Raw genomic sequence first — 57,304 nt, forward strand, 5'->3', positions numbered from 1 at the left:
GCCTCCCTGCGGGACGCAAAACGCGGATCATCCCAACCTTCCGGTGGTATCCTTTTCGATGTCGCCGCCGGTCCCCTTTCGGATGTCGTTTGACAACGAGTCGCAGCACGCCGCGCAGGGTCGCTGATCGCTTGGGCTGGACCTTCAAGCCAGGTGAGCAAGGCCGCTTCCGCGTTTGCCGCCGCGCGCGACGGCGGGGCGGCAAAAGCCTTTCGGAACGTCGCCGCGAGCCGCCCGACGGTCGCCCGAAGAACGCCCGCGCCAGTCTCCCGGCGCGGGCGTCGAGGGTCAGGCTGCGGCGGCGTTCAGGCCGAAACGGGCGCGCAGCCAGCCGGCCAGCTTGGCGACCGCGTCATCGGCCTCCGGCGCCGTCCCGGCGAGAAACTGGAACACGTGCTGCTGCTCGGGCCAGACCTCGTAGGTGACGTCCACCCCTGCGGCGCGGGCCGCCTCGGCGAGGCGGGAGGCGTCGTCGAGCAGCGCCTCGTCGCCGCCGACCTGAATGTAGAGCGGGGGCAGACCGGCGAAGTCGGCATAGAGCGGACTGGCGAGCGGATCGCGCCGGGCCGGAGACTCGCCCTTGTCGCCGAGATAGACGGCCGAGAGGTTCGCGGCCAGGTGGCGCTTGACGAAATGGTCACGCTCCTCGTTCTCCGTATTCGACTTGCCGGTCGCGAGCAGGTCGGACCAGGGCGACAGCGGCGCGCTCGCCGACGGCAGCGGCAGCCCACGGTCGCGAAGCGCCAGCAGTGTCGTCACCGCCAGGGCGCCGCCTGCCGAGTCGCCGGTCAGCGCGATGTTGCGGGGCTGGTAGCCCTGGCCGAGCAGCCAGCGGTAAGCCGTCACCGCGTCCTCGACCGGCGCCGGATGCAGATGCTCCGGCGCGCGCCGATAGTCGAGGATGAGGGTCCGGACGCCGGTCGCCTTGGCGATGTGCCCGAACAGCTTTCGGTGGCTGTAGCGCGAGCCCACGACATAGCCGCCGCCGTGGGTGGCCTGGATCACGTGATCGGCCGAGGCGCCCTTCGGGATCGCCCACAGCGCCGGCACGCCGCCGGCGTCCGCCTCGACATAATCGACGTCGCCGGGCTCGCCCGTGACGTCGCCCCAATGTTCGAACAGGCGACGCACCTGGTCGATCGGCCAATCCGGATGGGCCGCCAGGGTCGCCACCCAGCCCTTGTAGAGGTCGGACAATGCTTGGGATTCTGAACTCGCCATGACATCACCGTTTGCGTTCGAGGGCAAGGCGCGCCCTGCATTAGACTACTTACTCTATAAATTTAGTAGACTAATGACCCGATGTCAATCTCCCTTCCGGGGCGGCGACCCCTGCGGCGCGGAAAGGGGAGGGCGCAGTCGGACCCTGGCCGGGCTCACCTGCGGATGGCGGCGGAAAGCCGGTCCGCTCTCGCCGCCGGCCGCCGCGCCGGCGGCGGGTCGCGCTACGACTTCACCTTCACATATTCGCCGGGAGCGTCGCACAGCGGCGTCAGCTTGCCGTCGCCGGGCTTGCGCGCCGGGACCTTTTCCGGCGCCTGCGCCGTCACCCACGCGATCCAGTCCGGCCACCACGACCCGGGGGTCTCGTGCGCCCTCTTCACCCAGTCTTCGAAGCTGCCCTCGACCGGCCCGTTGGTCCAGTACTGGTATTTCGGCTTCTTGCCGGGCGGGTTGACGACGCCGGCGATGTGGCCGGAGCCGGCCATGACGTAGCGGACCGGGCCGCCGAGCGCCTTGGCCCCGTTGAACGCCGAGCGGGCGGGGGCGATGTGGTCCTCCTTGGCGGCGAGTTCGTAGACCGGGATCGTCACCTTCTTGAGGTCCACCGTCTGGCCGCCCATCACCATCCGCCCGTTCGACAGGTCGTTCTGGAAGTAGCAGTTGCGCAGGTAGATGCGGTGGTTCGCGGCCGGCATGCGGGTCGCGTCGGCGTTCCACACCAGAAGGTCGAAGGCCATCGGCTCCTTCCCCTTCAGGTAATTGTTGACGTAGTAGGACCAGATCAGGTCGCTCGGCCGGAGCATGTTGAACGCCTGCGCCATCGCCGCGCCCTCGAGATAGCCGAGCTCGGCCATCTTCTCCTCCGTCTGCCGCAATTGCTCGGCGTCGACGAACACCTTCAGGTCGCCCGCGTCGGTGAAGTCGATCTGGGTGGTGAAGAAGGTCGTGCTGTCGATGCGGTCGTCGCCCACCGCCGCCATGTAGCCGAGCGTCGCCGCCAGCAGCGTGCCGCCGACGCAATAGCCGATCGTCGTCACCTTGCGCTCGCCGGTCGCCTGCTCGATGGCGCCGATCGCGGCGAGGATGCCCTCGTTCATGTAGGCGTCGAAATCCTTGTCGGCGTGGCGGGCGTCCGGATTGACCCAGGAGATGACGAACACCGTCAGGCCCTGCGCCACCGCCCAGCGGACGAACGATTTTTCCGGATTGAGGTCGAGGATGTAGAACTTGTTGATCCAGGGCGGAATGATCAGCAGCGGCCGCCGGTACGCCTCGGGCGTCGACGGCTCGTACTGGATCAGCTCGATCAGGTCGGTGCGGAAGATCACCTTGCCCGGCGTGACCGCCATGTTGACGCCGAGCTCGAAGCCGCGCGCGTCGACCTGGCGCATGCGCAGGTTGCCCTTGCCGGCGGCGATGTCCTCGGCGAGCATCTTGAGGCCGCGCACCAGGTTCTCGCCGCTTTCGGCGAGGGTGGCGCGCAGGAGTTCGGGGTTGGTGCCGATGAAGTTCGAGGGCGAGAGCGCGGCCGACACCTGCTTGAGGTAGAACTGCGCCTTGTGGCGGGCGTGCGGCTCCATGTCGTCGGCGCGCTTGACGAGATCCTCGGCCCAGTCGGTGGTCAGCACATAGGCCTGCTTGAGGAAGTCGAAGAACGGATTGTCCCGCCATTCCGCGTCGGCGAACCGCTTGTCCGGCGACCCCGGCGCGGCGACGGGCTTGGCCGACTGGCCCTGGAAGCGCTGCAGCGTCGCCGCCCAAAGGTCGATGAACTGGGTCGTCAGCGCCGTCTGCGCCTCGATCGCGCGCTTCGGATCGGCCATGTAATATTCGGCGACGTGCCCGAGGGAGCGGATCATCTCGCCGATCTCGTCGGCGACCTTGGTCTTGATCTCGCCGCTCTCGCGCGGGCGCAGGTAGGCGGTGAACGCCTTCATGGCGTGTTCGTAGGCGCTCGCCATGTTGCGCGCGAGCGCCTCGATGTTGGGTACCGGATACTGGAGCCCGAAGCCGAACGACTCGCCGGGACTGCGGGGCCCGGCCACGGCCGGGAGCTTGGCGGATGCCGCCGGCGGCGCTTCCGAGGCCGGAGGAGGCGCGGACACCGGAGTCGGCGCGGCCGCGTCCTCGGCCGCGACCGAAGTCGGCGCGGGGCGCGCCGGTTCTGTGGCCGCCGTCGCTTCGGCCGCGGGGAATTCGCGCCCGCCGTCCGCCTGCAGCAGCGCAGGCGTCGCCTTCGTGGGCGCTGCGTCGTCCGGCCCGGCCGCCCGCGAGGCGAGCTGATCGGCGGCCGCCGGCGCCTCGGACGCGAGAGCCTGTGCGGCTGCGACCGTCGCCGTCGACGCCACGGGGCCCGCTTCGGCCGGCGTCGCCTCGGCCATTCCGGCCGCGCCGAGGTCGGCCGCAGGTTCGTCCCCGCGCCCGGCCTCCGCCTTTCGCGCCCGGATTCCGCGCTTCGACGCCGACTTCGCGGGCGCCGCGTCGTCGGGCGGGGCCGGCCGATCGGCGGCCGGGGCCGCCGCCGCGGGACGCCCGGACCCGGCTTTGCGCTTCGGCTTTGGCTCCGTCGCCGCGGGCGCCCTCGAGGGCGCGGCGATCCTCTTGGCGGACGCCCGTTTCGCGGCCGTTGTGAACGCGGGCCTCGCGGCGGCCGGCGCCGGCGCTTCGGTCGGCGCCGGTTCGGCGACCGGCGTGTTGACCCACTCGTCGAGCGCGTCGGCGCCCGGCCGCGCGCGCGGTTTCCGCGGCGGCGCAGCCTGCGGCGGCGCGCTCACCCATTTCGCCTTGGCGGAGGAAACGCGCGGCTTCGCCTCGGGTGTGGCGGCCGCCGCCGGCTCCCGCGCCAAGGCCTGTCGAGGCTTGATCGCGGCGTCCCGGTTCGAGGCCGAGTCGACGGCGGCCGCCTCCGGGCGCGCGTTCGAAGGCTTGACGCGACGATTTGCCATGGATGAGCGTTCCCTGCTGAGTTGGGGGGAGCCCCCCGTCCCGTTTTCGTCATAATAGGTGAATAGGCCAACATGACGCCATAACGACTTTTGACGGGACGACGAGATTGCGCTTCGGAACGAGCCTGACACAGCTGGCGGCGGCGTTGGCGATCGGATGCGGCGCCTGTTCCGCCGCCTCGGCCCAGCAGGCCGGCAATCCCCTCGACAATCCGCTGAAAAGCGTGATGAAACTGATGGGCTTCGCCACGGACTCGCCGCAGCCGCAGGACTTCGTGGTGAAGGCGCGCCCGCAGACGGAGCCGGACTACATTCCGGTGTTCCAGCCGCCGCCCGAGCCCGCCCGGCCCGTGCTCGAGACCAAGCAACTCGACGCGTTGCGGGGCGACCTCGATTCGGTCGAGAAACGGGCCGCCGCCGCGCGCGCCGCCTTCCCGCCCGCCGCCGCGGCCGGCGCGCAGGCGAAGTCGCAGGCCGTGAAGGCGAAAAGCGCGCCCAGGACTTCCGACCAGTAGTCATGCGTTGCCGCGTGGCCCCTCGCGGTGCTAACAGGACCGATACGGCGAAACGCGCCGGTTGATCGGGACATTCTCCCAAGGACAGACTTTTCGAAATGAGCGACTTTCACCGCGTCCGGCGCCTTCCGCCCTATGTCTTCGAGCAGGTCAACAAGCTCAAGGCCAAGGCCCGGGCCGCCGGCGCCGACATTATCGATCTCGGCATGGGCAACCCGGACCTGCCGGCGCCCAAGCACGTCCTCGACAAGCTGATCGAGACCGTCGGCAAGCCGCGCACCGATCGCTATTCCGCCTCGAAGGGCATCGCCGGCCTGCGTCGGGCGCAGGCCGGCTATTACGGCCGTCGCTTCGGCGTGAGGCTCGATCCCGAGACGCAGGTTGTGGTGACGCTCGGCTCCAAGGAGGGCTTCGCCAACATGGCGCAGGCGATCACCGCGCCGGGCGACGTCGTGCTCGTGCCGAATCCGTCTTATCCGATCCACGCCTTCGGCTTTCTGATGGCGGGCGGCGTCATCCGCTCGGTTCCGGCGGAGCCCACGCCGGACTTCTTCGTCGCGCTCGAACGCGCCATCGTCCACTCGATCCCGAAGCCGATCGCGGTCGTGGTCTGCTACCCGTCGAACCCGACCGCGATGGTCGCCTCGCTCGACTTCTACAAGGACCTGGTCCTGTTCGCCCGCAAGCACGAGATCTTCGTGCTGTCCGACATCGCCTACGCCGAGGTCTACTTCGAGGACGAGCCGCCGCCGTCGATCCTTCAGGCGCCGGGCGCCTTCGACGTCGCGGTGGAATTCTCGTCGCTGTCGAAGACCTTTTCCATGGCCGGCTGGCGCATGGGCTTCGCGGTCGGCAACGAGCGGCTGCTCGCGGCGCTGGCGCGGGTGAAATCCTACCTCGACTACGGCGCCTATACGCCGATCCAGGTCGCGGCGGCGGCGGCGCTGAACGGTCCCGAGGACTGCATCCGCGAGATGCGCGCGACCTACAAGCGCCGACGCGACGTGATGATCGAGAGCTTCGGCGCGGCCGGCTGGACGATCGACAAGCCGAGCGCCTCGATGTTCGCCTGGACGCCGGTGCCGGAAAAGTTCCGCCATCTCGGCTCCCTCGAGTTCTCGAAACTGCTGATCGAAAAGGCCGACGTGGCGGTCGCGCCCGGCATCGGCTTCGGCGAGCACGGCGACGACTACGTCCGCCTGGCGCTGGTCGAGAACGAGCAGCGCATCCGTCAGGCCGCGCGCGGCATCCGCCGCTTCTTCGACACCGCCGACGACACGTTGCACAATGTGGTGAAGCTGAAGCAGCCGGCCTGAGGCGGGCAGGGGCGGTTCCCTCCCGCGGACGCCCCGAAGCCTTCGGGTCTTTGCCGGCCGTCACGCCGGTCCGGCGTAAGTGCGCAGCGGCGGGGGCCCGCCTCGCCGTGCAATCGATCTGTCAGCGCTGTGTCCGGTCCGATCCGACAGCGATGGAACCGGATCGTACAAGCGGGGATCCCTTCCCCGGCAAAGCCGGGGAAGAAGGAAGGACGCCTGGCCGCGGGCGATGCGAAAGCGCCCGTCGCCGGTGCTACGCCTTGATGGCGCGCCAGCTCGTGCCGCCGCCGCTGAAGGTAACCGACTGCTGGCCGGAGCCGATCGCGAGCGAAGAGCCGCCCGCGCCGGCCGTCGCTGTCGAGCCGCCGCCCGCAACCGAGACGGAGACCCCGTTCCGGCCTTCGCGCCCCGTCGTGAGGCGTCGCCGGGACGAGTCCCTTACCGGGCGGCCGGCGCGACCGTCTCGCCTCGCCCTTGGTGATCGAGTTTGCCGGCGCGGCCTCCGGCGACAGCGGCGCGTCGCTCGTTCACGACATTGTCTTGCCGATGCCGAGCTTTTGTTCTATATCTGTTCCAATGCCGAAGCAAGATTTGTGATGGATTTGCGCGTCGCCGGCCTTGCCAGTCGGAGATGGGCGGTTGAGCGGTCTCTTTCGTGGCGCGTCGAAGGGCGGGGTCTGCCGTGGAACGCACGCTGGATCGACGATGCGGATCTGCGCGTGCCGCCCCTCGTTCTCCCGGCGGCGGCGGGACGCCGCCGTTAGCAGGCGCGGCCTGTCCGGCTCCTCGCGAACAACGCGACCTCGGCAGTGACGATCGCCCGGAAATTCCGTCGCAACGGTTTGAAATGCCTCGAAACCGGCTCGAAATCGGCGAGGCGGCCGGCTTGCCCGCCGTCGGCGGGCGACTCGCTTCGGATGTCGCAGAGGCCCTGCAACGGGCGAGGAGTCCCGCTCCAACGCCGTCATGGCCGGCTATGGCAAGCCATCGAGCCTCCTCCGGGACGCTGCGACACCGCGGAACGCGAGGCCCGGCTCGCGGAGCCGTCACAACCGAAGGCGAAGACAAAGGCCGCGCCGGAGGAGGGGACGCGGACCCCGGCCCGCGCCCGCGCTCAGCGCTAGACCGCCCGCACCCGCACGTACGAACCCGGGGCGTCCTCGATCGCCGGCAGCTTGCCCTCGCCGGGCGTGCGCGCCGGGACCCAGCCGCCGGCGTACTGCGTCACCCATTTGTCCCACAGCGGCCACCACGAGCCCTTCTGCGCGGTCGCGGTCGCGAACCACTCGTCGGGGGTCGGGGGCAGCTTGTCGTTGGTCCAGTGGCCGTACTTGCTGCCGGGAGGGCTGATGACCCCGGCCAGATGCCCGGACGCCGCCAGCACGAAGGTGACCGGGCCGCCGTAGATGTGGGTCGCGGCGTAGGTCGACTTCCACGGCGCAAGGTGGTCCTCTCGGCACGACAGCATGAACACCGGCGTCTTGATCAGCCTCAGGTCGATCGGCGTGCCGGCGAGGGTGATGCCGCCCGGCTCCTTCAGGAGGTTCTTCTGATACATGTTGCGCATATAGAACGAGTGCATCACCGCCGGCATGCGGGTCGCGTCGGCGTTCCAGTAGAGCAGGTCGAACGGGGCCGGCTCCTTGCCCAAGAGGTAGTTGTTGACCACGAACGACCAGATCAGGTCGTTCGAGCGCAGCATGTTGAACGACATCGCCATGTCGGAGGCTTCGAGATAGCCGTGCTCGGCCATGCGCTTCTCGACCGAGGAGATCTGCTCGTCGTCGATGAACACCGCCATGTCGCCGACCTCGGTGAAGTCGATCAGCGTGACGAAGTTGGTGGCGCTGACGACGCGGTTGTCGCCCTTGGCCGCCAGATAGGCCATGGTGGCGGCGAGCATGGTGCCGCCGAGGCAGTAGCCGATGGCGTTGAGCTCATGCTCGCCGGTCGCCGCCTCGATCGCGTCGAACGCCGCGATCAGACCGTGGGTCATGTAATCCTCGAACGTGGTCTGCGCGAGATTTTCGTCCGGATTGGCCCACGAGGGCACGAACACCGTGTGCCCCTGGTCGACCGCCCACTTGATGAATGAGTTCTTCGGCTGCAGGTCGAGCACGTAGAACTTGTTGATCCACGGCATGATAATGAACAGCGGTCGCTTGCGCACCGTCTCCGTCGACGGCGAGTACTGGAGCAACTGCAGCAGGTCGTTCTGGAACACGACCTTGCCCGGGGTCGCGGCGATGGTCTCGCCGAACTGGAAGGCGTCCTTGCCGGTCATGGAGATCTGCAGCCGGCCGTGTCCCTCCTCGAGGTCGGCGAGCACGTGCTCGAGCCCGTGCAGCAGGTTCTGCCCGCCCGACTCCACGGTCGTGGCCAGCACTTCCGGGTTGGTGGCGAGGAAGTTCGAGGGCGACATCGCGTCGACGAACTGGCGGGTGTAGAAGTCCACCTTGCGCGCGGTCTTGGGGTCGAGATCCTTGATCCCGCGCACGGTCGTCAGGAGCGACTTCGACGCGACGAGATAGCTCTCGCGGATGAAGCTGAACACGGCGTTCTCGCTCCAGTCCGGGTGAGCGAAGCGCTTGTCCCTCGGCGGCGGCGGGTCGTCGCTCTTGATCAGCAGCATCCGTTCGGCGGCGTGGCGCCACACCGTCATGCTGTCGTTGAAGAGATCGATCTGCGCCGAGGCGACCGCCGCGGGATCGGTCATCATCTTGGTCAGCAGGTCGAGAAAGGCCCCGCCCAGGGCGCCCGGGTCGTTCAGGCCGACATGGCCGTCGTCCGGCTGCCGCGCGAGATAGTTCAGCATGAGCCTCTGGCTCTGCTCCGCGATGGTCTGGAGCTCCCGGGCGAGGACCATAGGATCCCAAGCGGCTCCACTGCTTTCGACCTTCATGCAGTCCCTCCCTTGCCGTCGGCGCATCGCGCCCCCTGCCGCGCCGGTTCGCCGGAGGCGCCCAGGTCTTGTCGGCCGGCCCAATATACGGTCTCGCCGGCGTACAGTCATCGGTCGATTCGACCAATGCCCGGGACAGGCCGGCGCCGTCGCTAGAACAATCCGGACCCGACAGTGATCGTGTCGCCCGGGCGGACCGGATAGGCGAGCGGAGCGGCGAATGTGGTCGTCCGTCCGTCCACGGTCCGGGTAATGTCGACGCTCGTCTCGAAGGCGCGGGGCGCGAACCCGCCGGCGACTGCGACCGCCTGCTGGACGGTCATTCCGCTGATGAACGGATAGCGCCCGGCCGAGCACACCGCGCCCAGGATGAAAAAAGGCCGGAAATCCTCGACCTCGATCGAGACGCTCGGGTCGCGGATGTAGCCCTGGCGCAGCCGCGCCGCGACCATGCGCTCGAGTTCGGCGGTCGTGAGACCCTGCGCCGGGAGCCGGCCGATCAGGGGCATCGAGACGGCGCCCGAACTGTCAACGTTGTAGCTGTTGGTGAGGTCGTTCTGGCCGAAGACGAGGATGCGCAGGCGATCTCCGCTCGCCAGGCGATAGGGCGCGTTGACGACCGCCTGAGGCGCCGGCGCCTCGGCGCGCTCCTCGCGGGGCGCCGCCGCGCAGCCGGCGAGCGCAGCGGTCGCCAGAATTGCCGCAATGACTCGCAAGAGACTCACCATCCGCGCCGCAGGGGGTTTGCGCTCGGTCCGGTCTATCGGCGTATGGTTAACAAACGGCTGACGCGGGCGCGCTCTTAACCCGGGAGAAACCATGTCGAAAGAGACTGGACGGGAAACTTGCGGGCGCTTCGCGCGCATGAAGGAACAGACGCCATGGCCGGCGAACACGACACCCGCCAAGCAACCCCAGCGGCTCGAGGTTTTCTGCCGGGCGTGCGCCGCCGCTGGAGCTGGATCGCCGCCGCGACGCTGGCGGGCGCTCTCGCCTCGGCGGCGTTCGTCTCCGTCGCGCCGCCGCGCTACACGGCGTCGGCCGTCATCTCTCCCGCCGAGCCGCCGCGGTTTTCGGCCTCGGGCTCCATGACGCCGGAGGACCCGGAGGCGCTGGCGCAGTCGATCGAATCCCTCGACGTCGCCCGCGCGGCGATTGACAGGCTGCAGCTCGCCGTCGATCCCGAGTTCCGCGGCGAGGACGCGCCCGGCCGGTTTCTCTCGCGCCTCGGCGTCACGCCGGCGACCGGATCGCGGGCGATCCGCATCGCGTTCCAGGCGCGCGACCCGGAGCTCGCGGCGCGGGCCGCCAATACGGTCGCGGAACTTGCCGTCCAGTCGCTCGACGAGGCGCGGGCGAGGTCCGTTCGCGCCGTCGAGGCCCGGCTCGGCAAGACGATCGAGGACGCGACGGCCAGGGTCGCGGAGGCGGAGGCGAACGTCGAGGCCGAGCGCCTTCGGACCGCCCCGCCGGCGAACGCGGCGGGGCAGGGGGCCGACGAGACGGAGCTGGAGGCGAAGCTTTCCGCCGCGCGCGCCGCCTCGGCCGCGGCGGCGGGGAAGGCGGCGCAATTGCGCCGGCTCGCGCAGGAAGGGCGTCTCGCCGACCTGCCGCCGTCGCTCGCCGACGACCCCTTGCGGCGCCTGCTCGAGCAGCGCGCCCCGATCCGGGCCGAAATCGCCGACGCGTCGCGGACGCTGCTGCCGCTGCATCCCCGCATGAAGGACCTCGCCGCCGAACTCGCCGCCGTCGACGGCCAGATTCGCGATGCGGTCGAGAGAGAATCGCGCGCGAGCGAAGCGGAGGCGCGCCGGGCGGCGGACGAGGCCGACGCGCTCGAGACTGCGCTCGCCGAGCGATCGAAGGCGGCCGCCGCCGTTTCGGTTGCGCCGACATCGGCGTCGGCGCTGCGCGCGCTCGAACGTGAGGCGCAGACGGCGCGCGAGGCGCTTCAGTCATACCGACAGATGGCTCGCGAGCTGGAATCCCGCGAGGCGGCCGAGGCCGAAGCCGGGACCGCCCGGATCGTCATGCGGGCGGAACCGCCGCGCTCACCGGTTTTCCCGAAGACTGCGTCGACCCTGGCCATCGGGACCGCGGCCGGCTTCGGTCTCGGCAGCCTGGCCGCGTCGCTCGCCGCGCTCGCAGGCGCGCGCCGTCGGTCCGCGCCCACGACGGCGGCGCTCGACCCGACGACGCCGGGCTCCATAGCGGGGGCGCGGCCCGAATCGGGGGCCTCCGCGCCCGTCGATGTCCCGGAGCCTTTCCCGCATGCGGCGCCCGCAGGCGCGCTCGACGACGTTGCGACGCTGGTTGCGACGCTCCGCCGTCTCAAACCGGCCGGGAATCTGGTCGTTCTCGTCGCGGGCGACGAGTCCGGGCGGGCGCTGGCGGTGGCGCTCGAGACGGCGCGCCGGTTCGCCGCAGCGCGCGCGACGGCGTTCATCGATCTGGGACGGACGCAGGAGTGGCTCGCCGACATCCTTCACCGGGACGAGGGCGACGTGCCGGCGATCCCGGGCCTTTCCGATCTCGTCGCCGGGCGCGCCGGCTTCGGCGAGGTGATCCGGCGCGACCTCTCCTCGACCCTGGACGTCGTCCTGGCTGGGGCAAACCCGGGAAGCGGGCCCCTCGGCGATGCGCTGACCGCCTTCGCGGCCTCCTACGGGGCGGTCGTCCTCCACGCGTCCGACTGGCGGAGCGCATGGGCGAGAGAGGCGGCGCGTGCGGCGGACGCGCTCGCCGTGGTCGCGCCCGCGGCGCGCGCCGGGCCGGCGCGGGACCGGGCGGCGTCAGCGCTCATGGAGGACTGCCCGACGGTTCTGGCCTTCGCCGTGCGGGCCGCCCGGACAGCGCCCGAGCCGGTCCTGTGACCGGCCTGGGCGACGGGCGCGCGCGGGGCGGCCAGCCGCCCTCAGGAGAGCCCTTACGGAAGGATCGGCGCGACGTAGGGCAGCGTCAGGCCCAGCGCCCACAGCATGACGAGCACGACGGGGGCGAGGATGATGAGTTGCAGGATCGAGTAGCCAGCCAGATCGCGCGCCTTCACCCCGGTCAGCCCGAGCAGCGGCAGCATCCAGAACGGGTTGATGAAATTCGGCAGCGCCTCGGCGGCGTTGTAGACCAGAACCATCCAGCCGAGGTTGACCTTGAGCTGGTTGGCCGCCTCGAGCACATAGGGCGCCTCGACGATCCATTTTCCCCCGCCCGAGGGCAGGAACAGCCCCAGCACCGCCGAATAGACGCCGATCACGAACGGCAGGGTGTCATGCGTCGAGATCGAGACGAAAAACCTGGCCAGCACGTCGGTCAGACCAGAGCCGACGAGGACGCCGAAAATCCCGGCGTACAGCGGAAACTGCAGCAGCACGCCGCCGGTCATCGGCACGGCCCGCCCGGCCGCGCGCAGATAGGAGCGGGGCGTCCAGTGCAGCAGCATGCCGGCGATCAGGAAGGCGAAATTGTAGTTGTTGAGGTCGACCGCCGCGAGCAGGCCCTTCTCGGCAAACAGGCCGTAGAGATAGATGACCCCGAGGACCACGATCACGAGGGTCAGAATCGGGCTGAACTCGAGCCATTCGCCGGGCGTCTTCGGCTTGTCGACGACGGCTTCCTCATCCTTGTAGGAGAGGCCGGCCATCTCGATGGTCCTGGCGGTGTCGGCGCCGGGGCAGGAAGCGTAGGCGACCCACACCGAGAGCGCCATCAGGACGACGATCATCACGAGGTTCTGCCAGGTGAACAGGGTTTGGGTGAGCGGGATGACGCCGCTGATCTTCAGCAGCGCCGGCGGGATCGACCCCTTGGTGCACATCAGCAGCGCCGCCGAGGACGAGAACCCCAGAGCCCAGACGCTGCCGAGGCCCAGATAGGCCGCCGTGCCGACCGCGCGATAGTCCACCCCCTTGATCCGCTTGCTGACCTCGCGGCTGAGAATCCCAGCGAAGATCAAGCTGAAGCCCCAGCTCAGCAGCGACGAGGCGATGGCGACGAAGGCGACATAGGCGACCGCCCCTCTCGGGGTTCTCGGCACGCGCGCCAGCGCCACCACGAGGCGCTTGACCGGCGGCGCGACCGCGAGGACGTAGCCGCCGATGACGACGAAGCTCATCTGCATGGTGAACGGGATCAGGGTCCAGAACGACTTGCCGAAATCCGTTCCGACCTGCATCGGGGTGCGCCCCATTGCGAGGGCGGCGACGCAGACGATCACCACCGCGATCGCGGCGAAGACGTAGGCGTCGGGAAACCAGCGCTCGCTCCAGTCGGCCAGCGCCGCCCCGACGCGGGCCAGCGGCCCGACGCGTTCGGACCTGGTCCCTCCCTGCCCAGCCGTCATCACGGGTTTCCTTTCACGCTCTTGCGGTCGATGCGCGCGTTCCGTATCGAGCCTGGCGAGGCGTCGAAAGCGTCGCGCGTTGCCGCGAAGGGAAGCCTTCGACGACGTTCGCGTCAACGCGGCGGATTGTCCCGTGAACCATCGCCCACGTGCTCAGTCGCCTTGACGTCCGCCTCGCATCGTCTCACCATCATTGCGCCATGAAATCCGGTCCGCGCAAATTCGAACTGACGGCGGACATCCTCCTCCGGGCCTATTCGATCGGCGTCTTTCCAATGGCCGAGAGCCGGGAGTCGACGGAGCTCTTCTGGGTCGAGCCCCATGAGCGGGGCGTGTTCCCGCTCGATGGCCTCGTCGTCTCCAGGAGCCTCGCCAAGACGGTGCGATCGGGCCGGTTCGAGGTGGTCGCCGACCGCGACTTCTCTGCGGTGATGCGCGCCTGCGCCGAACGCGACAACACCTGGATCAACGACGAAATTCTCAGGCTGTACTGTAGCCTTCACGACGCGGGCCACGCCCATTCGGTCGAGGTCTACCAGAGCGGCGAACTGGTCGGCGGACTTTACGGGGTGAGCCTGCGCAGCGTCTTCTTCGGCGAGAGCATGTTCCATCGCGTCCGCGACGCGTCCAAGGCGGCGCTGGTGCATCTGTTCGCACGGCTGAGGGCGGGCGGCTATCGGCTGCTCGACACGCAGTTCCTGACCGAGCATCTGGCGAGCCTCGGCGCCGTCGCCGTCTCGCGCGAAGATTTCCGACTCATGCTGGCCGAATCGCTTAGAACTGGGGCCGATTTTGGCGCCGTACCCGCCGGGCGGGCGCTGTCGGGCGACGAAGCTCTGTCCCTCGCGTTCGGCATGGAATTTGCTAAGCAGTCGAAAGACGGCGGACGATCCGTCGCGTGAGCAACAGGAAACGGCATGGCGGGGGTTGCAGCGTTTGACGAGATGGGGCGTGAGGGCGAGCCGGCGCGCGCGCTCTATCGCAAGGTGGCGCGCTGGCTTGAGGAGACGCCGGCGGAGCTTTTGGCCTCGCGCCGGGCCCAGGCCGAATACATGTTTCGCCGGATCGGCATCACCTTCGGCGTCTACGGCGACAAGGACGCGGCCGAGCGCCTGATTCCGTTCGACATCGTGCCGCGCCTGATCTCGCGCGCCGAATGGCGGAAGCTCGAGGCCGGCCTGACCCAACGGGTCAAGGCCCTGAACATGTTCCTCACCGACGTCTACGGCGCGCGCAGGATTCTGAACGAGTCGATCATCCCGCCCGAGCTGATCCTGCGCAATCCGTTCTATCGTCCGGAAATGATCGGGAGGCGCGCGCCGCACGACATCTGGGCGCACATCGCCGGAATCGACATCGTCCGCGTGGACGACGAGTCCTTCTACGTGCTCGAGGACAACGCCCGCACGCCCTCGGGGGTCTCCTACATGCTGGAAAATCGCGAGGTGACGATGCGGCTCCTGCCGGACCTGTTCGCCCGGCACAGCGTCGCGCCGGTGGATGATTATCCGGACGAGTTGCTCGCCTGCCTGCGCTCGGTTGCGCCGCGACAGGATCGCAGCGAGGCGACGATCGTTGTCCTCACCCCGGGTCTGTACAATTCGGCTTACTACGAGCATTCGTTCCTCGCCGACAAGCTCGGCGTCGAACTGGTCGAGGGGCGCGACCTGTTCGTCGAGGACGACCAGGTGTTCATGCGCACGACGCTCGGACCGCGAAGGGTCGACGTCATCTACCGGCGCGTCGACGACGACTTTCTCGATCCGCTGGTGTTCAACCCCCAGTCGGTGCTCGGCGTGCCCGGCCTGATCGGCGCCTATTTGGCGGGCAACGTGACCATTGCGAATGCAGTCGGCACCGGAGTGGCCGACGACAAGGCGATCTACAGCTACGTGCCCGACCTGATCCGCTTCTACCTCAGCGAGGAGCCTCTGCTGAAGAACGTGCCGACCTACCGCTGTCGCGAACCCGACGGCCTCAAATATGTGCTGGAGCGGCTCGATCAGCTGGTGGTCAAGGAGGTCAACGGCTCGGGCGGCTACGGGATGCTGGTCGGACCGCACGCGACCCAGGCCCAGCGCGAGCAGTTCGCAGCCAAGATCAAGGCCGATCCTGCCAATTACATCGCCCAGCCGACGCTGGCGCTCTCGACCTGTCCCGCCTCGTTCGATAAGGGGGTCGCGCCGCGACACGTCGATCTTCGCCCGTTCGTTCTGTCCGGCGCGGATTCGGTGCGCATCGTGCCCGGCGGCCTCACCCGCGTCGCGCTGAAGGAAGGCTCGCTCGTGGTCAATTCCAGCCAGGGCGGCGGCACCAAGGACACTTGGATCGTCGACGACATCGAGGACGAGGACTGAACCATGCTCGCCCGCACCGCCGACAACCTGTTCTGGCTCGCCCGCGCGATGGAGCGCGCCGACTACATCGCCCGCACCATCGAGGCGACGCTCAGACTCGAATATCTGCCCAAGACCGAGGGCGAGAAGACCGGCGAATGGGAAGGCGCGCTCAACGCCGCCGGCGCCTACGACAGCTTCATCGAGGCGCATGGCGACCTCGATGAGGAAAACGCGGTCGAATACCTGACCTTCGACCGCAGCAATCCGTCGTCGATCTGCAACTGCCTCGAGAACGCCCGCACCGCGGGCCGCGCCGTGCGCACCGCGCTCACCGCCGAGACCTGGACGGCGATCAACGACGCCTGGCTCGAGCTCAAGCGCTTCGAGGCGAGCCATCGGTTCTCGCGCCCGATGGACCGGGTCGCGCTGACCCGCTTCCTCGACTACGTCAAGAAGGCGTCGCTCGACTTCGACGGCTCCTGCTACCGCACCATGCTGCGCAACGACGCCTACTGGTTCAACCGGCTCGGCATCTTCATCGAACGCGCCGACAACACCGCGCGCCTGCTCGACGTCAAGTATCATCTGCTGCTGCCGTCGACCGAGCAGATCGGCGGCTCGCTCGACTATTTTCAGTGGGTCGCCATCCTGCGCGCCGTGTCGGCGGCGACCGCCTACCACTGGGTCTATCGCGACCGGGTGAAGCCCTGGCTGATCGCCGATCTCCTGATCCTCAAGCGGGCCATGCCGCGATCGCTGATTTCCTGTTACGAGAGCATCGATCGGGCGCTGGACAGTCTCGCGCGCGACGACGGCCGCAGCGGCCTGGCGCAGCGGCACGCCAGGGCGATGCACGCCAGACTGGAGCGCGCCAGCATGACCCAGATCTTCCAGGGCGGGCTGCACGAGTTCATCACGGCGTTCATCGAGGACAACGCCCGTCTGTCGAGCACGATTTCCGAGCAATATCTCTTCACCTGAGCGGGGGCATGGATTGCGGATCCGGATTTCGCACGAGACGACCCATCGCTATGCGCCGCCGGCGCGGATGCTGATCCAGAACCTGCGGCTGACGCCGCACGGGTTCGACAGTCAGTATCTGCTGTTCTGGCGGGTCGCCCTCGACATCGACAGCGCGATCAAGACCTCGGAGGACGCGCACGGCAACGTCGTCAGCACGTTCTCCCACCACGGCGCGCCCATCGAGCGCCTGACGGTGACGGCGCGCGGCGAAGTCGAGACGAGCGACTCGGCCGGCGTGATTCGCGGGACGGCCGAGCGGCTGCCGACCGACATGTACCTGCGAGACAGTCCTCTGGCGCACGTCAACGGGGCGTTGCGCGCCTTCGCCATCGAGTCGGCCGGCGGCGCGCAGGACCCGCTCGACGCCCTGCACAGGTTGATGGCCGAACTGCACCGGGTGATGAGCTTCGACCCCTATCAGACTGACGATCCGGATTCGGCTGCTGAAGCCTTCGCGCTCAGGCGGGGTCGGGCGCGCGACTTCGCCAACATTTTCATCGCCTGCGCCCGCGCCCTCGGCGCCCCGGCCCGCTTCGTCACCGGCTATCGCGCCTTCGAGGAGCCTGACGGGGAGGCCGGCGCGCACGCCTGGGCGGAGGCCCACGTGCCCCGGCTCGGCTGGGTGGCCTTCGATCCGACCGTCTGCATCTGCGCCGATCCCGGCTACGTCCGCGTCGTGGTCGGCTTCGACGCGCGCGACGCGAGTTTCGCCAGCGCCGCTCACGGAATGAGCGACGACACGATCGAAAGCGTGATCAGGGTCGAGCAGGCTCGGTTCCAGACGCAATCCTGAGCGCGCGTGATCGAGGGGACGCGACCCGCGGCGGGCCGGTTTTGAGCGTTGTCAAAGCCTTGCGCGGAATTCTCCGGGCGGCGGTAACTCCCAAGGTGGACGCCGAAGAACGCCGTCATCGCGAGCGAAGCGCGGCGATCCAGGGGCCGCTGGGCTACTGTTGCAGCTCGTGGACCGCCAGGCCGTCCTTCGGGCTTCGTTGCGAGCAGAAGACGGAGCAATTCTTGCAAAATGCACGCAAACAGCGTCGTGGATTGCGTCGTCCCCCGGGCTCTTCGACCCGGGGGTTGCTCCTCGCAATGACGGGGTTGGGAGTTACAAGAGTGACGTAACTCCCAACCCCGTCATTGCGAGGAGCAAAGCGACGAAGCAACCCATGCCGCCGCTTGCCTCCTGCGGAAGAAATTGCTCGCAAGGAAGGGCGGCGGGACGACCAGAGGGCGCGACAGCGGCCCAGCGGCCCTGGATCGCTTCGCTTCGCTCGCGATGACGGCGCTGTTGGCCACCGGCTTGGGAGTTACGGGCGGCGGTAACTCCCGAGGCGGCGCCGCCCTCTCCCTTGGGGAGAGGACAGCCGGGCGAAGCCCGGCAGGATGAGGGCTCGGAACGCCGACCGTCGGCGTGGCGCACCCTCACCTGGCCGCTTCGCGGCCTGTCCTCTCCCTGAGGGAGAGGGGTTTGCCCACTTCCTCCCCCCGGCTTGGCTGTTACCCATTGTCCCGCTCGGCCGGCGCCGCCGGAATCCCGTGTCCGCGCCAATCGGATTCTTTCGAAGTTTCAAACAGCGTCGAGGGCGCGCTCTCGGCCGCGTCGAACCGGTAGCGTTCCGTAAAACAGAATATAGATAGCATAGGCTCGTGCAAAAGAAAAGAACTTTCGACCCGTTCACCGCGTCGCATTCCGGGCCGGCGGTCCTCCCGGCGGTCCTGGCCCGGGGCGGCGCCAGTGGGCGCGGACCGCCAGCTCGACGGGACGGCGCAACCGGCGGGAAGGCGGTCGGGGACGGTGACAGGCGTTGCGTCCATCGGCTAAGGAACGTCGCGTGCGACTCGGGCCAGCGGCCGTCGAGACGCGCCGCTTTCACAATCGGAGGTCTGCCCGATGACGACACGGCTCCCCGCTTTCGGCGTCTCTGTCGGCTGCGCCGGGACTCGGCTCGCGCGCGACCGGCGTTGCTCCCGGGCGGTCGGATGATCCTCCGTGGACTGATGGGCCTCGCCGGCTCGGCGCTCGCCCCGGCTCGGCTCGAGCCGGATCTGCTGATCGCCGCCGCGGCGAGGGCCGCGCGATCCGACCCGGGGCCGCTCGCCGAACCCCGCCGCGCTGAAGCGCTCGCCGCTCTGACCTCGAGCCTCGAGCGCGAGTCGCGGCTTACGCCGTTCGGGCGCCTCGCGGCGGCCTCGGACCTCGTGCGGATGCTGTCGACGGTGCTCATTCTGGCGCAGAAGGAGCGCGCGGATCCGGCGATTGCGGCCCGGCCGTTCGCGCCGCCTATCTTCGTCGCCGGCCTGCCGCGCAGCGGCACCACCTTTCTGCACGGACTGTTGGCGGAAGATCCACGCAACCGCGCGCCGCGGATCTGGGAGTCGATCTATCCCTATCCGCGCGCCGCAGGCTTCGCCGCCGGCCGCGGCAAGGCCAAACTGGAGCTCGGGCTCTTCGCCCGCCTCTCGCCCGGGATCAAGAACCTTCATCCGGTCGAGGCCGACGCGCCGCAGGAATGCATCGAGATCACCAGTCACGTGTTGCGCAGCCCGCGCTTCAACGACGTCTATCGCGCGCCGTCCTACCGCGCCTGGCTCGACCGTTCCGGGTTCGACGACGGCTATCGCTATCTGCAGCGGTTTCTCCGTCATCTCCAGGGACCCGGCGGCGCGCCGCGACGCTGGGTCCTGAAGTCGCCCGAGCACGTGTTTTCGATCGACGCGCTGGTCCGGGCGTTCCCCGACGCGATGCTGGTTCTCGTCCACCGCGACCCCGGCCATGTGCTCGCCTCGGCCGCCCGCCTGACCGAGCTTTTGCGGGCGCCGTTCACGGCCGCTGTCGACCGCAGGGACATCGGGCGTCAGGTCGCCGACTACTGGCAGGACGGGATGCGCCGGATGACGGCGCTCGCCGACGATTCGTCTTTCCCTCTGAAACTCGCGCACGTCCGCTATCGCTCGCTCGTCGCCGATCCGGTCGGAACGGTCGCGCGGATCTACGACGCGTTCGGGCTCGACCTGTCGGCCGAGGCGAGCGCGGCGATGGCGGCGAAAGTGGCCCGGGCGCCGAACGGAGGCTATGGCGCCAACCGCTACCGGCCGGACGATTTCGGCATCGATCCGGAACGGGAGCGGGAGCGGGCGTCGGTGTATGTCGAGCGCTTCGGCGTCGGGGGGGAAGGCAGTCGGCAGTAGGCAGTAGGCAGTAGGCAGTAGGCAGTAGGCGATAAGGAAACAGGAATTAAGAACTCGTCGTTTGGCGAAACGCCGCGCAAGAAACAATAGCCTAGGCTTCGTGCGTCTTGCTGCCTGCCAGCTACTGCTTATCCTGCCAACAAGCGCTTTGACGCAGGCGTCAGGAAACGATCCGACTGCCTACTGCCTACTGCCGACTGCCTACTTACTGCCCGCCGGAGACATCGTCGCCGGCGACTCGGTGACGGCCGGCATGCCGAGGGCTTCCCGCAGGTCGGCCCGGCGGAGCTGATAATAATCGGAGCGCAGGAAGCTGTAGAAGTCGATCGAGGCGTCCTCGGCCTCCTTGAGCTGGCCGAGACGGACGGTCGCGCCGAGGCCGCCCGCTGCCGCCCCCGCCCCCCATCCGATGAAGCCGAGCGACCAGCCGACCGGATCGGCGGCAAGGTCGACCGTGCCGCCGACCACGTCGCGCTGGGTCCCCGGGCCGAAATACGGCGAAACCGCATAGGTGCCGGCGGGCACGCCCCATACGAACAGGGTCTGGCCGAAGTCGCCGGTCTGCTTCGGCAGGCCGCCCCGGCCGGCGACGTCGAACAGGCCGCCGAGGCCGAAGGTCGAATTGAACACGAAGCGGGCGAGCGTGATCCCGGCGGCGTTGAGGCGACCCTGCAGGATGTCGTTGGCGAAGATGCGCGGCTCTTTCAGGTTGCTGTCCACGTCGCGCAATCGGTCGATCAGGGGAGCGGGCAACGCCTTGATCACCGTCGCGGGGGGGTGAAGAATCGCCTGATTGAAGGCGAAGACTTTCTTGTTGGTCGCCTCGTTGGGATCGTCGATCGGCAGCGAGACGTCGCGCGGCGCGCCGGCGCAGGCAGACAGCAGCGCCGCCAGCGCCAGCGCGGCCATAGGCGCCAATCCGGGTCCAGCGCGGTGCATTCAATCGCTTCCTTCGAATTGGCGCGCGACAATCCCGTCCCGCAACGCGGGTCACCGGCTCGTACTCAAAACAAATCAGACCCAGCCGGGCTGACGTTAGCAGACCGTTCCCCCGCCGACTATTGCGGTTCTGCAACAGTCCGCGCCGATCGGGACTGGCGGATCAGCGATCGGGGTGGGTCTTGCGCTGCGTCGCGAGCAGGGCGGGCTGGAACAGCACCGCGGCCGCGAGCGTCGTCACGAGCGCCAGCGCCATCAGCCGGCCCATGCTCGACGTGCCCGGATGGTGCGAGAACCACAGCGAGCCGAAGGCGGTCGCCGTGGTGCAGGCGCTGAACAGAACCGCGCGCGTCAGCGGCGATTGCAGGAAGTTCGTCTCCCCCGCCCGCCACGCCATGACGTAGTAGATCTTGAACGCCACGCCGACGCCGAGCAGGAGCGGCAGCGCGATGATGTTGGCGAAGTTGAGCGGCATGCCGGTCGCCACGCAGATTTCGAGCGTCGCGACGATCGCCACCATGAGCGGCACGAGCGTCAGCAGCACGTCGGTCCAGCGCCTGAGCACGATGAACAGGATGAGCGTGATCGACAGCAGCGACCACAGCGCGGCCTGAAGGAACGCCCTGACGATGGTCGCCGCCGCCTCGACCACGAAGATCGGCGTTCCCGTGGCCTGCGGCGCGACGGCGCGGACCGCCCGGACGAAACGGCCGAGCACCGCGTTGTCGTTGCCGTCGCCGCGCGGGGCGACCTCGATCCTGACCGCGCCGTCGGGAGCGATCCAGGCGCTGGTGAGATCGGCCGGAAGCGTGTCGAGCCCGACCGGCGCCGCGGCGAGAAGGTCGCGCACCTGATCGAGCGTGGTGACCAGCGGCGCGACCAGGACATGCTCCGCCTTGTCCCGGTCCGGGTACGGCGCGTTCGCCAGTTTGGTCATGAGGCCGGCGAGCCGGCGCGCCTCGGCCGCGGCCGGGCTGGCGACCCCCGCCGCCGCGCCCGAGAGATCGTCGGCCGTCTTGCGCAGCGCGTTCAGCGTCTCGACCGGCGCGGGCGGCGGCTTGACCTGGTCGGGTGTCATGGTGTTCTGGAAAAAGAAACTGGCGTCGTCGATCAGCGCCAGCTTCTCGTCCTGGTCCTTCGGGATGAAATCCAGGATCGTGCGCGCGTGGGCGACCTCGGGCAGCGCCCGGAGCCTCTCGGCGAGCCCGGCTGCGCGCGGCAGATCGCTTTCGAGCACGTCGATCGTGTTCGGGCTCGTGTCCGGATCGCGCATCAGGTCGAGCAGGGTCGCGACCGATTCGGCGTGTTTCGAGCGCAGGTTCAGCGGGTTGAAGTCGAAGCGCAGGTACGCCAGCAGCGGCAGGCCGAGGACGACCGCGGTCAGCGTCGCCCCGACGATCCAGTTGCGGCGGCGGTCGAGGAAGCGGTCGACGGGCGCGAGCGCGGCGAAGCCGACCGGCGCCTTTTCGCCCGCGGGCCTCAGCGTCGCGATCAGCGCCGGCAGCAGCGTGACGGTGGTCGCGAAGGCGATGATCATGCCGGTTCCGGCGATCAGGCCGAGTTCGGACAGACCGACATAGGCCGTCGGCAGGAACGAGTAGAAGGCGGCTGCGATCGAGGCGGCGGCCAGCAGCAGCGGCCCCGCGACGACCCGGCCGGTTCCCTGGAGAGCCGCGGCGAGGTCGTCGTCGGCGTAGCGCTCGGCGCGGAACCGGACGCTGAACTGGATGCCGAAATCGACTCCGAGCCCGATGAACAGCACGGCGAAGGCGACCGAGATCAGGTTCAGGGCGCCGACCATCCAGAGGCCCGCCGCGGCGGTGAAGAGGAGTCCGACCACGAGATTGACGAGGACGGCGACGATGAGGCGCGCCTGTTTGAGAGCGAGCCAGAGGACGAACAGGACCACGAGGACCGTCACCAGGCCGTTGAGCGCGGCGCCGTCGGCGACGGTCGCGAATTCCTCGTCGGCGAGCGGCACCGATCCCGTCAGCCTCACCCTGACGCCGTTCGCCGGCGTCAGGCCGAGCGCCTCGACCGTTGCGCGGATCGCCTTGGTCGCCTTGCCGCCGGGCTGAAGATCGCCGTAGTCGAGCGCCGGCTGGACGTTGACGAAGCGCCGCAGCTCCGAGGGTTCCGGTTCGCGGCCGGTGATGAGCCGGCGCCAGGAGAAGGCCGGACTCTTGCCCTGGAGAACGGCCTCGATCGCGTCGGCGATGGCGGTCATCGCCGGCTTCATGTTCTCGAGCGTCGTCTTTCCCACCCGCAGGCCCTCGACCGACTGCGAGATCGCGCCGGTGATCCCGCGCAACGTCGGGTCGGCGGCGAGCGTGCCGAGGAACGGCTGCGCCTTGATGAGCTGGGCGGTGTCGCTCTTCACCTCGTCGAGCGAGAGGAAGAGCACGCCCTCGCGGGCGAAGAACGGGCCGCCGCCGGGGCGGCTCACCGTGCGTATCAGGTCCGGTCGCTGCTGCAGCGCGTTCGCGAGCGCGCTCGCCGCCTTTTCCGCGGCCTCCGGGGTGGTCGCGTCGATCACCGCGGTGATGAGGTCGGTCCGCTGCGGGAATTCCGCGTCGAGCCTGATCTCCTGCTGGCGCCAGGGCAGCGAACTCGACAGCAGCTTGCTGCTGTCGGTGGTGATGGCGATGTGACTCGCCGCATAGACGGCGGCCAGCGCGGCGAGGACGATGTAGCCGGCGATGACCGCCCAGGCGAAGCGGGTGGAGGCGCGAACGGTTCGCGCGATCGCTGCGGCGAGGAGGGGGCTGCCGGTGTCGGTCATCAGTCCCCGCGAGGGCTCACGAATCGGAACGCGAGTCAACTCTGTTGTCGCGGTGCAACAAGGCCGCGCCGCGCGCGATCCCGCGAGACAGGCTCGTTTCCGACCGGGCGTGGACGCCATGATGCTGATTTCATTTGCGCAACGAGGCGATTGTTCGTAAACTCCCGGTTAACGCATCCACGAAAGAGCTGTGGATATGAGACGACGGCCGGCCCTCGCAGGATTGGCGTGTCTCCTCGCCCTGACGCAGGCGTCGGCGAAGGAAGTCCTGACTGCGCCGCGCAACCCGGTCAAGCCGCATGCGACGCGGGCGAAGACGGCCGGCGCTCCCCGGCCAGCGGGCCTCGCCGCCATTTCATTTTCGGATCCCTACGGGTCGCCGGTCGGCGTGAGCAAAGGCAAGGGCGCGGGATTCCCGCCCTCGGAGACGACCGTGCCCGTCCAGCCTCAGGGCGGCTTCACCATCAAGGCGGGGCGCGACTCGCCCGACGCGCCGATGACGGGCGGGCTCATGTTCCGCTTCTGATCGCGGACGTCGAGCCCGCCGGGCGCTCCGGCCCGCCGCGCCGGGAAACCGATCTCGACACGATTCCCAAAATGGGGTCTAAGGCTGGACCGCGGTCGCTTGCGGTCCGCGCCGGCAGAGGGTTGGACAGCCATGAAGCTTTGCAAGCCGAGCATTTCAGCGGCTCTGATCGCGGCGTTGACCGCCTTTCTCAGCCTCTTGCCGATGTCGGCGCAAGCTCAGGAGGCGCCGGCGGCGCGGCGCATTCACGCCTATTACCAGGAGCTCCTGCCGACCCTGAAGCAGGCCGACAGCCTGAGCGTGCGCGAGCGCGACCGGCGCTTCACGCCGGCGATCGGCTCGGCCTTCGATCTCGCCGCGATGACGCGATACGCCGCCGGCCCGGCGTGGAGCACGTTCACGCCTGCCCAGCAGGCCGCGGTTCGCGAGGCCTTCTCCCGCTTCCTGGTCGCGGACTACGCGAGCCTCGTGAAAGAATATTCGGGAGAGAGCTTCGAGGTCGAGCCGCAGACGACAGCGGAGCCGCGCGGCGGCGGCGAAGTCGTCAAGACGAAGCTGATTCAGAGCGGCGGACGCAGCGTCGCGATCAACTATCTCGTCCGCGGCGGGCGGGTGATCGACGTCTATTTCAACGGAACGATCAGCGACCTCGCGACTCGCCGCGACGAATTCGCCTCGATTCTCGCCGGCGGCGGCGGCGCCGACGCCCTGGTCAAGACGTTGCGCCAGCGCACCGATGCGCTGCTGAACGGCTGAGAAGCCCCCCGTGTTTCCCTCGTCGAGGGCGCAGTGACGCAGCGGGCCGATGGACATCGCGGCTGACGCGTCTCCCGTCCTCGTCACCGGGGCGAGCGGCTTCGTCGGCTCGGCGATCGCCGCGGCCGCGCGCGCCGCCGGCCATCCCGTGCGTGTGCTGGTCCGCCGCTCCAGTTCGCGGGTCAACATCTCGCCGCTCGACACGGTCTGCGAGGGCGATCTCGCCGACCGCGCGTCGCTGGCCGCGGCCATGAAGGGCGTCCGCTTCGTCTTTCATGCCGCCGCCGACTATCGCCTCTGGGCGCGCGACCCGGCCGAGATCGTCCGCACCAACGTCGAAGGGACGCGCCGCGTCATGGAGGCGTGCCTCGCCGCCGGCGTCGAACGCGTCGTCTACACGAGCAGCGTCGCGACCCTGAAGCTCGGCGACGGCGCCCCGGCCGACGAGAGCCGGCCGCTGGCGGAAGGCGAGGCGATCGGCGCCTACAAGCGCAGCAAGGTCGCAGCCGAACGCCTCGTCGAGACGATGGCGCGGCGCGATCGCCTGCCGGTGGTGATCGTCAATCCGTCCACCCCGGTCGGCCCGCGCGACGTGAAGCCGACGCCGACCGGTCGAATCATCGTCGAGGCGGCGACCGGGCGGATTCCCGCTTTCGTCGACACCGGACTGAACCTCGTCCACGTCGACGACGTGGCCGCCGGTCATCTCGCCGCCCTGCGGCGCGGCGAAATCGGCGAGCGCTACATTCTCGGCGGCGAGAACGTCGCCTTCTCCGCCATGCTCGCCGACATCGCGCGCAGCGTCGGCCGCGCGCCGCCGACGCTGCGGGCGCCGCGGGCGCTGCTCTATCCGGTGGCTTACGCCGCCGAGTTTTTCGCCCGCTTCGGGTCGCGCGAACCCTTCGTCACGGTCGACGGTCTGCGCATGTCGCGCCACCGCATGTACTTCGACGACGCCAAGGCGCGCCGCCGGCTCGGCTACGTCACGCGGCCGTATCGCGAAGGCTTGAGCGACGCGCTCGCCTGGTTCGCCGCCACGGGCTACCTGCGATGATCGCCGCCCTCGCCGCCCTCGTCCCGGTCGCCGTCTGGGCGTATCTGATCGCGGCCAGAGGCGGGTTCTGGCTCTGCCGCGAGCGCGACGACGCGGCGTTCGCCCGACTCCGCGAACCGCCGCTGACGACCGCCGGCGCGCCGGACGTGATCGCCGTCATGCCGGCGCGCGACGAAGCGGCGGTGATCGCGGCGAGCGTGACGTCGCTCCTGAGGCAGGACTATCCCGGGCGGCTGTCGCTGGTGATCGTCGACGACGAGAGCGCCGACGGCACGGCGGCGGCGGCGCGCGCGGCCGCCGCGGCGGTCGGGCAGGCCGACCGCGTCCAGGTCGTGACCGGCTCGGCGACGCCGGGGGGCTGGACCGGCAAGCTCTGGGCGATGCGCCAGGGCCTCGCGGCGCTCGAAGCCGGCGGGAATTCGCCCGAGTTCGTCCTCTTCACCGACGCCGACATCGCCTATGCGCCGCAGACGCTTCGCCGCCTCGTCGCCATCGCCCGGTCGCGGGACGCGGCGCTCGCGTCGCTGATGGCGAAGCTCCGGTGCGTCAGCCTGGCCGAGCGCCTGCTGGCGCCGGCCTTCGTGTTTTTCTTCCAGAAGCTCTATCCCTTCGCCTGGGTCAACGATTCGCGATCGAAAACCGCGGCGGCGGCCGGAGGCTGCATGCTGGTTCGCCGGCAGGCGCTCGCCGCGGCCGGCGGGCTCGAGACCCTGCGCGGCGCCCTGATCGACGACTGCGCCCTGGCCGCGGCGATGAAGCGGCAGGGACCGATCTGGCTCGGGCTCACCGACGATGTGACGAGCCTGCGCGCCCACCCGGACGTCGCCGATTTCGGGGCCATGATCGTCCGCTCCGCCTACGCGCAATTGCGCTACTCGCCGCTCCTCCTGATCGGCGCGGTCGCCGGCATGGTCGTGACCTATCTCGCGCCGCCGCTGTTGGCCGTGTTCGCCGACGGCGCCGAGCGGGCGGCGGGCCTGATCGCCTGGGCGCTGATGGCGCTCGCCTTCACGCCGATGCTGCGGTTCTATCGCCAGCCTGCGGCGGCGGGCGTCGCCTTGCCGGTGATCGCAGCCGTCTATACGGTGTTCACGATCGAGTCGGCTCTCCAGCATTGGCGCGGGCGCGGAGGCCACTGGAAAGGTCGCTACCAGGCCTCGACGAGCGGAATGGACAGCGCATGACCTCTGCGGCCGTCGCAGCATCGGGCAAGGGCCACGAAGACGAGAACTTTCCCGTGGCGTCGTGGCTGGTCGGCGCGACCTATCGTCAGCCGATCCTGGCCTTCTATCGATTCGCCCGCGCCGCCGACGACGTCGCCGACCACCCGTCGCTGGCGCCGGAGCAGAAGCTCGCGCTGCTGGACCGGCTCGGCGATACGCTGTCGGGCCGCGGGGCCGGCGATCCAGACGCCGAGCCGCTGCGCCGCGTTCTCGCCGAGCGCGGGCTCTCGCCCCGCCATGCCTTCGATCTGCTCGAGGCGTTCCGGCTCGACGTGAGCAAGCGCCGCTACGCGAGTTGGGACGAGCTCATGGACTATTGCCGGCTGTCGGCGGCGCCGGTCGGGCGCTTCGTGCTCGACCTGCACGGCGAGGACCGCGCTGCGTGGCGGGCGTCCGACCCGCTGTGCGCGGCGCTTCAGGTCATCAACCACCTGCAGGACTGCGCCGCCGATTATCGCCGGCTCGACCGCGTCTACCTGCCCGAGGCCACGCTCGCCCAACACGGCGCCGGGGTCGAGATGCTCGCGGCCGCCCGGTCCGCTCCGCCGCTGCTCGCCGCCGTCCACGATCTCGCCGGGCGGACCGCGGCGCTCGTCGCCGACGCCGCGCCCCTCGCCGGGCAAACGGCCAACCCGCGGCTCGCGCTGGAAATCGCGGCGATCCAGGCGTTGGCCGGGACTCTCGTCCGTCGCATCTCGACCCGCGACCCGCTCGCCGACGACGTGCATCTCGGCAAGGCGGCGGCCGCGATCGTCGCCGGGCGCGGCGTCCTCGGCGGCTGCTGGTCCCTGCTGACGAAGGCGCTGCGGCGACCGGGACAATCCGCCCATGAGTGAGATCGGCGCGCCGGCCGTTCCCGCGGCGACCGGAAGCTCGTTTTACCTCGCGATGCGCATTTTGCCCGAGCAGCGGCGCAAGGCCATGTATGCGGTCTACGACTTCTGCCGCGCGGTCGACGACATCGCCGACGGCTCGGGGCCGTCCGCTTCCCGGATGGCCGGTCTCGACCGCTGGCGGGCGGAGATCGACGGCCTCTATGCCGGGCGTCCGGTCGCGGCGCTGAGCGACCTCGCCGAAGCGGTGCGCCGCTTCGGCCTGCGAAAGGCGGACTTCGACGCGGTGATCGACGGCATGGCGATGGACGCCGCCGAGAACATTCGCGCGCCCGACTGGGCGACCCTCGATCTCTACTGCGATCGCGTCGCGAGCGCCGTCGGGCGGCTTTCCGTGCGCATCTTCGGCATGAACGAGGCGGCCGGCGAGGCGCTCGCCCACCATCTCGGCCGCGCCCTGCAACTGACCAACATCTTGCGCGACATCGACGAAGACGCCGCGATCGGACGGCTCTACCTGCCGCGCGAGGCGCTGACGGCGGCGGGGGTGTCCTCGGACGAGCCGCTCGCGGCGGCCGCCGATCCGCGGCTTGCCCGCGCTTGCGTGGAGGTCGCGGCGCGGGCGCGCGCGCATTTCGTCGAATCCGGACGAATCATGGCCGGGGAGCCGAGAGCCGCCGTCCGCGCGCCGCGCCTGATGGCCGCGGCCTACCAGTCGATCCTCGATCGCATGCAGGCGCGCGGGTTCGCGCCGCCGCGCCGGCGCATCGGCGCCGACCGGTTGCGCGTCCTCGGCGCGCTCCTCCGGTACGGCCTCGCATGAGCGTCGTCCATGTCGTCGGGGCCGGCGTCGCGGGCCTGAGCGCCGCCGTGCGGCTGGCGGACGAGGGGGTCCGGGTGGTCCTGCACGAAGCGGCGGCGACGGCCGGCGGCCGCTGCCGATCGTACCAGGATCCGGCGCTCGGCCTTGCCATCGACAACGGCAATCACCTGCTGCTGTCCGGCAACCACGCCGCGCTCGACTATCTCGACCGCATCGGCTCGCGCGCCCGGCTGCAAGGCCCGGCGTCGGCGATGTTCGATTTCGCCGACCTGAAGACCGGCGAACGCTGGCGGCTGCATCCCAGCGACGGCCGGGCGCCGTGGTGGCTTCTCGATTCCCGCCGCCGCGTTCCCGGCGCGCCGCTCAGCGCCTATCTCGCGCCGCTCGCGACGTTGACGGCCGCCAAAACAGCGTCGCTCGGCGAGGTGATGACCTGCTCGGGGCCGCTCTACGACCGCCTCTGGGGTCCGGTTCTGCTCGCCGCGTTGAACACCGACCCGGCCGAGGGCTCGGCGCGGCTCGCAGCCGCGATGCTGCGCGAGACGCTGTTCGCGGGCGGGCGCGCCTGCCGTCCGCTGGTCGCGGTCGGCGGACTGTCGGCCTGTTTCGTCGAGCCCGCGCTGCTTCATCTCGCGTCCCGCGGGGCGACGGTCCGGTTCGGCGCGCGCCTGCGCGGCGTGGCCTTCGCCGCCGGGCGTGCGGCAGGCCTCGATTTCGCGGATGGGCGAACGGCGCTCGCCGGCGACGACGCCGTCATTCTGGCCGTGCCGCCGCCGGTGGCGCGGGAACTGCTGCCCGATCTCGACGCGCCCGACGAATTCCGCGCGATCGTCAACGCGCATTTCCGGGTCGCGCCAGCCGGGGATCAGCCGCTGATCCTCGGCGTCGTCAACGGCCTGACGCAATGGATCTTCTCCTATCCCGAGCACGTGTCGACGACCATCAGCGGCGCCGATCGCCTGATCGACGAGCCGCGGGAGGCGCTGGCGCGGGCGATCTGGGCCGAGGTCGCAGCGCTCGGCGGCTACGGCCCGGACCTTCCGCCGTGGCAGATCGTCAAGGAGAAGCGGGCGACCTTCGCCGCGACGCCGGCCCAGGACGCCCGGCGTCCGCCGGCGCGCACCGCCTTCGCCAATGTCGCCCTCGCCGGTGACTGGACGCAGACCGGACTGCCGGCGACGATCGAAGGCGCGGTGCGCTCGGGCTACGCGGCGGCGGCGGTCGTGACCGGGCGGCGCGGGAAAGCGGGGGGTTCGCGATGAGTCTGTCCATCGACGACACGGCGTCGCTCGAAACGGTCGAGCGGCGCATCCGCGCCGCCTCCGCGGCGCTGCTCGCCCGGCAGCAGCCGGACGGCCACTGGTGTTTCGAACTCGAGGCCGACGCCACCATCCCGGCGGAATACGTGCTGTTCCGCCATTTCCGCGGCGAAACGCCGGACGTGGAGCTCGAGCGCAAGATCGCCGTCTATCTGCGCCGGATCCAGGGCGCGCACGGCGGCTGGCCGCTGTTCCACGACGGCGCGTTCGACATCAGCGCCAGCGTCAAGGCCTATTTCGCGCTCAAGATGATCGGCGACGATTCCCAGGCGCCGCATATGGCGCGGGCTCGTCAAGCCGTGCTGGCGCACGGCGGCGCGGCCGCCAGCAACGTCTTCACCCGCTTCCTGCTGGCGCTGTACGGCGCCATTCCGTGGCGCGGCACGCCGGCGATGCCGGTCGAGATCATGCTGCTGCCGCGCTGGTTTCCGTTCCACCTCAGCAAGATCTCGTACTGGGCGCGCACCGTGCTCGTGCCGCTGCTGGTCCTCCAGGCGCTGAAGCCGAGGGCGAAAAACCCGCGCGGCGTCGCAATCGACGAATTGTTCGTCGCGCCGCCCGACACGGTGCGGCGCTGGCCGAAGGGCGCCCACCAGTCTCCCGGCTGGATTCGCTTCTTCGACGCCGTCGATGCGGTCCTGAAGCGCGCCGAGCCTTACTTTCCGCCCGCGACCCGAGCCCACGCGATCAATCGCGCCGAGGTCTTCGTCACCGAGCGCCTCAACGGGGTCGACGGCCTCGGCGCGATCTTCCCGGCCATGGTCAACAGCGTGCTGATGTTCGACGCGCTCGGCGTCCCGTCCGACGATCCGCGTCTCGTCGCGGCGCGGGAGTCGATCGAGCGGCTGCTGGTCGTCGGCGACGACGAGGCCTATTGCCAGCCTTGCGTCTCGCCGGTCTGGGACACGGCGCTCACGGCGCATGCGCTGATCGAGGTCGGCGGCGAGACGGCGGAAGCGGCGGCGAGCGCCGGCCTCGCCTGGCTGCGGCCGCGGCAGGTGCTCGAGGTGAAGGGGGACTGGGCTGTCGGGCGCCCGAACGTCCGCCCCGGCGGCTGGGCCTTCCAGTACGCCAACGCCCATTATCCCGACCTCGACGACACCGCTGTCGTGGCGATGGCGATGGACCGGGCGAGCGGGCGCAGTTCGCACCGGGACGCCGCCGCGATCGGGCGGGCGAAGGAATGGATCGAGGGCCTGCAGAGCCGGGACGGCGCCTGGGGCGCCTTCGACGCCGACAACACCCACGAGGTTCTCAACAACATCCCGTTCGCCGACCACGGCGCGCTGCTCGACCCGCCGACGGCCGACGTGACGGCGCGCTGCGTCTCGATGCTGGCCCAGCTCGGCGACACCCGCGAGACGAGCCCGTCGCTCGCGCGCGGCCTCGACGCGCTGATTGCGAGCCAGGAAAAGGACGGCAGCTGGTTCGGCCGCTGGGGGATGAACTACGTCTACGGCACATGGTCGGCGCTGTGCGCCCTCAACGCCGCGGGAGTCGATTCCGCCGCGCCGTGCGTGAGGCGCGCGGTCGACTGGCTGGTTCGCATCCAGAACGCCGACGGCGGCTGGGGGGAGGCGGGCGACAGCTATCGGCTCGACTACCAAGGCTATCGTCCGAGCCCGAGCACGGCTTCGCAGACCGGCTGGGCGCTGCTCGGCCTGATGGCGGCGGGCGAGATCGACAATCCCTCGGTCGCGCGCGGCGTCGCCTGGCTCGCAGCGACGCAAGGCGCGGACGGTTTTTGGGACGAGCCGTTCCACACCGCGACCGGCTTTCCGCGCATCTTCTACCTGCGCTACCACGGCTATTCCAAATTCTTCCCGCTCTGGGCGCTGGCGCGCTACCGCAACCTCAGGCGCGCCAACAGCCGCAGCGTCGCGTTCGGCATGTGAAGTCGGAGGCGAGATGAACTCAGATCGATCTTGTCGCGTCTTTGCGAGGAGCGCAGCGACGAAGCAAGCCACGCCGCTGCGCAGGCGGTTGGATTGCCTCGCCGCGCTCGCAAGGACGGACGTGGCCGAAGCCATTCTCCATCCGCGCTGATGGCTGCGCCTCGCTCGCAGATTTCGTCCGTCCTGATCGTCTGCGGGCTGAAACGCGAAGCGGCGCTCGCGGCCGGTCCGGGCGCGATCGTGGCGTTCGGCAATGGGGCGACGTTGCAGGCGCGGTTCGCCGCGCTCGCCGACACGCCGCTTCGGATGGTCGTCAGTTTCGGCCTCTGCGGCGGGCTCGATCCAAGCCTGCGCAGCGGCGATGTCCTGCTCGGGTCCGAGGTCGTGGCTCGGAGCGAAAGCGTCGCGACGGACGAAGCGTTGACGCTTGCGCTGGAACGCCGCCTCGCCGAGGCGGGCGTGCCGGCGACGCGTGGAAAATTCGCGGCCGCGGACGCTCCCGTCCTGACCGCCGGGGAGAAACGCGCGCTGCGCGAGACAACCGGCGCCGCCGCGGTCGACATGGAAAGCCTCGCCGCCGGCCGCTTCGCCCGCGCGCGGGGCGCGCCGTTCGCCATCCTGCGCGCCGTCAGCGACCCCGCCGACCGCGACCTGCCGCCGCTCGTCCTGGCCGCGCTCGACGCCGACGGCGAGGTCGACGTCGGGGCCGTGGTCAGGGGGCTCGCCCGTTCGCCCGCCGCGCTTCCGGGACTGATCGCGGCGGCTTTCGACAGCGGCGCGGCGTTCCGCATGCTCCGGCGTTGCGGCAGGCTGGCGGTCGGACTCTGACGGCTGGAGCCGTTGGAGGACCGGACCCGATCCGGCGCTGTCCTTCGACATCGGCGGGGTGATCGGACCAGCGCCCTGCGGCCCCTGCGCCACGCCGGCCGGCGGTCCCGGTCGCCGTCGATCCGGTCAGCTCGAAACGCTCGCCGCGCGCAGCGCGAGCCGGTCCTTCCTGAACCACACGCCTGAGCGCACCGCAATTCCGACGATCGCGCCATAGGCGGCGAGAGCGGCCCCGAGCATCACGAAAACAAGCGGCAGCGACCCGGTCAGGGCGAGCGCGAGCCAACCGCCGCCAACGGCGATGACCAGCCGGGCGAATCCGCCGAGCAACGGCCACATCAGCCGCCCGGCGCCCTGCGACGCGAAATAAAGCGCGAGCCCCAGGCCGAAGAACCCGTAGGCCGGACCGACGAAGCGCAGATAGGCGCTTCCCGTCGCGATCATCATGGGATCGTCGCCGAACAGCCTCAGCCAGGCCGAGGGCCACAAGGCCGCGGCGAGGCCGATCGCCTCGCAGGCGACGAAGGCGAGCGCCGCGCCCGTCATCGCAATGCGCAGCGCCCGCTCTTTCTGGCCCGCGCCGATATTGACGCCGACCATGGCGACCAGAGGCGCGCCGAGGCCGAACACCAACGGGATCAGGAGATACTCGAGCCGGGAGCCCGTTCCGTAGCCCGCGACCGCGTCGGGCCCCGCGGCCGCGCCGACGATGCCCGTGGTCAATGCGACGGTCAGCGTCGTTTGCAGCGTGCTCAGCGTCCCGACGCCGCCGACTCTGAGAATGTCGGCGAAGAAAGCCGGCTCGAGGCGCGCGATCCGCAGCCGGACGACGCTATTTCCGGACAGAATGTACCAGGCGAGGATGACCGCCATGAGCGCCGTCGTCGCGACCACCGCGGCGCCGCCGCCGGCGATCCCCATCGCCGGAACCGGGCCGAGCCCGAAGATGAAGAGCGGCGAGAGGGGGATCAGCAGCGCGACGCCGACGCACACGACGGTCGACGGAAACAGCATCTCGCCCGAGCCGCGGATGACGCTCGCCAGCGCATTCATCAGCCACAGCACGATATTGCCCGCGAAAACCACGTTCGAATAGGCCATCGCGGCGTCGAGCGATCCGCCCCGGCCGCCCATCGCAGCATAGATCTGGCGGCCGAAAACCAGGAACAGCGCCGAGGTCAGGAGGCCGAGCGCGCAATTGATCAGAAGCGCATGCAGGACGAGCGCATCCGCGTCGGCGCGCCGACCGGAACCGAGCGCCCGCGCGACGGCGGACGAAATGCCGCCGCCGACCGCGCCGGCCGACAGCATGGCCATCATCATGACGCCGGGAAAGACCAGGGCCATGCCTGCGAGCGCGTTGGTTCCGAGCCGCGAGACCCAAAACGTCTCGATCAGCCCGGTCGAAGCCTGCGCAACCATGACGAGCACGTTCGGCCAGGCGAGCCGCAGCAGCGTCGGAACGATCGGACCCTCGAGCAGGAGAAGCGTCCGCGCGCTCATTTCAGCCGGCGGCGCGGGAGCGGCGGCGGGCGGCGCAAGAACGGCAGAATTTTTCACGGGCCGCCTTCCTCATGTGTTCAGATGTCGTCGCGACGGGACCGGTTTCAGGCGCTTGTCAAAGATCCGCTCCGTCGATATGATAGCCATAATATGAAAATCGCACGCCGCCAACCAAAACCTTCCAGCCGTAAGGAAGAGACGCATCGCCGCATCGTCGACGCGGCGGCGCGGTCCATTCGCGCCACCGGATACGACGGAACCGGCGTGGCCGACATCATGAAGTCCGTCGGGCTGACCCACGGCGGTTTCTACGCGCATTTCGGTTCGCGGGAGGCGATGCTCGCCGAGGCGGCCGACCTCGCCGGCGCGCATGGAATTGCAGCCCTCGAGCGCGTCGCGGCGGCGGCTCCGCCACAGGAGTCCTTGCGGGCGCTGCTGCGCGCCTATCTGTCGAAGGCCCACGCCGACGGCGTGGCGATCGGATGCCCGGTGGTCGCGCTCGGTTCGGAAATGCCCCGTCAGGCCCCCGAGGTTCGGCGCGCCGCCACCCGGCGCATCAAGGAGTTCATCGACCTCGTGGCGCGACAGTCTCCGGACTGGGGACGCCCGGGCGCGCATGAGCGCGCGCTGGTCACCGTGGCGACGATGGTTGGAGCGCTGCTTCTGGCTCGGGCCGTCGACGATCCGAAGCTGGCGGAGGACCTGCGGGAAGCCGCTCTCGGCCACCTGACGTCGCAACCCGTCTGAAACCGGGCGGCGGTCCCGATCGGTTCGTTGCGTAAAAATATGACGTTCATCATATAATGGAGCCCGACATGAGCGAAACGATCGCCGCGAACCGCCCGAGTCCGGAGCAGGTTGCGCAAGCCTTCCTGACGCCGGCGCAGCCGAAGCGGCTCCTGCCGCTCGCCATGCCGGGCGCCGCCGACCTGCGCATCGAGACGCCGGAAGGCGAGATCGCCTTGACGCAGGCGGGGTCGGGCCCTGCGGTTCTGCTGTTGCATGGCTGGGAGGGTCAGGCGTCGGACCTCGCCGCGTTCGTGGCGCCGCTCCTCGAGGCCGGCTGCTCGGTGCTGGCGATGGATCTGCCGGCGCACGGGCGCTCGGCCGGCCGCCGCATGTCGATCCCGCAGGCCGCCGTGGCGCTTCACGCCGTCGGGAAGGCGATCGGGCCGCTGCGCGCTGTCGTCGCCCACTCGATGGGTTCGCCGGTCGTCGTCGAGGCCTTGTACGGCGGCCTCGACGCCGAACGGGTGATCCTGATCGCGTCGCCCGCGCATTACGAGCGCTATGCACGCGGATTTGCGGCCGCCGCCGGGCTTGCCGCAGAGGGCGCCGAGGCGATGTTGGGCCTCTTGCGGAAGGCGATCGGTCAGGATGTCCGCGACATCTCCCTGCCGCGTCGCGCCCCGAGCCTCGGCCAGCGCGCCTTGTTCATCCACTCGGCCGACGACCGCACGGTCCCGATCGAAGACAGCGTCGAGAGCGCCGCCGCCTGGCCGGGCGCACGCCACCGGCGCGTCGAGGGCCTGGGCCACCGCCGCATTCTCTCCGATCCCGGCGTCGTCGCCGAAGCCGTCGCATTCGTCACTGCGCAAGTCTGAAAGGAAGCAGCCATGAAGGTTCAAGGTTCTGTCGCGCTCGTCACCGGCGCCAACCGCGGTCTCGGCGCGGCTTTCGCCCGCGGTTTGCTCGCGGCCGGCGCGGCCAAAGTCTACGGCGCGGCCCGCGATCCCGCCGCGGTGACGACGCCGGGCGTCACGCCGGTTCGACTCGATGTGACAAAACCGGAGCAAGTCGAGGCGCTGGCGCGGGAACTCGCCGACGTGACCCTCCTGATCAACAACGCGGGCGTCGCCGAGTTCGGACCCCTGCTGTCGCCGAATGCGACGGAGGCGCTGCGGCGCCAGTTCGAGACCAATGCGGTCGGGCCGCTGCGGCTGACGCAGGCTTTCGCGCCCGTGCTGGCGGCCAACGGCGGCGGCGCCGTCGTGAACGTGCTTTCGGTGCTGAGCTGGCTCACGTTGGCTGGGCAGAGCGGCGCCTACAGCGCGTCCAAGGCGGCGGCATGGGCGCTCGGCAACGCCCTGCGTCAGGAGCTGAAGGCCCAGGGGACGCAACTCGTCGCGGTGCACGCCGCCTTCATCGACACCGACATGGCGCGCGGCGCGCCGGGACCGAAGATCGCTCCCGAGGCGGTCGTGAGCCAGACGCTCGCGGCGCTGGAAGCGGGTCAGGCGGAAGTTCTGGCGGACCCGGTCACCCGGCAGGTTCATGCCGGACTGTCTGCGGAGCCGGCGGCGTATCTCGCGTAGGCCTGGCGAGCGAAAGGGCAAGTCCCGCCCGTATCACTCTTTTGGTCGGGCGGCAGCGGGCCTGCAGGATCGGGCGTGTACGCCCGCTTACCCCGCCGCCCGTTCGACCCGGAAGGGCGAGCGAAACAACGGTCGGCTCAGACCGCTACATGGCCTTCTCCCCCACCTTGTCGGGCCGCATCTCCGACAGCTTCTCCGCCACGCCGCGCTCGAACACGAATTCGGCCGGGCGCTGCCGGTCGAGCGGAATGTCCGGCGCCATCGGGCCTTCCGTCCGCACCCCGCGCAGCGACACCGCCAGCGCCTTCCACGGCCGCCTGACCGAGTCCGCCACCGCCGTCGCCTCGAAGCCGCTGTGGACCATGCAGTCGGCGCATTTCTCGTAATTGCCGACGCCATAGGCGTCCCAGTCCGTCTCCTCCATCAGTTCGCGGAAAGACTTCGCGTAGCCCTCGCCGAGAAGGTAGCAGGGCCGCTGCCAGCCGAACACGTTGCGGGTCGGGTTGCCCCACGGGGTGCAGCGATAGGTCTCGTTGCCGGCGAGGAAATCCAGAAACAGGCCAGACTGGTTGAACGCCCATTTGCGGGCGCGGTCGCCGCGGCGGAAAATGGCGCGGAACAGCTCCTTGGTGGCCGTTCGGTTCAGGAAATGCGTCTGGTCGGGGGCGCGCTCATAGGCGTAGCCGGGCGACACCGTGATCCCGTCGACGCCGAGCGCCGTCACCTCGTCGAAGAACGCGGCGACCCGCGCGGGGTCGGCGTCGTTGAAGAACGTGCTGTTGATCGTGACGCGAAAACCCTTGGCCTTCGCCAGCTTCAGGGCGGCGACGGCGCGGTCGTACACGCCCGGCTGGCACACCGATTTGTCGTGCCCCTCCTGGTCGCCGTCGAGGTGGATCGACCAGGTGAAAAAGGGGCCGGGCTGGTACTGGTCGATCTTCTTCTGCAGCAGGAGGGCGTTGGTGCAGACGATGACGAATTTTTTCCGCGCCACCGCGCCGCGCACGATCTCCGGCAGCTCCTTGTGCAGCAGCGGCTCGCCGCCGGCGAGCACCACCACCGGCGCGCCGCATTCGTCGACCGCCGCGAGCGCGTCCTCGACCGACAGGCGCTTGGCCAGGATCGGGTCCGGATAGTCGATCTTGCCGCAGCCGGCGCAGGCCAGGTTGCACTGGAACAGGGGCTCCAGCATCAGCACCAGCGGATAGCGCTTCCGGCCGGCGAGATGCTGGCGCACGACATAGGCGCCGACGCCGATGACCTGCCGAAGGGGTATGCCCATGAGGAGCGGCTCCTTTGAAACCTGTAACGATCAGAGCGCCAGTTCGGCTGGAAGCCGAAAGCTGACGCTTTCTTCCGGCCCGTCCTGAACCGACACCAGCGATGGCGCGAGGCGCTCGAGGGCGCGCACCACGTCGTCGACGAGAACTTCGGGGGCGGAGGCGCCGGCGGTCACCCCGACGGCCTCATGCCCACGGAACCACGCCGGATCGATCTCGGCGCCGTCGGCGACGAGGTAGCTCGGCAGCCCCGCCTGCGCGCCGATTTCGCGCAGCCGGTTCGAGTTTGAGCTGTTTCTCGCCCCGACGACGACGATGACGTCGACCATTTGCGCCAGTTCGCGCACGGCGGTCTGCCGGTTCTGCGTCGCATAACAGATGTCGCGGGTCGAGGGTCCCAGCACATCGCTGAACCGGCGGTGCAGGGCGGCGATCACGCCGCGCGTGTCGTCGACGCTCAGCGTCGTCTGGGTGACATAGGCGATCGGCGCGTCGGAGGAAACCGCGAGCCGGTCCACGTCCGCCTCGTTCTCGACGAGATGCGCCTCGCCGTCGATGCGGCCGAGCGTTCCCTCGATCTCCGGATGCCCGGCATGGCCGATCACGATCAAGATCCGCCCCTGCGCCACGTAGCGGCCGCTCTCGTTGTGAACCTTGGTCACCAGCGGGCAGGTCGCGTCGATCGTCGGCAGCGCCAGCGACCGGGCCTCCTCTTCGACCTTCCGCGACACGCCGTGGGCGCTGAAGATCGTCAGCGCGCCAGCCGGCACCTCGCTCAGCTCCTCGACGAACCGCGCGCCCTTCGCCTTGAGCTGCTCGACGACGTGGCGGTTGTGCACGATCTCATGGCGGACGTAGACCGGCGGCCCGTATTTGTCGAGCGCCCGCTCGACGATGTCGATGGCGCGCACGACGCCGGCGCAAAATCCGCGCGGCTGCGCGAGGATGATTTTCATTCCTTCTCCTCGTCGCGCCGGAGCGGGGCGCGGAAACCGGCTCGAAAGCGCCGGACCGGGTCGATCGAAACGGACGACAGTTCGGCACTATACCGCCCTGTTCCCTTCGACGTCGAGCGGGCCGCCGCGTTCGTCACGCGGGATTGATGTCGGCGTAACCCCCGACCGCAGCAGCGTTTTTGAAAACGGCGGCGCGGCAGCGCGGCGACAGGAGCGCGGCGAGTTCGTCGCCGTAGGCGTAACCCTCGGCCGCGCCGACGAAGCCGGCCGTGGTCGCCGGGTGGGTGTAGATTTCCGTGACGCCGGGCGGGAGGGCGGCGATCAGGCCGGCGAGCCGCGGCTCGGTCATATGGCCCGACCAGGCGAGGCCGAACACGCGGTCCGCCGCGAGCCAGCCGCGTGCGCGGACCCGTCGCCGCATCGCCGCCGCCCAGGGCGCGGTCAACAGGGCGACCGGCGGGCGGGGCGTCGGCTCGACCCGCCGCAGGTCGGCCAGCGGCTCGATCGGCGTGCGCAACGCCCGCGCGCCGAAATCCGCGCCGATCGCGAGGATGGCGCTGAGGATCGTCGGGTGAAGATGATAGTGGCGATGCGCGTTGACGTGGTCGAGCGCGAGCCCGGTCGCCTGGTAGGCCTCGAACTGCGCCCGGATCTCGGCTTCGACCTGGCGTCGCACCGAGGCCCGCGTCGCGATCGCGAGACCGAGGGTCGCGAGATCGCCGCGCAGCCGCCCGGCCGCCGCCCCGGTCTTGACGACGAGGTCGGGAAGCGCCTTCGCCGGCAGGACCGGCCAGTCGTCGCTCAGGGTGAGATGAAGCCCGACCCTGAGGCTCGGCATGCGCCGGGCGCGCGCGACGGCGTCCGCCGCGGCGGCGCCCCCGACCATCAGGCTCGCGGCGGTGAGGACGCCCTCCTCGTGGGCCTGCTGGACGGCCTCGTTGACCGCCTCCGCCAGCCCGAAATCGTCGGCGGTGACGATGAGCCGCTTCAGGGCGCGACCTCGCGGCGCTCGCGCAGGAAGCGGAAGAACTCGACGCCCTCCTTCAGCCGCCGCTTCATCATCTCCGGGCTCAGCGCCATCTCGCCGACGATCGAGGCGATCTTCGGGATGCGGAAGTAGAAGCTGCGGTAGAACTCGTCCACCGAGCGGAAAATCTCCGAATGGGCGAGGTGGGGATAGTGCAGGGGCGCGATCTGCACCCCGTCGTCGTTGACCAGATCGGCGTTGGCGTCGTCGAGCCAGCCGTTCTCCAGCGCCTGCTTGTAGAGAAAGGTGCCGGGATAGGGCGCGGCCAGCGACACCTGGATGGTGTGCGGGTTGATCTCCTTGGCGTACTGGATCGTCTGCCGGATCGTCTCCGACGTCTCGCCCGGCAGGCCGAGGATGAACGTGCCGTGGATGACGATGCCGAGCTCGTGGCAATCCTTGGTGAAGCGCTTGGCGACGTCGACCAGAATGCCCTTCTTGATGTTGTGGAGGATCTGTTGGTTGCCGCTTTCGTAGCCGACCAGCAGCAGCCGGCAGCCGTTGTCCTTCATCACCTTCAGGGTGGAGCGCTTGACGTTGGGCTTGGCGTTGCAGGCCCAGACGATGCCGAGCTTGCCCAATTCCCGCGCGATCGCCTCGGTGCGCGGCGCGTCGTCGGTCAGCGTGTCGTCGTCGAAGAAGAACTCCTTGACCTGCGGGAAGGCGGCCCTGGCCCAGCGCACCTCCTCGATCACATGGCCGACGCTGCGGGTGCGGTAGCGATGGCCGCCGACGGTCTGCGGCCACAGGCAGTAAGTGCAGCGCGATTTGCAGCCCCGCCCGGTGTAGAACGAGAGGTACGGGTGCTTGAGGTAGCCGTTGAAGTAATTCTCGATTGTGAGATCGCGCTTGTAGACCGGGGTGACGAACGGCAGCAGGTCCATGTTTTCGAGCACGGGACGGTCGGGATTGCGCACGATCGCGCCCGCCTTGTTCCGCCAGGTGAGGCCGGTGATCGTCGCGAGGTCGCGACCCTCGGCCGCCTCCTTGATGGCGAAGTCGAACTCGTTGCGCGCGACGAAGTCGACCAGCGGGGCCGTTTCGAGGCTCTTGTCGCCGTCGACGGCGACCTTGGCCCCGATCAGCCCGACCTTGAGGTCGGGATTGGCGGCCTTCATCGCCTCGATCGTCTTGACGTCGCTGCGGAAGGAGGGGGTCGAGGTATGCAGCACGGCGAGATCGTAGTCCCGCGCCTGTTTCACCACCTCCTCGAGGCCGATTCTGTGCGGCGGCGCGTCGATCAGCTTCGAGCCTTCGACGAGCGCCGCGGGCTGGGCGAGCCAGGTCGGATACCAGAACGACTGGACTTCGCGCCGGGCCTGGTAGCGCGATCCGGCGCCGCCGTCGAAACCGTCGAAAGACGGCGCCTGCAGAAACAGGGTTCGCATCATGGGTCGTCGGTCCTTCAATCCGCGGTCAAGACGCCGTTCCGCAGCACGCGGCGCCGCTCGCCTCGCCAGATAACCTCCCGGCCGCAAAAGCTCCAGGCGAAGGTCGCGAACGACAGGAGATCGCGCAACGGGAGAAGCCAGTAGGCGGGCGTCGGCAGACTGTAGCTGCGCATTATGGCGCGCAACAGCCCGACGCGGCCGGCGATGGCCAGTCCGGCGAGCGCGAGGCCCGGGACCGGCGCGCCCGCCGCGGCGGCGAGAAGGGCGAAGGGGAGGGGATGGGTGACCGCGGAGCCGAGATATCCCCAGAAGTCGACCGTCTGGATCGTGCGCGCCCAGCGCATCTCGTGCCGCCACAGCTCCGCGAGCGAGCGTTCCGCGCAGGCGTGGCCGACGAGAAGGCGCGGCGCGGCGACGCCGAGGCCCCTCGCCCGCAGCGCGGCGCCGATGGCGTAGTCGTCGGCGAGGACGTCGGCGAAGGCCGCGAAGCCGCCGATCGCGTCGAGATCGTGGCGGCGGAGCGCGATCGTCGACCCGAAACAAGGCGCAGCCAGCCCGAGGCGCAGGCCGAGGAGCACGTTGGGCAGGAAATGCGCGTCGATCGCCAGCGCCGACAGTTGCGACCAGAATCCTGCGACCGGAACGCCGTGATAGGCCAGGGTGACGCCGCCGACGCCCGGCCGAAGGAGCGCCGCGGCGACCCGGCGGAGGTAATCCTTCGGCGCCGCGATGTCGCTGTCGGCGAGAACGACCACCTCATGCGCGATCGCCGGCGCCATGTTGACCAGATTGGAGATTTTCCGGTTGGCGCCGTGAGTCGCGGCGTCGACGACGAGGCGGAGGTCGCGGCCGGGGAATTGCGCCGCGAGGCGCGTCACGACGGCGATCGCCGGGTCGTCGGCCGCCTGCACGCCGAACACGATCTGCACCGGCGCCGGATAGTCCTGATCGCAGAACGAGGCGAGGTTTTTCGACAGGGCGGGTTCGTCGCCGCGCAGGGGCTTCAGAATGGTCGCGGACGGCCATGCGGCCGGGGCCGGCGCGGCCTCGCCGACGGGGGGCGAGGCGGCCACGATCGCGGCGAGGAGATAGAGGCAGCCGGCGGCGGCCACGACCAGGCAGACGACCGCGATCGCCGTCACGGGTTCCGCGTCCCGTCGGCGATGCGGCGGCCGCCGAAGAAGGTCCGCCCCTCGAGTACTTGCCAGTAGATGAGGCTCGGCAGGCCGAGCACGACGTCGGGAACGCGCTTGATCAGCGACATGGCGATGGCCACGTCAGGCGGCAGGCCGAAGATCGCGCAGAGCGCGATCAGGCCGCCCTCCTGCACGCCGAGCGCGCCGGGGATCGCGAACGCCGCGCCGCGAATCGCCTGCGTCAGGCTCTCGATCGCCAGCGCCTCCGGATAGCCCCCCGGCAGCCCCATGAACGCCAGAATCGCCCAGACTTCGAGCGCGCCGACGAACCAGAACGTCAGATGGATGGCGGCCGCGGCGAGGAGGTTGGCGCGATTGGCGTAGATCGCGTCCAGGCGCGCGTAGAGCGCGTCGACGGCGCCGAGCGACGCCCATGCCCGTTCGCCGGCCATGCGCGTCGCCACCGACTTGACGAAACGCCGGCCGAAGGGCCGCTGAAGGGCATAAAAGCCGAACAGCGCGGGAACGGCGCAGGCGACGACGATCGCGACCGTCGTTCCGACGCCGCTCGCGGCCCCGATCGCGGCGAGCGTCGCGAGGCCGGCGATGGCGAAAATGCCCTGGGTGACCGCCTGGGCCAGCACGTCGACGACGATGCTGGCGGCGGCGAGGGACGCAGCGACCCCGCGCAGGATCAGCGCCCGCGCCCCGATGACGTTGCCGCCGACGTTGCCGAACGGCAGGAACGCATTGCCGCCTTCGCGTACGAAACGGACGACGACGCAGGTCAGCGCGGCGGGGCGGAGGCCGCGCGGGAACAGGACGAACCAGCCGATCCCGGCGCCCGCGACCGCAACGGCGCGCAAGAGGCACACAACGGCGACGCACCCCCAGCCCGCCGCCGCGAACGCGCGCGCGACCGGTTCCGCGCCGGCCCAGGCGATGAGGGCGACGAGCGCGGCGACGCCGGCGATCCAGGCGAACCGGATCAGCCGGGTCATGTCCGCTTCAAATCCGTGCTCGCCATACCCGCCGCCCGTCGCAAAGTTCGACGATACCCGCCCGCAGCGGCGGAGGAAAGCAAACTCGTCGCCGCCGCGCCTCACTCCGCCGCCGCCGTCGCTTCCTCGCTCGCCGGCGCCCGCGCGGCGAGCGAGTCGCCAGCTTCCGGCTTCAGTCTGATGAAGACGAGCATGGACAGGCTCGACACCACCGCCACCGCGACGAAGGAGAGCGACAGGTCGCGCGAATGAAGCGTCGCGTCGCCGAAGCCGACCTGGATCAACTGGATGCACACCGCCGCGACCGCGACGCCGATCGCCCCCGACATCTGCTGCGCGACGCTGGCGAAGCTGGTGGCGCGGCTCATCCGCGGCGGGTCGATGTCGGCGTAGGAGAGGGCGTTGAGCGCGGTGAATTCGAGCGAGCGGAAGAAGCCGCCGGCGAGCAGGGCGAGGAAGATCAGCCAGTGCGGCGTCCCGGCCGTGAACAGCGCGTAGGACGCCATGAACAGACCCGAGACGGCGGCGTTGACGATCAGCGTGCGTCGGAAGCCGAACCGTCTGAGCGCGGTCGAGGCGGTGAACTTCATCGCCATCGCGCCGAGCGCGGTGGCGAAGGTCATCGAGCCGGATTCGAACGGCGTCAGGCCGAAGCCGATCTGCAGCAGGAGCGGCAGGAGAAACGGCAAGGCGCCGATGCCGATGCGGAAGATCAGCCCGCCGGCCACGCCGGCGAAGAAGGTCGGGATCTTCAGGAGCCTCAAATCGAGGATGGCGTCCTCGTTGAGGCCGGCGTGGCGGACGTAGAGGCCGAGCAGGACGAGGCTGACGGCGATCTGCGCCGCGACCTCGAGGCCCGGCGCCATGCCGCGGCCGATCAGCGACAGGCCGGAGATCAGGCCGAGCAGGCCCACGCCCGACAGGACGAAGCCCTTGAAGTCGAAGCGCGGCACGACTTCCTCGCGCAGGTTGGCGACGTAGCGCAGCGACAGGGCGACGCCGAGCAGGCCGATCGGCACGTTGATCCAGAAGATCCAGCGCCAGTGGAAGTAGGTGGTGATGAAACCGCCGAGCGGCGGGCCGGCGACCGGACCGAGCAGCGCCGGGACGGTGAGGTAGGCGAGCGCGTCGACGAGATCGCTCTTCTCGACGCTGCGCAGCAGCACCAATCGTCCGACCGGCACCATCATCGCCCCGCCGAGCCCCTGGAAGACGCGCGCCGCGATCAGGGTTTCGAGCGAAGTCGAGGCGCCGCAGAGGATCGAGCCGAGGGTGAAGACGACGATCGCCGAGCAGAACACCGTGCGCGCGCCGAACCGGTCGGCGATCCAGCCGGAAGCGGGAATGAACACCGCCAGCGTCAGCATGTAGGAGGTCAGCGCCAGCTTGAGGACGATCGGGTCCTGATTCAGGTCGTGCGCGATCGCCGGCAGCGAGGTCGAGATCACCGTGCCGTCCATGTTCTCCATGAACAGGGCGGTGGCGACGATCAGGGCGGTGAGCATGGAGGGGCGCATGGGCCGCGCCCTTTTGGCCCAGCATCCCGGCCGCCGCAAGGCGCGCGCGGCGGGGCGACGGTCACGATGCGTTGAGCCGTCGCGATGACGGCGCCGGCGTCGTCGTGGCGTCGGGGCCTGACTTCGGAAGAAGTCGTCGCGGGGATCGTTGGACGGCGCAACGACATGTCGGCCAGACTGCAACTTCATTGCAGTCTGGCCGACTTTGGAGGTCGCGCTCCAATGTCTCCGCAGGAGGCGATACCTAACGGGGACGGAGCCGAGACTAAGTCTATGCGCTCGCAGCGCAACCGGGAAACGTCGGACAGGCGCAAGTCGGAACCGTTTCAAATCGAAACGATTTCAAACCGTGGCGGAGGCGACTTCCGCGCCCTCGACCCGAAGGGTGGTGGAGGGGTCGGCCGGCCGCGTTGGAAGCATGGGGAGAGGCGGGCGGCCCGCCATTCCGCGCGAGACCGTGTCTGCCGATACGGAAAACTGCCCCCCTTGCGACAGGACGAATAGCCCCTTGTCGCGTGAGGAGGGTTGGCGATGTTTGGAGAAGGATTGGGCGTTCCGTAGCGCTTCGAGGAGCGGCGGGCGACGGGATGAAGGCACCGGACGACGCGTCGGGCTGCGGGCTTGCGGATTCTGGCGACAGCGTGATTCCGGCGACGTTACTTTATTCGCCCTTTCCCGTTTGGGATCGTGGTCAGCCGCGGTCGGGCGATGAAGAAGCCGCCGGCCGGCGCCGTTCGTCCCCGACCTGGGCCCATTACGGGTTGCGCGAGGAGAACGGCGGCGGACGGCGCAACCGGCTGGAGATCGAAGCCGCGACTCTCGCTGGCTTGCGGCGATTCGGCAGGCCGGACGGAAAGAGACCGTGCGCGGCGAGGGCAATCGCCAGCGATTGCCCGGCCTGGAAGACTGTTCCCAAATCGTCGCCGAGATCGTCGCGTCCGACAAGCATCGTCGCTGCGGACAGCGTTTCGCTGTGGCGCGCGCGTTGCGCCATCTCGATCACCCGCAAGGCGAGCGCCTCTTCAGCCGAGACGGCGGGACAAGAGACGGGCCGGCGGTGAAGCGGCGCCCCGGAGGCCGCAATGACGGCGCGCGCGAACCCATAGAACTGTCCGAAAAGCGGACCTGCGTCTTGCGCCGGAACGTTGCGCGCCAACAGACGCCGGCCATATTCCCACGAATCGGTGTCGCCAAAGCCCAGGCCGGCGATCACGCAGCGATACAGCTTGATGAAAAGGTCCTCGTGGGAGAGATCTTGCTCCAGATCGTCACGTTCCGCCGCTTTCCCTGGACACATGAGCATCTCTCCCGTCGTGCAGGACGAATTTTTGGAACGGGTACAACCCCATGTCGGCCAGACTGCAGCGCGCGACGCAGTCCGGCCGACTGCAGGAAGGTACGTTCCAACATCGCTGCAGGACGATTGCCTGCGACGACGCAATCAAGACTAAGGGAGTTTGTCTGGTCACACAACGACTGCATATCGATGCGTGAAAATCGTAAGACTTCTAAATCGAAACGATTCTAAACGACTTGGAAACCTGCCGGAACCCGGTGGCGTGCGGGCATGCGCCCGGCGCGATTGGGCTTGCCAGCGCGGACCGGCGGCCTCGAGCCTCGATCGGGACATTCGGCGCGTCGGAATTGTCCACGCCGATCCGCCGCCTGCGCCGGCGCGACGCCGGATCACCAGATCCAGAACATCAGCACCCAGTTGAAGGCGCTGATCGCGACCGCGACGCCGACCGAGGTCGCGGCGGCCGTGCGCGCCGGAACCGATCGCGCATAGACGCCGGCCACCGACCACGCCAGCCCGACGCTCCAGGCCGACGCCCCGACGAGCAGCGCGATCCTGAGCGGCGGGACGAAGGCGAGCGACAGCCCGTCCGCCCTGAGCTGGCCGAGCGTCGTCGCCGACAGGCCGAGGAATACGCCGCAGGCCGCGATCGGGATCAGGCTCTGCGCGAGGTGGTGGACGCGGGCGGCGGCGAAGGGGCCGAGCGCGCGGGCGGCGGCGGCGAGACAGACGAGGATCGCAGCCCCGAGAACGACCGCCGTCGCCAAAATGTAGGCGACCAGCAAGGCCCCGTCCAACGGCGACAGCGTGTCGTTGTGCGCCGGATAATTGGTGAGGATCCACCACGGCAGGGTCGGTTCGAGCAGAAACACCAGGTCGTGCGCGACCAGCCATTCGGCGAGCCGCTGCTTGATCGTGACCAGCCACGGGCTCGACGACCATAGGAACGCGCCCGGTGCGACGCCGAGCAGGCCGAATACGATCAGCGCCGTCTCCCACGGGCTCGGATCCCGCCCGGCGACGCGGACGACTTCCTGCGATGTCGGCCGCAGTTCCAGGGCGACCGCGTCCTTGAAGCCGGCGCAGCGGCCGCACATGTGGCAGGCGGAGGCGCCGCGCATGGTGCGCACGGCGACCAGCGGCGCGCAGTTCAGCGCCGGCGCCTTGCCGTGCGGGCCCCGGCGCCATTCGTCCCAGGCGACGCGGTCGACGGCGTAATGGACCGGGGCGAGCTTCGCCAGCAGACCGAAGACGCCGTTCACCGGGCAGAGGTAGCGGCACCACACCCGCTTGTCGCGCCCGTAGACGAAGCCGACCGCCATCGCCGCGAGCGTCGAGCCGCCGAGGATGACGAGCACCGGCTTCGGATATTGATAGACGCTGACCATCTGGCCGTAGATGGTGGTGGCCACGAAGGCGGCGAACGGCCAGCCGCGCCACTTGATCCAGTGGGGAGTAGCCCTGCCGAGGCCGCGCGCGCTGACGATCTCGCTGAGCGCGCCTTCGGGGCAGAAGACGCCGCACCACGTCCTTCCGATCAGCACCATGCTGACGAGCACGAACGGCCACCAGATCCCCCAGAAGGCGAACTGGGCGAACAGCACGACGCTCGACCAGATGTGCGAGGTCCGCGTCGGCTCCGGCGCCAAGGCCGGCACGATCAGCAGCGCGGCGTAGATCGCGATCACCGCCCACTGGACGCGTCGAATCGCGCGCTGATGGTGGCGCAGCCACAGGCCGAGCGCGGCGATCGGCAAGGCGCGAGGCGGTGCGGCCGTCAGGCCGTGCGCCAGGTCGGACGTCTGAGAAGCCATATCATCAGGAGCCAGTAGCCGCCGAGCGCCAGGAGCTGAACGAGAACGGGCTTGGCGCGATAGCCCGTCAGCGCCGACACGAGGCCGCCGAGCGCGCCGCTGTCGGTCAGGATTCGCGACGTGTCCCACATGCGCCCGGAGAGTTGCGGAACGAGGCCGAGCGAGACGAGGTTGTCCACGCCCGTCAGCAGCAGCGAACCGGCGAGCAGGAGCAGCATGATCTCGGTCACGCGGAAGAAGGCGCGCCACGAGACGATGCGCGCGCCGGCCTGCAACAGGCCGTAGGTCGCGATCGCGAGCGCGAGGCCGAGCGCCGCCGCGACGACGCCGCGCACGACGGAGGTCCCGGCGCTCACCATGCTGCCGTAGAGGAACACGGCGGCCTCGGAGCCTTCCCGCATCACCGCGATCGCGGCGAGCGTGAACACGGCGATCCAGTTCGACCGGTCGGCCGCGTCGTCGAGCCTGGCGTGCAACTCGCGCTTGAGCGTACGCCCGTGCCGGCGCATCCAGAACACCATCTGCACGATCAGCGCCGCCGCGATCAGCACGATCGCCGTCTGGAACCAGACCTGCGCGTCGTCGCTCAATTCCTCGCCGACCGTGACGAGGGCGGCGGCGAGCGCGACTGCGCCGACGATTCCGACCGCCACGCCCGCCCACAGCCAGGCGCGCCCGGCCTTTCGCTCCGCCTCCGGCCGATGACCGATCCACGCGCTGAGAATGCCGATGACGAGGAGCGCCTCGATGCTCTCCCGCCAGACGACGAACGCAGTGTTGAACTCCGGCATGCCCATGGGCAAGAGCCTATTTGGCGACCAGCACCGCAGCCGCGGCGCCCGGGTGGAAGTCGTCGAAGAAGTCGTATTCACCCGGATCCAGCGTCCGGATCACCATGACCGTCTTGGAGCGCGGGGCCAGAACCTTCTCCTTGTGAAGCTCGACGCTCTCGAACTCGGCCGCCGTGTCGTCCTCGTTGCTGATCTCCAGCCGGAAGCGGGTTCTGGCCGGGACCTCGAGGCGCTTCGGCTCGATGGCGCCGCCCTTGAAGACGATCTGGAACGTCGGCCCCTCGTCCTCGGCGCCGGCGGGCGCCGCCGCCGCCGCCGCCGCGAACAGGGCGGCGAGGGTCGCCGCGAGCGTCGCTCGCATCAGTAGGCGCCCTTCTTGCCTGTGCCGGCGTAGACGAACTCGTAGTCGAGCGTGAACGGCGCGAACCACGGGCCGACGCCGGTCTCCTTGTCGACGTGCCGTCCGAACATCGAATGCGGATCGGCGGTCGGCGGCGCGATCGTCAACGTCATCTTGTACTTGCCCGGCCCCTGCAGCTTGACGTTGTCGCCGTAGTGCGGGCCGTCGTTGGCGACCATCGGCATGAGATCGCCCGTCTGGGTCTGGCCGCCGTCCTTGGCGAGCTGATACTTCACGACGAGATAGGGCATCCAGTCGCCCTCGGCGAAACCGTTGGGGTTGCCCTTGGCCGCATGGATGTCGGCTTCGAGATGGACGTCGGAGTCGTCTGCGGCGCGCATCATCCCCTCCGGCTCCATCTCGATCGGCTGAAGATAGACCGCGCCGATCGTCATGCCGGACTGCTGCTTTTCCTCGCCGATCGGAGTTTCCTTCGCGAAGGCCGATGTCGCGGCCGCAATGCCTGCGGCCAATACGAGGGTCCTGATCAGCATGACGTGTCCCTGAGTGTCCCGGCCGGCAACCGGCGTACCCTTTCAGTCGTCCCGGAGCCCGGGGAAAGCAAGACGGGCGGCCGCACTTTGTAATTGTTCCAATTCCAACGTGGCCGGCGAATGGCGGTCGGCGAGTGGGGGAGCCGCCGGCGGCCATTCGCTACTCGCCCGGCCGCGGCCGAACCTCGAACTGCGAAACCATCCAGTTCATCCAGCGCGCGAGCGCCCACGGGATCGTGACCACGGGCAGACAGGCGACGAGCAAAAGCGCGGTCCGTCCCAGGATTCGCGCGCCCGAGCCGCAGAATTCGACCGCGACCGGGCCTGCGACCCTGTCCGCGGTCCAGCGCAGCATGTTCTTCAGCGCCCAGGCCCAGCCGATCAGCGAAACGACGCCGAGGTAGAACAGGACGGTCCAGGCCGCGAGGCCGAGGAACGAGCCTTCGAAGCCGAGGCGGGACTCGTCGACCCTGAGCCGGGGGATCAGCCACTTGACCAGCCACGCCCAGAGCGCCGCCTCGATCAGCACCGAGATCACGAGACGGCTCGGCCGGTCGAGCGCGTCGGCGAGCCCGTCCTCGAGCCACCCGGCGAGGCCCGTCGCGACGAACAGCGGCCAGGCGCCGCGCACGTCCGCGTCGAGGCGCAGGCGGCCTCCGCCGGGCAGGGCGATTCGTTCGGCGCACCATCGATAGAACCACAACCCTGCCCAGGGCGCGCCGACCACGGTCAGGACGCCGAGCCAGGAGACGATCCAGCGCCAGGCGAGGCCCCAGGCCGGAAACGCCGGCTCGAGCGGCCCCGCCGTCGGCGGAAACCGCTCGGACGCGGTGGCGGGCGGGTCGCGGGAAAGGGACGCTTCCGTCATCGGCGGCGCCTCGCCGGCAATCCCGTCCGACCGAGCGGCGAGGAAGCGGCCGTCCTACATGCCAAGGAGGCCGCGAGCCTGCGCCAGGGCCTTCTCGCAGCTCTCGCGGTCGCCCGCCGCATCGTCCTTTCTCGCCTCCGTCATCCATTTGCGGACAGCGGTCGCCTGGGCCTCCGAGATGTCCCCGACCTTCTCCTCGGCGCCGGCGATGGTCGCGGGCGTCGGCTGATGGTGCGTGGTGGCGAAGCTCGATTCCGCGCCGGGCTTGCCCTGCGCGGCGAGCTGCTCGAGCCGCTTCGCGATGGCGACGTCGGCCTTGTAGATGTCGTCCGCGCAGGGGCCGGCCCGGGACGGCGCCGGGCAGAGCGCGCAGGCGATTGCGGCCAACGCAAGGGCGCGCAGGGTCATGACGAACCTCCGAGGAAATCCGGGGGACGGTATGCGGCCCCGGATGACCTAACGCAAGCGGACTTGCGCCGCCATTTCGCCGCGGCGCCCAGGAATCCGCGTCGCCGCGGTCGCGTCCGGCGCGCGGGATAGCCGGCGCTTGAATACCGGGCCCGCCGCATGCGATCATGCCCGCGAAGCATCCAGCCTCCCGGGGGCCACGATGAGCAAGACCGGCACGAAGGCGCGGACCAAGACCGAGACCAAGGTCGACCGTCCACGCCTGCACAAGGTTCTATTGTTCAATGACGACTTTACGCCGCGCGATTTTGTGGTCGAGGTGCTGAAGGCCGTGTTCCGCATGAACGAATCGCAGGCGCTGAGCGTCATGATCACCGCGCACAAGAAGGGCCTGTGCGTGGTCGGCGTGTTCGCCAGGGACATCGCCGAGACCAAGGCCGCGCGCGGCACCGAGGCCGGCGCATCGCGCGGCTATCCGCTTCGGTTCGACACCGAGCCCGAGGAATGACGCCGCGGCCGATCGGGGTCCGCAGGCTCGGCCGGACCGACGTTTCGCTGAGCGAGTTCGGCCTCGGAACGGCGCCGCTGGGCGACCTGTTCGCCAAGGTCGACGACGAGGAGGCGGCGGAGCTGATCGAGATCGCCTGGGAGGGCGGGGCCCGTTATTTCGACACCTCGCCCTGGTACGGCCGCGGGCAGGCCGAGCACCGGCTCGGCCGCGCGCTCTACCGCCGCCGGCGCGACGACTACGTGCTCTCGACCAAGATCGGCCGGCTCCTGAAGCGGCCGCTGAAGCCCGGCCCATTCGCGCGCGGCCAGTGGATCGGCGGCCTCGAATTCGAGACCGTGTTCGACTACGGCTACGACGGCGTGATGCGCTCGTTCGAGGACAGCCTGCAACGGCTCGGAATCAACCGCGTCGACCTGCTGCTCGTCCACGACCTCGACGGCTGGAGCCACAGAAACGCGGCCGCGGTCGACGCCCACTTCGATCAATTGATCGTGAGCGGGTGGCGCGCCCTCGCCGAGCTGCGCGATTCCGGCGCGATCGGAGGAATCGGCGCCGGGGTCAACATGTCGGACGCCATCCCGCGCTTCCTCGACGCCTTCGACATCGACTTCTTCCTGCTCGCGATGCGCTACACGCTGCTCGAGACCGACGTGCTCGACGACGTGTTTCCCCGCTGCGCCGAGCGAGGGGTCGGGATCGTGATCGGCGGCGGCTACAATTCCGGCATTCTCGCCACCGGCGCCGTCCCGGGCGCGATGTACAACTATGCGCCCGCCAGCCCCGACATTCTCGACCGGGTGGCGAAGATCGACGCGGTGTGCAAGCGCCACAACGTTCCGATCGCCGCCGCGGCCCTGCAATTTCCCCTCGGCCATCCGATCGTCGCCTCGATCGTTCCCGGCGCGATCAAGGTCAACCAGGTCGAGCGCAACCTCGCCGCTTTCCGACTTTCCCTTCCAGCCGACCTGTGGGCCGAACTCAAGCACGAGAAGCTGTTGCGCGCCGACGCGCCGACGCCGTCGGAATGGTTCACGAACGCTGCGGCGTCGATCTGACGCGAAGCTCGTTTTCGACGTCGGCGTGGCGGCGATTGAATCTCGCATTTCGTCCAACTTGTGCACTTTGTGCAGCGCGGGCAAGATGTCGCGGCGGCCGACGGCCTGAAGAGCGGCGCTTTCCCTCCCCAGGCGGTTCCGTGGGCCCGAATCCAGGTGCGAGGAGCCCCTGCGCGCCGACGCGCCCGCGGCTTGACACGACGCGTCCAGCGCCTTTTAGTTGATAACTAAACCATTTGTGGAGGGCTTTGCCATGCGCACGACCTCTCAGGCGGAAATCCAGCACCACTACGACGCCGGCAACGATTTCTACGCGATGTGGCTCGACAGGCGGATGATCTATTCCGCCGCGCTGTTCAGGTCGGACACGCAGTCGCTCGAAGAGGCGCAGATCGAAAAGCTGCGGTTTCACGCCGACGCCGCCGGAGCGCGGCCGGGGGCGCGAATCCTCGACGTCGGCTGCGGCTGGGGCGCGATGCTGCGCTATCTGGTCGAGGAGCGGAACGTCGCCGATGCGGTCGGATTGACGCTCAGCGCGGCGCAGAAGGAGCGTTTCGACGCGGGGAACGCCGACCCGCGCGCGCGCATGGCGATCGTCAACTGGCAGGACTACCACGACCCGCGGCCGTTCGACGGCATCGTCTCCATCGGCGCCTTCGAGCATTTCGGCCGTTTCGATCATCGTCCCGAGGAGCGGCTCGCGGTCTACGCCGAGTTCTTCGACTTCTGCCGGCGGCGGTTGAACAAGGGCGGCAAGCTGTCGTTGCAGACCATCGCCTACGGCCGCATCCGCAAGCTGACGCCGATCCAGCGCGACAAGATCTGGCGGGAAAGCGAGCTGCCGATGGCGCATGAGGTTCTCGAGGCGGCGTCGCGCTGGTTCGAGCCCGAGCGTCTCGTGAACCATCGGCTCGACTACGCCAGGACCCTGCGCGAGTGGGAGCGGCGGCTCGGCGCGGCGAAGGCGCGCGCCGAGACGCTGGTCGGGCCGGAAAAGGTGGCGGACTACCTCGCCTATCTCGACGACGCCGCGTCGGGCTTCGAGAACGGCGCCATCCAGCTCCTGCGCATCGCCTTCCGGCGCCATTGAGCCGCGCTCGATCGGCGTCCGCCTGATTTCTGTCGTCGCCTTGTCGCGAACAGGCTATCGAAAGGGAGCGCTGCCTGAGTTCGAGGACGCGCATCAACGGGAAGGGCGACCCATGGTCATGGCTTGGAACAGAGAAATCCGTCTCGACCGACGTGACCTGATCGCGGGCGGGCTCGCCGCCTCCGCCGCGGCGCTCGCGACCGCAGCGGCGCCGGCTGCGCGCGCCGCCGAGCCGGCGCCGACGACAGTCGTTCCGCCCGACATCATGAAGGGCGTCGAAGCGTGGAGCGGCTCGCTCGCCGTGCAGGCCGCGACCTACGCGGCGCCGATGGTCGCGATGTATCTGCTGCGGGACGCGACCTGCTTCAAGCCCGGCGCCAAGGCGAAGCCGAACGCGATCTGGCGCATCGAGAACATCGCCACGCCGGAAATCGCCGCGCAGTCCGGCTACGTCACGCCGAACGTCAACGTCGTCTACGGCTTCGGCTTCATGGATCTCGCCGCCGAGCCGATCATCCTCAGCGCGCCCGACTCGCGCGGCCGTTACTACATGATCGAGGTCTGCGACATGTGGACCAACGCTTTCGCTTATCCGGCGGGCGGACCGTCAGGCTACGCCGGCGGAACCTTTGCGCTGGTCGGCCCGGGCTGGAAGGGTCAACTGCCGCCCGACGTCACGCGGATCGATTGCCCGACCCGCTGGATCGAGTTGCAGCCTCGGGTGTTCGTCAAGGATCAGGCCGATCTGGCCGGGGCCGAGGCGGTCCTGAGCGCCATCACGGTCAAGGGTCTTGCCGAGCGCCGCGGCGGCCCCGCGCCGGCCCCGGCAGACTACCGCTACGAAGCGCCGAAGATCGCGCCGAACGTCGCGAGCAGTCAGCTGCTGTTCGACGACCCGCTGCAGTTCTGGTCGATCTTCACCGCGACGATGAACGAAAATCCGCCGCCGGCCGCCGAGGTCGAGGCCGTCCTGCCGATGTTCAAGTACCTCGGGATCGAACTCGGCAAGCCGTGGAAGCCGGAAGCCGTCAATCCCGCCGTGCTCGCCGAAATGAAGCAGGCCGCGGCCGGCGTCGGCAAGCTGATGGCCGCCAACGTCGCCATTCGCGACTCCCTGCAAGGGGGTTGGGCGATCCCGCCCGGCAACGTCGGCATGCCCGGCGCCGACTATCTGACGCGCGCGATCATCGCCGTCGTCGGCCTCACCGCCAACACGGTCGAGCAGGCGATCTATTACAACGGGCTGCTGGATTCCGAGGGCGCGCCCCTCACCGGCGCGAAGCGCTACACCGCCACCTTTTCCCAACCGATGACCTATATCGAGCCGGTCCCGCCCGGCTTCTGGTCGTTGACCATGTACGACAACGTCACCAAGCTCACCGTGACGAACCCGATCGATCGCTATTCGCTCGGCGCAAGCGATCCCATCAAGCGCGACGCCGACGGATCGTTCACCCTCTACATCCAGCGCGAGAGCCCCGGCGCGGACAAGGAGTCCAACTGGCTGCCGGCGCCGGCGGGACCGTTCTATCTGATCCTGCGCAACTACGCCCCGGCGCCTGCGGCCGTGAAGGCGATCGCCTCGGGCGTCGCGTTCAAGGGACCGCCGAGCCTCGTGCCCGTGGGCTGACCCGGAATCGTTCAGTGGCGTAGGGCGATGACCCCGCCAGGCGCGGTCAACGACCGCGCCCTACAAGCCCGGGCCCGCCGCCCCGCTGCCCGGGCTACGCGTCCGCTGGGCGATCACATCGGCGACGTCGGCCCAATCCTGCGCCATCTCGTCGCTGCTCGCCTCCTCGGCCCGCTGCCGGGCGACGGCGCCGGCCTCCGCCCCGAGGTTGGCGAGGAGCGCGGTCGCCTCGAAGTCGACGCCAAGGCGGACGGCGCGGGGACGCCGTGCGGCAAACAGGCGCGCCGCCCCTTTCATCGTCCCGCCGTCATGTGAAGGGCCAGTCGGAGCCGATCTGCGCCGCCAGGGCGACACGGGGCGAGGGCTGGTCGTCGGGCCTGCACGCCTCCTTGCCGGTCGGACCGCGGCCGGAACGGCGCGACCGCGCCTCGCTCGCCCCGTCCGACCCGGGACGCGCGCCGCCGAGCCTGTTCATTCCATTGTCTGCGCCGAGGCGCTCGCCGTCTGCATCCGCCATGTTCATCCCCTCTCATCGTATCCGTGACCTTGGGAATGAGACGATTGTGAACGTAGCGGCCGATCTTGCCGTGACGAGGATCACATCGCGTGCGGCGCCGCGTTCACCAGGTCGTGAAATGCCGCTCGACGGCGGCCAGGAATTTCTTCCTGCGCTCGGGCCGGGTGTGGTTCATGTCGTAATGGGCGAGATAGTCGCAACGCGCGCCGGGAGCGCAGATTCCGCGCAGCGAGCGGGCCAGGAAGCGCCGTGGCGGATCGCCCATCAGGATCGTCAGCAACCGGTCGCCGCCATAGGTGCAGACCACGCCGAGCCGCTTGACGTTGTGCAGGGTGGGAACGTAATCGCCGTTGTCCTTCAGGCTGAAGCTGACGCCGGGGATGAACACCCGGTCGACGAAGCCCTTCAGGATCGCCGGCAATCCCATGTTCCAGACCGGAAAGCAGAAGACCAGCGCCTCGGCCGCGAGCAGGCGGTCGACCCACGGGGCGACGTTGCGGCGGTTCAGGGACGGGTCGTGATAGTCGATCCGCTCCTCGCGGCTCATGACGGGGTCGAACTTTTCCGCGTAGAGATCGCAGTCGTCGACGTCGTGACCGCGGGCGCGCAACGTCCGCACAGTCGCCTCGTGCAGGGCCGCGGCGAAGCTCGTTTCGACCGGGTGAGCATAGAGGACGAGAATGCGCATCGGACGGGACGCTCAGCTCTGCGCGGCGAGCGCGCGGGCCTCGAGCCCGGGGAACAGGAAATTCTGTCCGGACGCGTAGTCGAAGTCCGGGTCCGCCCAGGCGATCATCTTGCCCGGATTGAGCAGCCCCTGCGGATCAGTGTCGCGCTTGAAAGCGAGCTGGGTCGCGTCGGTCTGCTTCATCCCGCCCTCCTCGAGCGTGTAGCGATGCGGATTGAACACCATCGCGCCCATCGCCTCGTGCTCGTCGATGAGCGCCTGAAGCCGCTCCTCGGTGGTGAAGCGCACCAGCGGCAGGCCGGCGAAGCCGATCCGGCCGTTGAAACGGATGATCTCCAGATGCCCGACCGCTTCGTCGCCGAAGCGCTCGTGGATACGGCGAATCATGGCGAGGCCCCCGTCCTCCGGATACCGGACCTGAAGATAGGTGATCTTGGGATCGACCCTCAACGCCCGCAGCGTCGTGTGGTTCCACGCCAGCTCGTAATTCGGCGGCAGCCCGGCGAGCGTCTCTCTGGGCGCGCGACTGGAGACGAACAGCAGCTCGGCGCCCTTGACCGGCCGGGTGAAGGCCTCGAACGCGTCGAGCGCATGCGGCGCCACCATGGCGAGGACGACGCTCTTGCCCTCGGGGATGATCGAACGGTGGCGCAGGAAGTACCGGGCGGGGGCCGGCGCGGCGATCACGGTGACGAGCTTCTTGAGGATACCGTCCTGCTCGCCGAGCGCGAGCCCATAGGCCGCGGCGGCGTCGAACGAATCGAAACCGACGATCACGTCGACCCAGTCGTAGGCCGCCGTCAGCGGCATTTCGACCTCGGTGATGATGCCGTTGGTGCCGT

At 69.4% G+C, this 57,304-nt stretch carries 50 protein-coding genes (1 of these 50 cut by a window edge); 24 read left to right on the forward strand and 26 right to left on the reverse strand.

Annotation, left to right across the window (positions count from 1 at the left end; genetic code table 11):
- Positions 1-288: 288 nt before the first annotated feature.
- Entirely contained in the window at positions 289-1,197 is a 909-nt protein-coding gene (locus DFR50_RS13550; protein ID WP_170153207.1) for an alpha/beta hydrolase, read from the reverse strand.
- Positions 1,198-1,445: 248 nt separating this feature from the next.
- Entirely contained in the window at positions 1,446-4,169 is a 2,724-nt protein-coding gene (phaC, locus tag DFR50_RS33445) for a class I poly(R)-hydroxyalkanoic acid synthase (protein ID WP_170153208.1), read from the reverse strand.
- Between the two features lie 107 nt (positions 4,170-4,276).
- On the opposite strand from phaC, the gene DFR50_RS13560 reads away from it, so the two are divergent.
- Positions 4,277-4,684: a hypothetical protein gene (locus DFR50_RS13560; RefSeq protein ID WP_113889813.1), complete on the forward strand. Its 408-nt coding sequence runs from the start codon at positions 4,277-4,279 to the stop codon at positions 4,682-4,684.
- 98 nt (positions 4,685-4,782) lie between these two features.
- Positions 4,783-6,000 (forward strand): LL-diaminopimelate aminotransferase, encoded by a 1,218-nt coding sequence (locus DFR50_RS13565; RefSeq protein WP_113889814.1) that lies wholly within the window; start codon positions 4,783-4,785, stop codon positions 5,998-6,000.
- A gap of 1,120 nt (positions 6,001-7,120) precedes the next feature.
- Here the strand turns inward: DFR50_RS13565 and DFR50_RS13570 are convergent.
- Both DFR50_RS13570 and DFR50_RS13575 read right to left on the reverse strand, forming a co-directional pair.
- A complete protein-coding gene (locus DFR50_RS13570; RefSeq protein ID WP_113889815.1) occupies positions 7,121-8,902 on the reverse strand; it encodes a PHA/PHB synthase family protein in 1,782 nt (593 codons plus the stop codon).
- A gap of 152 nt (positions 8,903-9,054) precedes the next feature.
- A complete protein-coding gene (locus DFR50_RS13575) occupies positions 9,055-9,618 on the reverse strand; it encodes a polysaccharide biosynthesis/export family protein (RefSeq protein WP_425376076.1) in 564 nt (187 codons plus the stop codon).
- 165 nt (positions 9,619-9,783) lie between these two features.
- On the opposite strand from DFR50_RS13575, the gene DFR50_RS13580 reads away from it, so the two are divergent.
- Positions 9,784-11,775 carry a GumC family protein gene (locus DFR50_RS13580; protein WP_113889817.1) on the forward strand — a complete coding sequence of 664 codons (1,992 nt, stop codon included), beginning with the start codon at positions 9,784-9,786 and terminating at the stop codon, positions 11,773-11,775.
- Between the two features lie 53 nt (positions 11,776-11,828).
- On the opposite strand, the gene DFR50_RS13585 is transcribed toward DFR50_RS13580, so the two are convergent.
- Entirely contained in the window at positions 11,829-13,241 is a 1,413-nt protein-coding gene (locus tag DFR50_RS13585; protein ID WP_113889818.1) for a short-chain fatty acid transporter, read from the reverse strand.
- Positions 13,242-13,441: 200 nt separating this feature from the next.
- Between DFR50_RS13585 and aat the strand changes: the two genes are divergently transcribed.
- The 5 genes from aat to DFR50_RS13610 all read left to right on the forward strand — a co-directional run bounded on the left by aat (position 13,442) and on the right by DFR50_RS13610 (position 19,795).
- The gene (gene aat / locus DFR50_RS13590; RefSeq protein ID WP_113889819.1) at positions 13,442-14,143 is read left to right on the forward strand and encodes a leucyl/phenylalanyl-tRNA--protein transferase; all 702 of its coding nucleotides are present in this window, start codon (positions 13,442-13,444) and stop codon (positions 14,141-14,143) included.
- A gap of 15 nt (positions 14,144-14,158) precedes the next feature.
- Positions 14,159-15,598, forward strand: a complete 1,440-nt coding sequence (locus DFR50_RS13595; RefSeq protein WP_113889820.1) for a circularly permuted type 2 ATP-grasp protein — start codon at positions 14,159-14,161, stop codon at positions 15,596-15,598.
- A 3-nt stretch (positions 15,599-15,601) separates the two neighbouring features.
- The gene (locus DFR50_RS13600; protein WP_113889821.1) at positions 15,602-16,561 is read left to right on the forward strand and encodes an alpha-E domain-containing protein; all 960 of its coding nucleotides are present in this window, start codon (positions 15,602-15,604) and stop codon (positions 16,559-16,561) included.
- A 13-nt stretch (positions 16,562-16,574) separates the two neighbouring features.
- Complete coding sequence (locus DFR50_RS13605; RefSeq protein ID WP_113889822.1) at positions 16,575-17,396, forward strand: transglutaminase family protein; 822 nt, start codon at positions 16,575-16,577, stop codon at positions 17,394-17,396.
- A 1,190-nt stretch (positions 17,397-18,586) separates the two neighbouring features.
- Positions 18,587-19,795 carry a sulfotransferase family protein gene (locus DFR50_RS13610; protein ID WP_113889823.1) on the forward strand — a complete coding sequence of 403 codons (1,209 nt, stop codon included), beginning with the start codon at positions 18,587-18,589 and terminating at the stop codon, positions 19,793-19,795.
- A 201-nt stretch (positions 19,796-19,996) separates the two neighbouring features.
- On the opposite strand, the gene DFR50_RS13615 is transcribed toward DFR50_RS13610, so the two are convergent.
- Complete coding sequence (locus tag DFR50_RS13615) at positions 19,997-20,734, reverse strand: MlaA family lipoprotein (RefSeq protein ID WP_113889824.1); 738 nt, start codon at positions 20,732-20,734, stop codon at positions 19,997-19,999.
- A 163-nt stretch (positions 20,735-20,897) separates the two neighbouring features.
- A complete protein-coding gene (gene hpnN / locus DFR50_RS13620) occupies positions 20,898-23,516 on the reverse strand; it encodes a hopanoid transporter HpnN (protein WP_113889825.1) in 2,619 nt (872 codons plus the stop codon).
- Between the two features lie 196 nt (positions 23,517-23,712).
- On the opposite strand from hpnN, the gene DFR50_RS13625 reads away from it, so the two are divergent.
- The 9 genes from DFR50_RS13625 to DFR50_RS13665 all read left to right on the forward strand — a co-directional run bounded on the left by DFR50_RS13625 (position 23,713) and on the right by DFR50_RS13665 (position 32,773).
- The gene (locus DFR50_RS13625; RefSeq protein ID WP_147262761.1) at positions 23,713-24,042 is read left to right on the forward strand and encodes a hypothetical protein; all 330 of its coding nucleotides are present in this window, start codon (positions 23,713-23,715) and stop codon (positions 24,040-24,042) included.
- 132 nt (positions 24,043-24,174) lie between these two features.
- Positions 24,175-24,798 (forward strand): ABC transporter substrate-binding protein, encoded by a 624-nt coding sequence (locus DFR50_RS13630; protein ID WP_113889827.1) that lies wholly within the window; start codon positions 24,175-24,177, stop codon positions 24,796-24,798.
- Between the two features lie 49 nt (positions 24,799-24,847).
- Entirely contained in the window at positions 24,848-25,852 is a 1,005-nt protein-coding gene (hpnA, locus tag DFR50_RS13635) for a hopanoid-associated sugar epimerase (protein ID WP_113889828.1), read from the forward strand.
- Entirely contained in the window at positions 25,849-27,036 is a 1,188-nt protein-coding gene (locus DFR50_RS13640; protein WP_113889829.1) for a glycosyltransferase, read from the forward strand. The genes hpnA and DFR50_RS13640 overlap by 4 nt, the downstream gene beginning before the upstream one ends.
- Positions 27,033-27,911 carry a squalene synthase HpnC gene (hpnC, locus tag DFR50_RS13645; RefSeq protein WP_113889830.1) on the forward strand — a complete coding sequence of 293 codons (879 nt, stop codon included), beginning with the start codon at positions 27,033-27,035 and terminating at the stop codon, positions 27,909-27,911. Before DFR50_RS13640 ends, hpnC begins: the two co-directional genes overlap by 4 nt.
- Positions 27,904-28,731: a presqualene diphosphate synthase HpnD gene (gene hpnD, locus DFR50_RS13650; protein WP_113889831.1), complete on the forward strand. Its 828-nt coding sequence runs from the start codon at positions 27,904-27,906 to the stop codon at positions 28,729-28,731. Before hpnC ends, hpnD begins: the two co-directional genes overlap by 8 nt.
- Positions 28,728-29,993 carry a hydroxysqualene dehydroxylase HpnE gene (gene hpnE, locus DFR50_RS13655; protein ID WP_113889832.1) on the forward strand — a complete coding sequence of 422 codons (1,266 nt, stop codon included), beginning with the start codon at positions 28,728-28,730 and terminating at the stop codon, positions 29,991-29,993. Before hpnD ends, hpnE begins: the two co-directional genes overlap by 4 nt.
- The gene (gene shc, locus DFR50_RS13660; RefSeq protein WP_113889833.1) at positions 29,990-31,945 is read left to right on the forward strand and encodes a squalene--hopene cyclase; all 1,956 of its coding nucleotides are present in this window, start codon (positions 29,990-29,992) and stop codon (positions 31,943-31,945) included. Before hpnE ends, shc begins: the two co-directional genes overlap by 4 nt.
- A gap of 150 nt (positions 31,946-32,095) precedes the next feature.
- The gene (locus DFR50_RS13665) at positions 32,096-32,773 is read left to right on the forward strand and encodes a phosphorylase family protein (protein WP_113889834.1); all 678 of its coding nucleotides are present in this window, start codon (positions 32,096-32,098) and stop codon (positions 32,771-32,773) included.
- A 126-nt stretch (positions 32,774-32,899) separates the two neighbouring features.
- Here DFR50_RS13665 and DFR50_RS13670 read toward each other — a convergent pair whose 3' ends face one another.
- A complete protein-coding gene (locus tag DFR50_RS13670) occupies positions 32,900-34,333 on the reverse strand; it encodes an MATE family efflux transporter (protein WP_245427756.1) in 1,434 nt (477 codons plus the stop codon).
- Between the two features lie 93 nt (positions 34,334-34,426).
- On the opposite strand from DFR50_RS13670, the gene DFR50_RS13675 reads away from it, so the two are divergent.
- The 3 genes from DFR50_RS13675 (at position 34,427) to DFR50_RS13685 (ending at position 36,591) form a co-directional block, all read left to right on the forward strand.
- Positions 34,427-35,023: a TetR/AcrR family transcriptional regulator gene (locus DFR50_RS13675; protein ID WP_113889835.1), complete on the forward strand. Its 597-nt coding sequence runs from the start codon at positions 34,427-34,429 to the stop codon at positions 35,021-35,023.
- Positions 35,024-35,091: 68 nt separating this feature from the next.
- A complete protein-coding gene (locus DFR50_RS13680; protein WP_113889953.1) occupies positions 35,092-35,880 on the forward strand; it encodes an alpha/beta fold hydrolase in 789 nt (262 codons plus the stop codon).
- A gap of 12 nt (positions 35,881-35,892) precedes the next feature.
- Positions 35,893-36,591 carry an SDR family oxidoreductase gene (locus DFR50_RS13685; RefSeq protein WP_113889836.1) on the forward strand — a complete coding sequence of 233 codons (699 nt, stop codon included), beginning with the start codon at positions 35,893-35,895 and terminating at the stop codon, positions 36,589-36,591.
- A 145-nt stretch (positions 36,592-36,736) separates the two neighbouring features.
- Here the strand turns inward: DFR50_RS13685 and hpnH are convergent, their stop codons facing one another.
- From hpnH to DFR50_RS13755, 14 genes are all read right to left on the reverse strand, one after another.
- Complete coding sequence (gene hpnH, locus DFR50_RS13690) at positions 36,737-37,873, reverse strand: adenosyl-hopene transferase HpnH (protein ID WP_113889837.1); 1,137 nt, start codon at positions 37,871-37,873, stop codon at positions 36,737-36,739.
- A gap of 30 nt (positions 37,874-37,903) precedes the next feature.
- Positions 37,904-38,827, reverse strand: coding sequence for a 4-hydroxy-3-methylbut-2-enyl diphosphate reductase (gene ispH / locus DFR50_RS13695; protein ID WP_113889838.1), 924 nt, complete (start codon positions 38,825-38,827; stop codon positions 37,904-37,906).
- Between the two features lie 133 nt (positions 38,828-38,960).
- A complete protein-coding gene (gene hpnK, locus DFR50_RS13700; protein WP_113889955.1) occupies positions 38,961-39,818 on the reverse strand; it encodes a hopanoid biosynthesis-associated protein HpnK in 858 nt (285 codons plus the stop codon).
- Complete coding sequence (gene hpnJ / locus DFR50_RS13705; protein ID WP_113889954.1) at positions 39,815-41,242, reverse strand: hopanoid biosynthesis associated radical SAM protein HpnJ; 1,428 nt, start codon at positions 41,240-41,242, stop codon at positions 39,815-39,817. The genes hpnK and hpnJ overlap by 4 nt, the downstream gene beginning before the upstream one ends.
- Before the next feature lie 17 nt (positions 41,243-41,259).
- A complete protein-coding gene (gene hpnI / locus DFR50_RS13710; protein WP_113889839.1) occupies positions 41,260-42,387 on the reverse strand; it encodes a bacteriohopanetetrol glucosamine biosynthesis glycosyltransferase HpnI in 1,128 nt (375 codons plus the stop codon).
- Positions 42,384-43,382, reverse strand: a complete 999-nt coding sequence (locus DFR50_RS13715) for a flippase-like domain-containing protein (RefSeq protein WP_147262762.1) — start codon at positions 43,380-43,382, stop codon at positions 42,384-42,386. The genes hpnI and DFR50_RS13715 overlap by 4 nt, the downstream gene beginning before the upstream one ends.
- A 101-nt stretch (positions 43,383-43,483) precedes the next feature.
- A complete protein-coding gene (locus DFR50_RS13720) occupies positions 43,484-44,899 on the reverse strand; it encodes an MFS transporter (protein WP_113889841.1) in 1,416 nt (471 codons plus the stop codon).
- Positions 44,900-45,653: 754 nt separating this feature from the next.
- On the reverse strand, positions 45,654-46,112 hold the full coding sequence (locus DFR50_RS13725) for a hypothetical protein (protein ID WP_147262763.1): 459 nt from the start codon (positions 46,110-46,112) through the stop codon (positions 45,654-45,656).
- Between the two features lie 473 nt (positions 46,113-46,585).
- Complete coding sequence (locus DFR50_RS13730) at positions 46,586-48,010, reverse strand: 4Fe-4S binding protein (RefSeq protein WP_113889843.1); 1,425 nt, start codon at positions 48,008-48,010, stop codon at positions 46,586-46,588.
- Positions 47,974-48,807: an FTR1 family iron permease gene (locus DFR50_RS13735; RefSeq protein ID WP_113889844.1), complete on the reverse strand. Its 834-nt coding sequence runs from the start codon at positions 48,805-48,807 to the stop codon at positions 47,974-47,976. Before DFR50_RS13735 ends, DFR50_RS13730 begins: the two co-directional genes overlap by 37 nt.
- A 10-nt stretch (positions 48,808-48,817) precedes the next feature.
- Positions 48,818-49,162: a cupredoxin domain-containing protein gene (locus tag DFR50_RS13740; RefSeq protein WP_113889845.1), complete on the reverse strand. Its 345-nt coding sequence runs from the start codon at positions 49,160-49,162 to the stop codon at positions 48,818-48,820.
- The gene (locus DFR50_RS13745) at positions 49,162-49,695 is read right to left on the reverse strand and encodes an iron transporter (protein ID WP_113889846.1); all 534 of its coding nucleotides are present in this window, start codon (positions 49,693-49,695) and stop codon (positions 49,162-49,164) included. Before DFR50_RS13745 ends, DFR50_RS13740 begins: the two co-directional genes overlap by 1 nt.
- Before the next feature lie 160 nt (positions 49,696-49,855).
- A complete protein-coding gene (locus tag DFR50_RS13750) occupies positions 49,856-50,563 on the reverse strand; it encodes a hypothetical protein (RefSeq protein ID WP_113889847.1) in 708 nt (235 codons plus the stop codon).
- A gap of 54 nt (positions 50,564-50,617) precedes the next feature.
- Positions 50,618-50,971, reverse strand: a complete 354-nt coding sequence (locus DFR50_RS13755; protein ID WP_113889848.1) for a hypothetical protein — start codon at positions 50,969-50,971, stop codon at positions 50,618-50,620.
- 202 nt (positions 50,972-51,173) lie between these two features.
- On the opposite strand from DFR50_RS13755, the gene clpS reads away from it, so the two are divergent.
- From clpS to DFR50_RS13775, 4 genes are all read left to right on the forward strand, one after another.
- Positions 51,174-51,479 carry an ATP-dependent Clp protease adapter ClpS gene (clpS, locus tag DFR50_RS13760; RefSeq protein WP_113889849.1) on the forward strand — a complete coding sequence of 102 codons (306 nt, stop codon included), beginning with the start codon at positions 51,174-51,176 and terminating at the stop codon, positions 51,477-51,479.
- Positions 51,476-52,537: an aldo/keto reductase gene (locus DFR50_RS13765; RefSeq protein WP_113889850.1), complete on the forward strand. Its 1,062-nt coding sequence runs from the start codon at positions 51,476-51,478 to the stop codon at positions 52,535-52,537. The genes clpS and DFR50_RS13765 overlap by 4 nt, the downstream gene beginning before the upstream one ends.
- A 253-nt stretch (positions 52,538-52,790) precedes the next feature.
- On the forward strand, positions 52,791-53,627 hold the full coding sequence (locus DFR50_RS13770) for a class I SAM-dependent methyltransferase (RefSeq protein WP_113889851.1): 837 nt from the start codon (positions 52,791-52,793) through the stop codon (positions 53,625-53,627).
- Positions 53,628-53,745: 118 nt separating this feature from the next.
- Positions 53,746-55,257 (forward strand): DUF1254 domain-containing protein, encoded by a 1,512-nt coding sequence (locus DFR50_RS13775; protein ID WP_170153209.1) that lies wholly within the window; start codon positions 53,746-53,748, stop codon positions 55,255-55,257.
- Positions 55,258-55,317: 60 nt separating this feature from the next.
- Here DFR50_RS13775 and DFR50_RS13780 read toward each other — a convergent pair whose 3' ends face one another.
- The 4 genes from DFR50_RS13780 to DFR50_RS13795 form a co-directional block, all read right to left on the reverse strand.
- Positions 55,318-55,554: a hypothetical protein gene (locus tag DFR50_RS13780; RefSeq protein WP_113889853.1), complete on the reverse strand. Its 237-nt coding sequence runs from the start codon at positions 55,552-55,554 to the stop codon at positions 55,318-55,320.
- 10 nt (positions 55,555-55,564) lie between these two features.
- Entirely contained in the window at positions 55,565-55,774 is a 210-nt protein-coding gene (locus DFR50_RS13785; protein ID WP_147262764.1) for a hypothetical protein, read from the reverse strand.
- Between the two features lie 103 nt (positions 55,775-55,877).
- The gene (locus DFR50_RS13790; protein ID WP_113889855.1) at positions 55,878-56,462 is read right to left on the reverse strand and encodes an NAD(P)H-dependent oxidoreductase; all 585 of its coding nucleotides are present in this window, start codon (positions 56,460-56,462) and stop codon (positions 55,878-55,880) included.
- Between the two features lie 12 nt (positions 56,463-56,474).
- Positions 56,475-57,304: the 3' portion of an FAD-binding oxidoreductase gene (locus DFR50_RS13795; protein WP_113889856.1), read on the reverse strand. 601 nt of this gene lie beyond the right edge of the window; only the last 830 of its 1,431 coding nucleotides appear in the window; its start codon lies off the right edge, out of view; the stop codon is at positions 56,475-56,477.

The sequence above is a fragment of the Roseiarcus fermentans genome (genome assembly GCF_003315135.1).
Taxonomy (GTDB): Bacteria; Pseudomonadota; Alphaproteobacteria; order Rhizobiales; family Beijerinckiaceae; genus Roseiarcus; species Roseiarcus fermentans.

Coding starts and splice junctions, on each gene's coding strand:
- hpnH (WP_113889837.1), bottom strand. CDS start 37,873: ATGGGCATACCCCTTCGGCAGGTCATCGGCGTCGGCGCCTATGTCGTG.
- DFR50_RS13780 (WP_113889853.1), bottom strand. CDS start 55,554: ATGAAAGGGGCGGCGCGCCTGTTTGCCGCACGGCGTCCCCGCGCCGTC.
- DFR50_RS13785 (WP_147262764.1), bottom strand. CDS start 55,774: ATGGCGGATGCAGACGGCGAGCGCCTCGGCGCAGACAATGGAATGAAC.
- DFR50_RS13585 (WP_113889818.1), bottom strand. CDS start 13,241: ATGACGGCTGGGCAGGGAGGGACCAGGTCCGAACGCGTCGGGCCGCTG.
- DFR50_RS13750 (WP_113889847.1), bottom strand. CDS start 50,563: ATGACGGAAGCGTCCCTTTCCCGCGACCCGCCCGCCACCGCGTCCGAG.
- DFR50_RS13755 (WP_113889848.1), bottom strand. CDS start 50,971: ATGACCCTGCGCGCCCTTGCGTTGGCCGCAATCGCCTGCGCGCTCTGC.
- aat (WP_113889819.1), top strand. CDS start 13,442: ATGAAATCCGGTCCGCGCAAATTCGAACTGACGGCGGACATCCTCCTC.
- ispH (WP_113889838.1), bottom strand. CDS start 38,827: ATGAAAATCATCCTCGCGCAGCCGCGCGGATTTTGCGCCGGCGTCGTG.
- DFR50_RS13630 (WP_113889827.1), top strand. CDS start 24,175: ATGAAGCTTTGCAAGCCGAGCATTTCAGCGGCTCTGATCGCGGCGTTG.
- phaC (WP_170153208.1), bottom strand. CDS start 4,169: ATGGCAAATCGTCGCGTCAAGCCTTCGAACGCGCGCCCGGAGGCGGCC.
- DFR50_RS13615 (WP_113889824.1), bottom strand. CDS start 20,734: ATGCACCGCGCTGGACCCGGATTGGCGCCTATGGCCGCGCTGGCGCTG.
- shc (WP_113889833.1), top strand. CDS start 29,990: ATGAGTCTGTCCATCGACGACACGGCGTCGCTCGAAACGGTCGAGCGG.
- DFR50_RS13730 (WP_113889843.1), bottom strand. CDS start 48,010: ATGGCTTCTCAGACGTCCGACCTGGCGCACGGCCTGACGGCCGCACCG.
- DFR50_RS13720 (WP_113889841.1), bottom strand. CDS start 44,899: ATGCGCCCCTCCATGCTCACCGCCCTGATCGTCGCCACCGCCCTGTTC.
- DFR50_RS13765 (WP_113889850.1), top strand. CDS start 51,476: ATGACGCCGCGGCCGATCGGGGTCCGCAGGCTCGGCCGGACCGACGTT.
- DFR50_RS13625 (WP_147262761.1), top strand. CDS start 23,713: ATGAGACGACGGCCGGCCCTCGCAGGATTGGCGTGTCTCCTCGCCCTG.
- hpnC (WP_113889830.1), top strand. CDS start 27,033: ATGACCTCTGCGGCCGTCGCAGCATCGGGCAAGGGCCACGAAGACGAG.
- DFR50_RS13570 (WP_113889815.1), bottom strand. CDS start 8,902: ATGAAGGTCGAAAGCAGTGGAGCCGCTTGGGATCCTATGGTCCTCGCC.
- DFR50_RS13740 (WP_113889845.1), bottom strand. CDS start 49,162: ATGCGAGCGACGCTCGCGGCGACCCTCGCCGCCCTGTTCGCGGCGGCG.
- DFR50_RS13745 (WP_113889846.1), bottom strand. CDS start 49,695: ATGCTGATCAGGACCCTCGTATTGGCCGCAGGCATTGCGGCCGCGACA.
- DFR50_RS13715 (WP_147262762.1), bottom strand. CDS start 43,382: ATGACCCGGCTGATCCGGTTCGCCTGGATCGCCGGCGTCGCCGCGCTC.
- DFR50_RS13640 (WP_113889829.1), top strand. CDS start 25,849: ATGATCGCCGCCCTCGCCGCCCTCGTCCCGGTCGCCGTCTGGGCGTAT.
- hpnN (WP_113889825.1), bottom strand. CDS start 23,516: ATGACCGACACCGGCAGCCCCCTCCTCGCCGCAGCGATCGCGCGAACC.
- DFR50_RS13610 (WP_113889823.1), top strand. CDS start 18,587: ATGATCCTCCGTGGACTGATGGGCCTCGCCGGCTCGGCGCTCGCCCCG.
- clpS (WP_113889849.1), top strand. CDS start 51,174: ATGAGCAAGACCGGCACGAAGGCGCGGACCAAGACCGAGACCAAGGTC.
- DFR50_RS13680 (WP_113889953.1), top strand. CDS start 35,092: ATGAGCGAAACGATCGCCGCGAACCGCCCGAGTCCGGAGCAGGTTGCG.
- DFR50_RS13565 (WP_113889814.1), top strand. CDS start 4,783: ATGAGCGACTTTCACCGCGTCCGGCGCCTTCCGCCCTATGTCTTCGAG.
- hpnA (WP_113889828.1), top strand. CDS start 24,848: ATGGACATCGCGGCTGACGCGTCTCCCGTCCTCGTCACCGGGGCGAGC.
- DFR50_RS13775 (WP_170153209.1), top strand. CDS start 53,746: ATGGCTTGGAACAGAGAAATCCGTCTCGACCGACGTGACCTGATCGCG.
- DFR50_RS13600 (WP_113889821.1), top strand. CDS start 15,602: ATGCTCGCCCGCACCGCCGACAACCTGTTCTGGCTCGCCCGCGCGATG.
- DFR50_RS13580 (WP_113889817.1), top strand. CDS start 9,784: ATGGCCGGCGAACACGACACCCGCCAAGCAACCCCAGCGGCTCGAGGT.
- DFR50_RS13595 (WP_113889820.1), top strand. CDS start 14,159: ATGGCGGGGGTTGCAGCGTTTGACGAGATGGGGCGTGAGGGCGAGCCG.
- hpnD (WP_113889831.1), top strand. CDS start 27,904: ATGAGTGAGATCGGCGCGCCGGCCGTTCCCGCGGCGACCGGAAGCTCG.
- DFR50_RS13735 (WP_113889844.1), bottom strand. CDS start 48,807: ATGGGCATGCCGGAGTTCAACACTGCGTTCGTCGTCTGGCGGGAGAGC.
- DFR50_RS13790 (WP_113889855.1), bottom strand. CDS start 56,462: ATGCGCATTCTCGTCCTCTATGCTCACCCGGTCGAAACGAGCTTCGCC.
- hpnE (WP_113889832.1), top strand. CDS start 28,728: ATGAGCGTCGTCCATGTCGTCGGGGCCGGCGTCGCGGGCCTGAGCGCC.
- DFR50_RS13685 (WP_113889836.1), top strand. CDS start 35,893: ATGAAGGTTCAAGGTTCTGTCGCGCTCGTCACCGGCGCCAACCGCGGT.
- DFR50_RS13675 (WP_113889835.1), top strand. CDS start 34,427: ATGAAAATCGCACGCCGCCAACCAAAACCTTCCAGCCGTAAGGAAGAG.
- hpnJ (WP_113889954.1), bottom strand. CDS start 41,242: ATGCGAACCCTGTTTCTGCAGGCGCCGTCTTTCGACGGTTTCGACGGC.
- DFR50_RS13770 (WP_113889851.1), top strand. CDS start 52,791: ATGCGCACGACCTCTCAGGCGGAAATCCAGCACCACTACGACGCCGGC.
- DFR50_RS13665 (WP_113889834.1), top strand. CDS start 32,096: ATGGCTGCGCCTCGCTCGCAGATTTCGTCCGTCCTGATCGTCTGCGGG.